At 52.6% G+C, this 57,671-nt stretch carries 50 protein-coding genes and 1 other annotated feature (1 of these 51 cut by a window edge); of the genes, 46 read left to right on the forward strand and 4 right to left on the reverse strand.

Going from position 1 to position 57,671, the window contains the following annotated elements; all coding sequences use genetic code 11:
- From V8I28_RS08190 to V8I28_RS08375, 38 genes are all read left to right on the forward strand, one after another.
- On the forward strand, positions 1 to 1,462 hold the 3' portion of the coding sequence (locus V8I28_RS08190) for a valine--tRNA ligase (RefSeq protein ID WP_341779627.1). The gene continues 1,205 nt to the left of window position 1, outside the view; the window shows 1,462 of its 2,667 coding nt (coding positions 1,206-2,667); the start codon falls outside the window, past its left edge; it ends in the stop codon at positions 1,460 to 1,462.
- Positions 1,463 to 1,891: 429 nt separating this feature from the next.
- Positions 1,892 to 3,211, forward strand: coding sequence for a bifunctional folylpolyglutamate synthase/dihydrofolate synthase (locus V8I28_RS08195; protein ID WP_341779628.1), 1,320 nt, complete (start codon positions 1,892 to 1,894; stop codon positions 3,209 to 3,211).
- A gap of 44 nt (positions 3,212 to 3,255) precedes the next feature.
- Positions 3,256 to 3,921: a JAB domain-containing protein gene (locus V8I28_RS08200; protein WP_341779629.1), complete on the forward strand. Its 666-nt coding sequence runs from the start codon at positions 3,256 to 3,258 to the stop codon at positions 3,919 to 3,921.
- Positions 3,922 to 4,073: 152 nt separating this feature from the next.
- Entirely contained in the window at positions 4,074 to 5,078 is a 1,005-nt protein-coding gene (locus tag V8I28_RS08205; protein WP_057733437.1) for a rod shape-determining protein, read from the forward strand.
- 84 nt (positions 5,079 to 5,162) lie between these two features.
- Positions 5,163 to 6,014: a rod shape-determining protein MreC gene (gene mreC / locus V8I28_RS08210; protein WP_341779630.1), complete on the forward strand. Its 852-nt coding sequence runs from the start codon at positions 5,163 to 5,165 to the stop codon at positions 6,012 to 6,014.
- Between the two features lie 12 nt (positions 6,015 to 6,026).
- Positions 6,027 to 6,548, forward strand: coding sequence for a rod shape-determining protein MreD (gene mreD, locus V8I28_RS08215; RefSeq protein WP_341779631.1), 522 nt, complete (start codon positions 6,027 to 6,029; stop codon positions 6,546 to 6,548).
- 18 nt (positions 6,549 to 6,566) lie between these two features.
- A complete protein-coding gene (locus V8I28_RS08220; RefSeq protein WP_341779632.1) occupies positions 6,567 to 7,238 on the forward strand; it encodes a septum site-determining protein MinC in 672 nt (223 codons plus the stop codon).
- 1 nt (position 7,239) lies between these two features.
- A complete protein-coding gene (minD, locus tag V8I28_RS08225) occupies positions 7,240 to 8,046 on the forward strand; it encodes a septum site-determining protein MinD (RefSeq protein WP_233669814.1) in 807 nt (268 codons plus the stop codon).
- 95 nt (positions 8,047 to 8,141) lie between these two features.
- Positions 8,142 to 8,369, forward strand: a binding site (T-box leader).
- 170 nt (positions 8,370 to 8,539) lie between these two features.
- Positions 8,540 to 9,181 (forward strand): amino acid ABC transporter permease, encoded by a 642-nt coding sequence (locus V8I28_RS08230; protein ID WP_057733620.1) that lies wholly within the window; start codon positions 8,540 to 8,542, stop codon positions 9,179 to 9,181.
- An 18-nt stretch (positions 9,182 to 9,199) separates the two neighbouring features.
- Positions 9,200 to 9,835 carry an amino acid ABC transporter ATP-binding protein gene (locus V8I28_RS08235; protein WP_341779633.1) on the forward strand — a complete coding sequence of 212 codons (636 nt, stop codon included), beginning with the start codon at positions 9,200 to 9,202 and terminating at the stop codon, positions 9,833 to 9,835.
- A 14-nt stretch (positions 9,836 to 9,849) separates the two neighbouring features.
- Positions 9,850 to 10,704, forward strand: coding sequence for an amino acid ABC transporter substrate-binding protein (locus V8I28_RS08240; RefSeq protein WP_341779634.1), 855 nt, complete (start codon positions 9,850 to 9,852; stop codon positions 10,702 to 10,704).
- A gap of 555 nt (positions 10,705 to 11,259) precedes the next feature.
- Positions 11,260 to 12,540 (forward strand): EF-P 5-aminopentanol modification-associated protein YfmF, encoded by a 1,281-nt coding sequence (yfmF, locus tag V8I28_RS08245; RefSeq protein ID WP_341779635.1) that lies wholly within the window; start codon positions 11,260 to 11,262, stop codon positions 12,538 to 12,540.
- Positions 12,533 to 13,819, forward strand: coding sequence for an EF-P 5-aminopentanol modification-associated protein YfmH (gene yfmH / locus V8I28_RS08250; RefSeq protein WP_341779708.1), 1,287 nt, complete (start codon positions 12,533 to 12,535; stop codon positions 13,817 to 13,819). Before yfmF ends, yfmH begins: the two co-directional genes overlap by 8 nt.
- Before the next feature lie 112 nt (positions 13,820 to 13,931).
- Complete coding sequence (locus V8I28_RS08255) at positions 13,932 to 14,861, forward strand: helix-turn-helix domain-containing protein (protein ID WP_341779636.1); 930 nt, start codon at positions 13,932 to 13,934, stop codon at positions 14,859 to 14,861.
- A gap of 70 nt (positions 14,862 to 14,931) precedes the next feature.
- Positions 14,932 to 15,519, forward strand: a complete 588-nt coding sequence (gene pgsA, locus V8I28_RS08260) for a CDP-diacylglycerol--glycerol-3-phosphate 3-phosphatidyltransferase (protein ID WP_341779637.1) — start codon at positions 14,932 to 14,934, stop codon at positions 15,517 to 15,519.
- A 444-nt stretch (positions 15,520 to 15,963) separates the two neighbouring features.
- Positions 15,964 to 17,214 (forward strand): competence/damage-inducible protein A, encoded by a 1,251-nt coding sequence (locus V8I28_RS08265; protein ID WP_341779638.1) that lies wholly within the window; start codon positions 15,964 to 15,966, stop codon positions 17,212 to 17,214.
- Between the two features lie 90 nt (positions 17,215 to 17,304).
- Positions 17,305 to 18,423, forward strand: coding sequence for a recombinase RecA (gene recA, locus V8I28_RS08270; protein ID WP_341779639.1), 1,119 nt, complete (start codon positions 17,305 to 17,307; stop codon positions 18,421 to 18,423).
- A gap of 254 nt (positions 18,424 to 18,677) precedes the next feature.
- Entirely contained in the window at positions 18,678 to 20,237 is a 1,560-nt protein-coding gene (gene rny / locus V8I28_RS08275) for a ribonuclease Y (RefSeq protein WP_341779640.1), read from the forward strand.
- A 184-nt stretch (positions 20,238 to 20,421) separates the two neighbouring features.
- Positions 20,422 to 21,216: a TIGR00282 family metallophosphoesterase gene (locus V8I28_RS08280; protein ID WP_341779641.1), complete on the forward strand. Its 795-nt coding sequence runs from the start codon at positions 20,422 to 20,424 to the stop codon at positions 21,214 to 21,216.
- A gap of 28 nt (positions 21,217 to 21,244) precedes the next feature.
- Positions 21,245 to 23,926, forward strand: a complete 2,682-nt coding sequence (gene mutS, locus V8I28_RS08285; protein ID WP_341779709.1) for a DNA mismatch repair protein MutS — start codon at positions 21,245 to 21,247, stop codon at positions 23,924 to 23,926.
- 687 nt (positions 23,927 to 24,613) lie between these two features.
- On the forward strand, positions 24,614 to 26,608 hold the full coding sequence (gene mutL, locus V8I28_RS08290; RefSeq protein ID WP_341779642.1) for a DNA mismatch repair endonuclease MutL: 1,995 nt from the start codon (positions 24,614 to 24,616) through the stop codon (positions 26,606 to 26,608).
- 102 nt (positions 26,609 to 26,710) lie between these two features.
- Positions 26,711 to 27,316 carry a Holliday junction branch migration protein RuvA gene (ruvA, locus tag V8I28_RS08295; protein ID WP_341779643.1) on the forward strand — a complete coding sequence of 202 codons (606 nt, stop codon included), beginning with the start codon at positions 26,711 to 26,713 and terminating at the stop codon, positions 27,314 to 27,316.
- A gap of 32 nt (positions 27,317 to 27,348) precedes the next feature.
- Positions 27,349 to 28,368: a Holliday junction branch migration DNA helicase RuvB gene (ruvB, locus tag V8I28_RS08300; protein ID WP_341779644.1), complete on the forward strand. Its 1,020-nt coding sequence runs from the start codon at positions 27,349 to 27,351 to the stop codon at positions 28,366 to 28,368.
- A 13-nt stretch (positions 28,369 to 28,381) separates the two neighbouring features.
- Complete coding sequence (queA, locus tag V8I28_RS08305; RefSeq protein WP_341779645.1) at positions 28,382 to 29,416, forward strand: tRNA preQ1(34) S-adenosylmethionine ribosyltransferase-isomerase QueA; 1,035 nt, start codon at positions 28,382 to 28,384, stop codon at positions 29,414 to 29,416.
- Positions 29,417 to 29,430: 14 nt separating this feature from the next.
- Positions 29,431 to 30,573 (forward strand): tRNA guanosine(34) transglycosylase Tgt, encoded by a 1,143-nt coding sequence (gene tgt, locus V8I28_RS08310; protein WP_341779646.1) that lies wholly within the window; start codon positions 29,431 to 29,433, stop codon positions 30,571 to 30,573.
- A gap of 71 nt (positions 30,574 to 30,644) precedes the next feature.
- On the forward strand, positions 30,645 to 31,094 hold the full coding sequence (gene yajC, locus V8I28_RS08315) for a preprotein translocase subunit YajC (protein ID WP_341779647.1): 450 nt from the start codon (positions 30,645 to 30,647) through the stop codon (positions 31,092 to 31,094).
- A gap of 156 nt (positions 31,095 to 31,250) precedes the next feature.
- Positions 31,251 to 32,366 (forward strand): DNA polymerase IV, encoded by a 1,116-nt coding sequence (gene dinB, locus V8I28_RS08320; RefSeq protein WP_341779648.1) that lies wholly within the window; start codon positions 31,251 to 31,253, stop codon positions 32,364 to 32,366.
- A 99-nt stretch (positions 32,367 to 32,465) separates the two neighbouring features.
- Positions 32,466 to 33,431, forward strand: coding sequence for a DHH family phosphoesterase (locus V8I28_RS08325; protein ID WP_341779649.1), 966 nt, complete (start codon positions 32,466 to 32,468; stop codon positions 33,429 to 33,431).
- Positions 33,428 to 34,786 carry a DEAD/DEAH box helicase gene (locus V8I28_RS08330; protein WP_341779650.1) on the forward strand — a complete coding sequence of 453 codons (1,359 nt, stop codon included), beginning with the start codon at positions 33,428 to 33,430 and terminating at the stop codon, positions 34,784 to 34,786. The genes V8I28_RS08325 and V8I28_RS08330 overlap by 4 nt, the downstream gene beginning before the upstream one ends.
- Before the next feature lie 340 nt (positions 34,787 to 35,126).
- On the forward strand, positions 35,127 to 37,766 hold the full coding sequence (gene alaS, locus V8I28_RS08335) for an alanine--tRNA ligase (protein WP_341779651.1): 2,640 nt from the start codon (positions 35,127 to 35,129) through the stop codon (positions 37,764 to 37,766).
- 215 nt (positions 37,767 to 37,981) lie between these two features.
- Positions 37,982 to 38,254 (forward strand): IreB family regulatory phosphoprotein, encoded by a 273-nt coding sequence (locus tag V8I28_RS08340; protein WP_341779653.1) that lies wholly within the window; start codon positions 37,982 to 37,984, stop codon positions 38,252 to 38,254.
- Positions 38,251 to 38,688 (forward strand): Holliday junction resolvase RuvX, encoded by a 438-nt coding sequence (ruvX, locus tag V8I28_RS08345; RefSeq protein ID WP_341779654.1) that lies wholly within the window; start codon positions 38,251 to 38,253, stop codon positions 38,686 to 38,688. Before V8I28_RS08340 ends, ruvX begins: the two co-directional genes overlap by 4 nt.
- Before the next feature lie 8 nt (positions 38,689 to 38,696).
- Positions 38,697 to 39,008 carry a DUF1292 domain-containing protein gene (locus tag V8I28_RS08350; RefSeq protein WP_057733584.1) on the forward strand — a complete coding sequence of 104 codons (312 nt, stop codon included), beginning with the start codon at positions 38,697 to 38,699 and terminating at the stop codon, positions 39,006 to 39,008.
- Between the two features lie 201 nt (positions 39,009 to 39,209).
- The gene (locus tag V8I28_RS08355) at positions 39,210 to 39,488 is read left to right on the forward strand and encodes a cell division protein ZapA (protein ID WP_341779655.1); all 279 of its coding nucleotides are present in this window, start codon (positions 39,210 to 39,212) and stop codon (positions 39,486 to 39,488) included.
- 1 nt (position 39,489) lies between these two features.
- The gene (locus V8I28_RS08360) at positions 39,490 to 40,020 is read left to right on the forward strand and encodes a CvpA family protein (protein WP_341779656.1); all 531 of its coding nucleotides are present in this window, start codon (positions 39,490 to 39,492) and stop codon (positions 40,018 to 40,020) included.
- Positions 40,021 to 40,050: 30 nt separating this feature from the next.
- Positions 40,051 to 42,414, forward strand: a complete 2,364-nt coding sequence (locus V8I28_RS08365) for an endonuclease MutS2 (RefSeq protein WP_341779657.1) — start codon at positions 40,051 to 40,053, stop codon at positions 42,412 to 42,414.
- A gap of 122 nt (positions 42,415 to 42,536) precedes the next feature.
- On the forward strand, positions 42,537 to 42,851 hold the full coding sequence (gene trxA, locus V8I28_RS08370) for a thioredoxin (RefSeq protein ID WP_341779658.1): 315 nt from the start codon (positions 42,537 to 42,539) through the stop codon (positions 42,849 to 42,851).
- A gap of 583 nt (positions 42,852 to 43,434) precedes the next feature.
- Positions 43,435 to 48,426, forward strand: coding sequence for a phosphodiester glycosidase family protein (locus tag V8I28_RS08375; RefSeq protein ID WP_341779659.1), 4,992 nt, complete (start codon positions 43,435 to 43,437; stop codon positions 48,424 to 48,426).
- A gap of 187 nt (positions 48,427 to 48,613) precedes the next feature.
- Here the strand turns inward: V8I28_RS08375 and V8I28_RS08380 are convergent, their stop codons facing one another.
- Entirely contained in the window at positions 48,614 to 49,129 is a 516-nt protein-coding gene (locus V8I28_RS08380) for a YslB family protein (RefSeq protein ID WP_341779660.1), read from the reverse strand.
- 185 nt (positions 49,130 to 49,314) lie between these two features.
- Here V8I28_RS08380 and racE point away from each other — a divergent pair, with 185 nt between their 5' ends.
- The 4 genes from racE to cbpB are packed head-to-tail and all read left to right on the forward strand — an operon-like array spanning position 49,315 to position 51,782.
- Positions 49,315 to 50,148: a glutamate racemase gene (racE, locus tag V8I28_RS08385; RefSeq protein ID WP_341779661.1), complete on the forward strand. Its 834-nt coding sequence runs from the start codon at positions 49,315 to 49,317 to the stop codon at positions 50,146 to 50,148.
- A gap of 3 nt (positions 50,149 to 50,151) precedes the next feature.
- Positions 50,152 to 50,751: an XTP/dITP diphosphatase gene (locus V8I28_RS08390; RefSeq protein ID WP_341779662.1), complete on the forward strand. Its 600-nt coding sequence runs from the start codon at positions 50,152 to 50,154 to the stop codon at positions 50,749 to 50,751.
- Position 50,752: 1 nt separating this feature from the next.
- Complete coding sequence (locus tag V8I28_RS08395; RefSeq protein ID WP_341779663.1) at positions 50,753 to 51,286, forward strand: metallophosphoesterase; 534 nt, start codon at positions 50,753 to 50,755, stop codon at positions 51,284 to 51,286.
- Positions 51,287 to 51,293: 7 nt separating this feature from the next.
- A complete protein-coding gene (gene cbpB, locus V8I28_RS08400; protein WP_341779664.1) occupies positions 51,294 to 51,782 on the forward strand; it encodes a cyclic-di-AMP-binding protein CbpB in 489 nt (162 codons plus the stop codon).
- Positions 51,783 to 51,930: 148 nt separating this feature from the next.
- Here the strand turns inward: cbpB and V8I28_RS08405 are convergent, their stop codons facing one another.
- On the reverse strand, positions 51,931 to 52,803 hold the full coding sequence (locus V8I28_RS08405; protein ID WP_341779665.1) for a mechanosensitive ion channel family protein: 873 nt from the start codon (positions 52,801 to 52,803) through the stop codon (positions 51,931 to 51,933).
- 196 nt (positions 52,804 to 52,999) lie between these two features.
- On the opposite strand from V8I28_RS08405, the gene V8I28_RS08410 reads away from it, so the two are divergent.
- Both V8I28_RS08410 and V8I28_RS08415 read left to right on the forward strand, forming a co-directional pair.
- A complete protein-coding gene (locus tag V8I28_RS08410; protein WP_341779666.1) occupies positions 53,000 to 53,404 on the forward strand; it encodes a DUF948 domain-containing protein in 405 nt (134 codons plus the stop codon).
- Between the two features lie 22 nt (positions 53,405 to 53,426).
- Positions 53,427 to 53,825, forward strand: coding sequence for a hypothetical protein (locus V8I28_RS08415; RefSeq protein WP_341779667.1), 399 nt, complete (start codon positions 53,427 to 53,429; stop codon positions 53,823 to 53,825).
- A gap of 380 nt (positions 53,826 to 54,205) precedes the next feature.
- On the opposite strand, the gene V8I28_RS08420 is transcribed toward V8I28_RS08415, so the two are convergent.
- The gene (locus V8I28_RS08420; RefSeq protein WP_341779668.1) at positions 54,206 to 55,102 is read right to left on the reverse strand and encodes a LysR family transcriptional regulator; all 897 of its coding nucleotides are present in this window, start codon (positions 55,100 to 55,102) and stop codon (positions 54,206 to 54,208) included.
- 33 nt (positions 55,103 to 55,135) lie between these two features.
- Complete coding sequence (locus tag V8I28_RS08425) at positions 55,136 to 55,789, reverse strand: histidine phosphatase family protein (protein ID WP_341779669.1); 654 nt, start codon at positions 55,787 to 55,789, stop codon at positions 55,136 to 55,138.
- A 171-nt stretch (positions 55,790 to 55,960) separates the two neighbouring features.
- Between V8I28_RS08425 and V8I28_RS08430 the strand changes: the two genes are divergently transcribed.
- Both V8I28_RS08430 and V8I28_RS08435 read left to right on the forward strand, forming a co-directional pair.
- Entirely contained in the window at positions 55,961 to 56,731 is a 771-nt protein-coding gene (locus V8I28_RS08430; protein ID WP_341779670.1) for a PTS mannose/fructose/sorbose/N-acetylgalactosamine transporter subunit IIC, read from the forward strand.
- 20 nt (positions 56,732 to 56,751) lie between these two features.
- A complete protein-coding gene (locus tag V8I28_RS08435; protein WP_341779671.1) occupies positions 56,752 to 57,657 on the forward strand; it encodes a PTS system mannose/fructose/sorbose family transporter subunit IID in 906 nt (301 codons plus the stop codon).
- Positions 57,658 to 57,671 lie beyond the last annotated feature (14 nt).

Consider the following 57,671-nt stretch of genomic DNA (forward strand, 5'->3'; position numbering starts at 1 on the left):
CACCCAATGGATGGAAAACGTCCACGACTGGGTTATCTCACGGCAACTCTGGTGGGGTCACCGGATTCCGGCCTGGTACAATAAGAAGACCGGCGAAGTCTACGTTAACGAAGAAGCACCGAAGGATATCGAAAACTGGGAACAAGATCCCGATGTCTTGGACACCTGGTTCTCCAGTGCCCTGTGGCCATTCTCCACGATGGGTTGGCCAAATGAAGACAGCGCCGACTTCAAGCGCTACTTCCCAACCGACACATTGGTTACGGGTTACGACATCATCTTCTTCTGGGTTTCCCGGATGATCTTCCAAAGCCTCGAATTTACAGGCAAGCGGCCGTTTAAGCACGTGCTCTTGCATGGCTTAATCCGGGCCGAAGACGGTCGGAAGATGAGCAAGTCCCTGGGTAACGGAATCGACCCCATGGACGTCATCGACAAGTACGGTGCCGACGCCCTGCGGTGGTTCCTGTCCACGGGTTCCACTGCCGGCCAAGATGTCCGGTTCAGCTACGACAAGATGGATGCAGCCTGGAACTTCATCAACAAGATTTGGAACGCCAGCCGTTTCGTCATCATGAACTTGGGCGAGAACACACAGCCGGTGGTTCCAGCCGCCGACAAGTGGGATTTGACCGACAAATGGATTTTGAGTCGGTTGAATGACACGGTCAAGCACGTGACGGAAATGTTTGACAAGTTCGAGTTCGGTGAAGCCGGTCGTTCCCTGTACAACTTCATCTGGAACGACTTCTGTGACTGGTACATCGAAATGAGTAAGGAAGTTCTGACGGGCGACGATGCGGCGGCCAAGGCCACCAAGCAAGACATGTTGGCCTACGTTCTGGATCAAACCTTGCGTTTACTCCAACCGATTATGCCATTCGTCACCGAAGCCATCTGGCAGGCCATGCCGCATGACGGGCAATCACTGGTCACGGCGGCTTACCCAGTCGACCACCCAGAATTCGACAACGCCACGGCGGAAAGCGATATGACTAGCTTGATCGACCTGATTAAGGCCGTGCGGAACGTTCGGGCCGAAGCCAACGCGCCAATGTCCACGCCAATTGATCTGCAAATTAAGACCAGTGACGCGAACTTACAACGCGTGTTCGAGACCAACCGCGACTACATCGACCGGTTCGTTCACCCGAAGGACTTCGAAATCGGCGCGGATGTTGTGGCACCTAAACTGGCCATGACCGCCGTCATCACCGGTGCCGAAGTTTCCGTTCCGTTGGCCGAATTGGTTGACCTGAACGATGAAGCCGCACGTTTGGACAAAGAAGTCGCCAAGTACACGTCGGAAGTCCAACGGGCCGCCAAGAAGCTGAGTAATGAGCGCTTCGTGGCCAACGCGCCGGAAGATGTGGTTAACGCCGAACGCGAAAAGCAAACGGATAACCAAAAGAAACTAGAGGCCACGCAACAACGGCTAGCAGACATCAAGGCCCAACTTTAGGCCAAGTGTCAGCGATTCATACCAATCACCATTCCTGAAACGGGGATGGTGATTTTTTTTAAGCCTCTACTTAGAACTAATGTAAAATTCGGCCATTTTGTTGCAAGATTTGTTGGAAGCTTAAACTTTCTTAAACAGTCAGTTAAAGGTTAACCGTAAAACTAACGCGATGATTCCCGGAGCCCTTCTGTCCATTAGAATTAGTGAAACCAGAGGCCTACGCCAGTCAGGGATATGGGGGAGACACCGCCAGCCTGAGGAGACGGTTTTCCGGTTTGCCCACCGCGTTTCACCCCATATTTGGTGAACGGTAAGGCGCCGGTGATGGCACTCGTCAACATTAATTGGCCGATAGGGAAGAACCCTTTCGCCGTTCGCCACAAAATCTGCTACACTAAGAGGCAGTGACGCACGCGGGAGGTTTTTATTTTGGTAGAAACGTATGCCGAAGCCCTGCAGTTCATCCACGGTCGCGACCGGTTCAAGAAGAAGCCGACTCTCGATAGGATGCGGCAGTTCATGCACATCTTGGGTGACCCGCAGGCAGAGTTAAACATGATTCACGTTGCCGGCACCAATGGCAAGGGGTCCACGGTGGCCTTCTTACGAGACCTGTTCATGGCCGAGGGGCAGACGGTGGGGACGTTCACCTCGCCTTTTATCACCCGGTTCAATGAACGGATTAGTACCGATGGGCAGCCCATTAGCGACACCGATTTGGTCGCCATGGTCAACCGGATTCAGCCCGTGGTGGCCCGGTTGGACCGGGAGCTAGCCGAAGAGGGGCCGACGGAATTTGAAATCGATACGGCGTTGATGTTTTGTTATTTCGCCAGCCACCCCGTAGACATCGTGATTGTTGAAGTGGGGCTGGGCGGCCTCTACGACTCGACCAACATCATTACCCCGGCCGTGTCGGTGATTACCACCATTGGGATGGATCACATGAAGATCTTGGGTGATACGATTCCCAAGATTGCCGCACAGAAGGCCGGAATCATCAAGCCCGGTGTGCCGGTAGTCTGCGGTCGTTTGACGCCCGAAGCCCTGGCCGTGATGGATCAGACGGCGACTGCCCAGCACACGGACGTCAGGGCGTTGGGTCGCGACTTTAAGGTCAAAAGTCAACCGGAACCCGGCTGGGGCGAGCGGTTCGCCTACAATTGGGGCGACCATCGCTGGCGACACCTAGAGATTGACCTGCTGGGCCAGTATCAGATTGACAACGCGGCCACGGCTCTCACGGCCTTCATCACGTACCATCAGCTGCGTCAGTTGCCGCTCAAGATGAGCGAGGTTCGCGCGGGCCTGAAGCATACCGCGTGGCCCGGGCGGTTCGAACGGTTGACGGAAGATCCGGTGATCGCGATTGACGGGGCCCACAACGAACCTGCCATGGTGGAAATGGCCCAGCTGTTGCGGCAACACTTTGCCCAGCATGATATCTACATCATTCTGGCGGTCTTGGCAGATAAGCAGTATCAACAGATGATTCGCACACTGCTGACGGTGCGCAACGTCCACGTCATCGTGACCCAATTTCAGGGACCGGGCAAGCGTGCGGCCGCTACGCCACAGGCCTTGGAGGACGCCGTGACCTCGCACAAACGCGTGACCACGGCCGACGATTGGCCGAGTGCCTTGAAGCAGGCCCTAGCCAACGTTTCGGCGGATGATTTGGTCCTGCTGACGGGCTCGCTTTACTTTATTTCGGAAGTTCGGCAGTATTTTAAGGATGCGGACGCGTAAATGTGCTCTTTTTGCGGAGTTAATCCGTAAGGGAGCTGAGAGAGATGCAACGACAAAGAGTGACGAGCGCCAATGAGCGTGAATTAGTGGGGCGGGTCTTGCGACACCTGGGGTTGCCGGTAGCGGTGGAAGTCGAGCGGTTCTTTCGATATTTCCGCCGGGTCGCCGATCTGCGTTATGCCAGTCAATTACAGTGCCAACGCTACGTCGGGGGTCAGAGTGCCCGCCGCGCCCTGTTGACGGCCATTGAACTGGGCCGGTGGGTGCAACGCGCGCCCCGTCAGCTATACGGCGAGGTCATGGCCAGTAGTCAGATTGGGGAGCTTCTCATGGACGACCTACGCTATGCCCCTCAGGAGCGGCTGGAGGTCCTGGCCTTAGATGCCAAACACCAAGTCATCGACCGCCAGACCGTCTTCGTGGGGACGTTGGATAGTTGTCCTGTCCATCCCCGCGAAATCTTTCGTCTGGCCGTGATGACCGGTGCGGCGGCGCTCGTGGTCGCCCACAACCACCCCAGCGGCTTAGCGGAGCCGTCGCCGAATGATCTCCAGTTCATGCGGCGGTTGGCGCAGTGCGGCCGGTTAATGGGGATTCCGGTGCTGGATGGCTTTGTGATTGGTTTGCACACTTACTTTAGTCTGCGTGAGGCCGGGATTTTACCCCTAAAACAGGGGGCAAATAAGTCAGAAGGTTTAAAATCTGATTAAAATCGGTTTTACCTATTTCTTTCTCGTTAAAAGTTCGGTATTCTTGACATTGACGACGTGTTCTCACGTAGATAGGTATGTTATAATACGTCTATCAATGAATAAGACAAAAAACTATAAATATTTTGTTGACAATGAAGGGATGAAACACAGTGTTCGGATTAGGAACGAAAAATATTGGAATCGATCTTGGTACCGCCAATACGATTGTGTACGTTGACGGTAAAGGAATCGTTCTACGCGAACCTTCTGTTGTCGCCAAGAACACAAAGTCTGGGGAAATTGTGTCCGTTGGTGAAGACGCTCGTGCAATGATTGGTCGGACGCCGGCTAGTATCGTTGCCATTCGGCCCATGAAAGATGGGGTTATTGCGGATTACGATACGACCGTTGCCATGATGAAGTATTTCATCGAAAAGACGGTTGGCAAGTCCAGCGGTAAGCCTTACGTGATGGTTTGTGTGCCAAGCGGTGTAACGGAAGTTGAAAAGCGGGCGGTCATTGACGCGACCCGTGTTGCTGGTGCTCGTGACGCCTACGTCATCGAAGAACCATTTGCTGCAGCCATTGGTGCCGGGTTGCCCGTCATGGACCCAACCGGTAGCATGGTCGTAGATATGGGTGGGGGAACCACCGATGTCGCCACGATTTCTCTGGGAGGGATCGTTTCTAGTCGTTCTATCCGGGTTGCCGGTGATAAGTTGGACGATGCGATTGCGACTTACGTGCGGTCCAACTTCAACCTGTTGATTGGTGAACGGACAGCTGAAAAGCTCAAGATGGACATTGGTTCCGCTTCGGTGGAAGAAGCCGACAAGATCGAGGGTGCCACGATTCGTGGCCGTGACTTGGTCTCTGGCTTGCCCAAGGCCGTTGAAGTCTCGGCGGTTGACGTGGCCAAAGCCATTCAAGAACCCGTTCAAGACGTCATTACAGCCATCAAAGAAACCTTAGAAGAAACTTCACCAGAAATCGCCGCCGACGTGATCGATCACGGCATCGTGCTGACTGGTGGGGGCGCCTTACTCAAGAACCTATCGGAAGTCATTGCCGATGCAACCAAAGTCCCAGTTTCCATCGCCAACGATCCGTTGGATTGTGTGGCAGCTGGTACCGGTGAATCATTAAAGAGTATCGATGTCATGAAGAAAAAATAGGGACTAGCGGGAAGGCAGCTTCCCGCTTCTTTATTGTGACGCCAGTGACGAACCGGTTGCTGGTGAACAAGATGGAGGTCAAACATGCAAAAATTTTCTTTCAATCGGCGACTCGTCATTATCATTGTCTGCTTGATTGTTAGCTTTGCTTTGATGACGGTGTCCGTAGCTATTCGTAACAAGAAATCCACGCCACCACTGATTCAACAGTTCGGTAACGATATTGTTGGGCTGGCCGACCGGGTTGTCGCTTTACCTGCGAATGGCTTGCGTGGGTCGGTTAGTTCTATTTCAGAATTGTTGAACACGTATCAGGAAAACCAACAATTGAAGAAGCAGGTGAGTGAACTCGCCCAGACCAAGGTGCGGGATCAAACCTTAGCTAAGGAAAACAAGCAGCTTAAACAAGAAATCAAGTTGAATGATTCGCTGACCGACTACACGGCGATTACCGCCGCAGTGATCACGCGGACGCCTTCGTCTTGGCAAAACCAAGTCGTCATCAACAAGGGATCTTCGGCGGGCGTGGTGAAGAATATGCCCGTCATGTCTGGTTCCGGTCTGGTTGGCCGAGTGGCCGAAGTGAACAAGACCAATTCCAAGGTGGAACTCATTACCGATAACAACGATTCCGCTAACCGATTCGCGGTGTCCATCACCACGAAGTCCGGCAAGACGGTCAATGGGGTCTTGAGTGGCTATAAGTCCGATACCGGACAGATTACCATGAACAATTTGACCACGAAGTCGAAGATTAGTAAGGGCGACAAGGTCGTTACGAGTGGTCTCGGCGGCGTGACGCCGAAGGGCCTGTTCGTGGGGACTGTTGCCAAGTCGGTCGGTGACGACTACGGGCTGTCAACCAAGCTCTACATCACGCCGGCAACGGATTTAAGCGACCTGAACATTGTGACGGTTGCGGTTACGAAACAATAAGGGGGCTAAGGCGTGTATCGATTATCTAAAATGCGTTTTGGTTTCCCAATTGGTCTATTCTTGATGTTATTTCTGGATGGCAGTATCAGCCAAGTCTTTAGTGTCCATCTGTTTAATACGCCATCCGTCATGGTTAGTCACTTAGTGGTGCTCTGGTTGGTTTGCGGCGTCTTGTTTGAGGAGACCATGCCGATGCCACTGGCGAAATGGGCTATCGCGGCGGGAATTGTCTTTGATCTCTACTATACCGGGATCTTTGGCGTCTACGTCTTCGTCTTCCCGCTCGTGGTCTACGTCACCCGGGTGATCGTGAAATACATTAGTCCCAATTTTTTGAGTGGACTGTTAATCTACTTTATTGATATCACCATCGTTGAAGCATTGAGCTTTGTCGCCAGTCGGGTCGTCCACATGACGGCCATGTCTGGTAGCGCGTTTTTGGTTAATACGTTGGGCCCCACGTTGGCGTTAAATCTCGCCATGTTCGTGGTCTTATATTTTCCAATTCGTGCGGTGTATAATTGGTTAAAATAGGTGAAGGGAACGAACGCTATGCAAGCTGCCGTATTACGGGGAACGCAGAACGGCTATGATTTGGTGCTCAAACAATCGGCAAGCATGGACCAAATCTTAGCTGATCTAAGAGCATTATTGGAAAATCTAAATGTCGATCCCAAGGCCATGGAAACCGCGAAAGTCTCGCTGGACGTCCTGACCGAGGATCGGATTTTAACAGCCGATGAAAAATCACAGATCGAACAACTGGTAGGCAACTACCCGCGTTTTGAAATCCATAAAATTGCGGCCAACGTCATGACCATTGCTGATGCCATTCAGTTGCGTGAGCGCGAGAACGTTCACCTGCTGAGTAAGGTTATCCGCAACGGTCAGGACGTGACAATGCAAGGGGATGTCCTGTTTTTGGGCACCGTTCATGAGGGTGGTAAGCTCTGCACAACCGGGAACATCTTCTCAATGGGTAACGTGAGCGGCATCTTGCAGGCGGGCTATCCCGACGATGAATCCAAACTGATTATGGGAAATCTTGCGACCGCGCAACAGGTCAGAATTGCCGAACAGTTTGACATTATCGAATCCGACCAAGTGTCCGATTCTAGCCAAACCATTGCTTACGTCAACGACCTCCACGTGTTGTCGTACGGTAAGCTCAGCGCGTTAAAGAAGATCAACCCGAAATTGTACAACCGGATTGGAGGAATTTAGAATGGGAAAAGCAATTGTGATCACCTCTGGTAAGGGTGGTGTGGGTAAAACCACGACTAGTGCCAACATTGGGACGGCGCTTGCCTTGATGGGGAAGCGGGTGTGCCTGATGGACCTGGATATTGGCCTGCGGAACTTAGACGTTGTCCTGGGATTGGACAACCGAATCATTTACGACATTGTCGATGTGGCGAGTGGCCGGGCGAAATTACCCCAAGCGTTAGTTAAGGACAAGCGCTTTGACGATAAGCTTTACCTGTTACCTGCCGCGCAAAACACGGACAAGACGGCCCTACAACCCGACCAAGTCAAGGCGATTGTGGACGAACTGAAGCCGGAATACGACTACGTCTTGATCGACTGTCCCGCCGGAATCGAACAGGGCTTCATGAACGCCGTTGCCGGTGCGGACGCCGCGATTGTGGTCACGACGCCCGAAATCTCGGCCGTGCGGGATGCCGATCGGGTCGTGGGCTTGTTGGAACAACATCCCTTGACGGAAGCCCCACGCCTGCTGATTAACCGGATTCGCCGGAACATGATGCAGGATGGCTCCATGATGGATATCGATGAGATTACCCATCATCTGGGGATTGAATTGCTGGGCATCATTGTCGATGACGATGCCGTCATTTCAACGTCCAACCAGGGGGAACCTATCGTGATGGATGCCGACAATGCGGCCTCACAAGGCTATCGTAACGTGGCCCGGCGCCTAGAGGGCGAGACGGTCCCGTTGATGAAGCTGGAAGATCAGGAGCCGGATGGGTTCTGGCACAAGGTCAGCAGTTGGTTCCACCGCGGATAAGCCATTGGCGGTGAACCCATCAAGCGAATTTTCAGGAAATTTGCCAATAGGCCTTGACGTTTGTGAAAATTAAAAGTAGTATGTTGTCAATGAAACGAAAAACGTTGAACAGAAGAGTAGGTTGACGCAGTACCGACAGAAAGCCCGGTTGATGGAAACGGGTGGTCTGGTTAAACCGAAACACATCTGTGAGTTGGTCGTCTGAAGGAAGTAGGATGATCCGGGTTAGCCCGTTACAGCTGGAGTTGCTTGCAACTCGCCGAGGCTCAGTCAGTGATGGCTGAACAAACTAGAGGTGGAACCACGATGTGATCGTCCTCTTAGGCCCAGTTAGGGTCTAAGAGGACTTTTTTATTTTCATGGGATTGCGAGGAACTCCGTGAGTCGGTGTGGCGTGAGCTCACCGAAGACATGAGGTGGCACCGCGTGATTACGCCCTCTTGAGAGAAATCTCAAGAGGGCTTTTTTTAGTTAAAGAAGGAGGAGAATTGTTATGCACTATGTTAGTCAGATTTTACCATCACTGATTTCCGGTACCGGAATGACGTTATCCATATTCTTTTGGACCTTAATCATTTCCGTTCCGTTAGGGATTCTGGTCGGGTTAGGCATGATTACCCGGTTTAAACCCTTAACGTGGTTGATTAACATCTACGTTTGGTTGATGCGAGGAACCCCACTGTTATTGCAATTAATTTTCGTTTTCTACGGGTTACCCATCATCGGGATTGTCTTCAACCGTTACGATGCGGCGCTCTTCGCCTTCATCCTGAACTATACGGCGTACTTCGCGGAGATCTTCCGGGGCGGCCTGCAAGCCATCCCCGTGGGTCAGTATGAAAGTGCCCGGGTACTGCGGTTGACCAAGTGGCAAACGCTACGTAAGATTGTGATTCCACAAGTGGTCAAGATTGTGCTCCCGTCCATCGGCAACGAAGTCATTAACTTGGTTAAGGATTCCTCGTTGGTCTACGTCATCGGGTTAGGCGACCTGTTGCGTGCCGGGAACGTGGCCATGGCCAGAGACGTGACGCTGGTACCAATGTTACTGGTCGGCGTCATCTACTTACTGTTGACGGCCGTCTGCACGTTGGTCTTGAAGCGGTTGGAAAAGCACTACAGCTACTGGCGTTAGAGAAAGGATGGTTGACTCATGTTAGAACTTAAAGGAATTACGAAAAAATTTGATGGTAAAACCATCTTGGACGGCGTTGATTTGACGGTCAACGATGGCCAGATCTTGACGATTGTCGGGCCTTCCGGGGCCGGCAAGACCACATTACTGCGGTGCATTAGCGGGCTTGAAATGGTCGATGGCGGTCAGTTCCTATTGGACGGTCAGCCCTTCGATCCCGCCACGAACCGGGATAATGATGCTGTGATTGGGGTGGTCTTCCAGGACTTCCAATTATTCCCCAACCTCACCGTTTTACAAAATGTGGTGCTGGCCCCGACGATGGTCTTGAAGAAACCCAAGGCGGACGCCGAAAAGGAAGCCCGTACCTTACTGGAACGGCTGAACTTAGGCGGCAAGGCCGATCTGTTCCCTTACGAACTCTCCGGTGGGCAGAAACAACGGGTTGCCATCGTGAGAGCCTTGGCCATGCACCCCAAGTTGTTGTGCTATGATGAACCAACCTCGGCGCTGGACCCAGACCTGCGTAAAGAAGTGGAAGAGATTATTTTAAAACTCAAGGACGAAGGCATGACGCAGATTGTGGTGACCCACGATATGCCGTTTGCCGAATCCATTGCCGATCAGATGTTACGGGTTGAACCAAAAGAGTAGGGAGGCACCGCACCATGAAATTTAGAAAAATGCGCGTGATTGCGCTAGCCCTGCTCGTGGTCGGGTTAACCCTGACGTTGGCCGGCTGTGGCGAAAACGTCACCCAGCGGGCCAATACGCAGGACACGTGGTCAACGATTCAGAAGAAAAAGAAGGTCGTCATTGGCCTGGACGATAGCTTTGTGCCGATGGGCTTCCGCGAGAAGAGTGGGAAGCTGGTGGGCTACGACATCGACTTGGCCAGAGCCGTCTTTAAACAGTACGGCATCAAGGTAGACTTCCAATCCATCGACTGGAACATGAACGTCACGGAGCTGCATAACGGGACGATCGATTTGATTTGGAACGGATTCTCCATCACACCTCAGCGGTCGAAGCAGGTGGCCTTATCGGATACCTATCTCAATAACGACCAGGTGTTGGTCACGCTGAAGAAGAACCATATCACTTCGTATCAGGATATGACGGGGAAGGTGTTGGGCGCGCAAACCGGGTCATCCGGCGCCAACGATATCGACACGTACCCCAAGCTGTTGAAGAATCGGATTAAAAATCACGAGGCTGTGACTTACGATTCCTTCACCAACGCCTTCATCGACCTAAACGTGGGCCGGATCAAGGGGCTCCTAATCGATAGCACCTACGCCAACTATTACATCAAGCACCAGGCTCACCCTGAAAACTATCGGGTGACCGTGGGTAGCTTCCCCAAGGAAAAATTTGCCGTGGGGATGCGTAAGGGCGATGTGACCCTGCGCAAGAAGATTAACGCCGGGCTGAAGAAGCTCGCCGCCGATGGTCAGCTACAAAAGATTAATGAAAAATGGTTCGGTAGCAACGTGGATACGCCGCTGCTGAAGAATAAGTAAGATTGGGAAACTCGAGGCTTCGGTCGCGAGTTTTTTAAGTGTTGTGGCTGTAGGGTTAGTTTGGCTGTTAGCTAAGGAATGGGTAGCAAAAGGTCGCAAATTTGGTGGCCTTGGGTAGAACTGAAAGAATTGTTGATTAAAGCGGCTAATGTTGTGGGTGTTACTTGCGGGGTGAAGTGGCTTGTTAGGGATAAGCCAATCGCAGCCGTGAGTGAAGCAAAATATGAGCTCAGCCGTGGGATTATCTGACCGACGTTGGTCGGTCAGATAATGGCGACTTGGAAACGCCGGTTTGTGGCGGTTCCAAGCGAGGAGAAAGACCGCTTCTCAGGCTTTCTCCGGTCCTGCCCACCGCGATCCAGCTCATATTTTGCGAACGGCAAGGCGGCCAGTCCACGCAATATTGCAGTGCTGGTTCCAATCATTAATCTTAGCAAGTATTTGGCCACGATCGGGTGGTTGCCAACAATTCTCCGCGGTCGTTGCTTGTATTTGAGGCGCGGTTCCTTTAGAATTAAACACCGATTAGTATTTTGCTAGAGGAGGCAATTGCGCGTGCACTTTCGCATAAAAGACGGGGTAACCTTGGACTTGTTGCCCACAAAACAATTTAAAACGATCGGGATTAAGGTCGACTTCGTGGCGCCACTACAGGCCACGGCGATCACGGCCCGTGCGCTATTGGCTCAGGTCTTGGAGACCAGCACGGCGGCTTATCCCACTCAGACCGCACTGGCCCGCGAGTTGTCGCGGTTGTACGGCGCTAGCTTCGGGATTAGCGTGTTGAAGCTAGGGACTAAGCACGTCATTCGCTTGACGTGTTCACTGGTTGACGAACAGTATCTCGATAATTTCGGCGATCAACAGGCCCTATTCGATCAGGGAATGGCGTTGCTAAAAGAAGTGCTATTCGCGCCCTTACTGCCCAACGGGAACTTTGATCCCACGACCTTCACCCAGCAACGGCAGAACCTGCTGACGGCGATTAAATCACTAGACGATGACAAACAATACCTGGCCAACCGCCGACTTCAGGAGCTGCTCTTCACGGGACAGCCCACCCAGGCGATGAGTGCCTTGGGTGATATTCACGTGTTAAATGACCTGTCGGCGACCGATATCTTGGGGACTTACCACGAGATGTTGGCTCACGACGCCGTCCACGTGGCGGTGGTCGGGGATGTCGACGAGCAACGCGCCAAGGCGGCGATGGCCGATTGGCCGTTAGCCGATCGCGCGGTTGAGGCGGATTCACCGTACTATCGCTGGTCGTTACGCGACCACGTTCAGGTCGGCGATGATGAGGCGCCGGTGGTTCAAGCCAAGTTGAATTTGGCTTACCAACTCCCCATTTATCGCGATGACCCGGACTTCATGGCGGCCGTGGTCTTTAACGCGGCCTTCGGGGGAACACCGCTCTCACTGTTATTTACCAACGTGCGGGAGAAGGCTAGTCTGGCCTACTACGCCAGCAGCGGATACAGTCCCTTTACCGGGACGCTGAGCGTTCAGACGGGGATTCAAGCGGAAAATCAACAGCGCGTCGAGGCCATCATTGCCGAGCAATTGGCCGCCGTTCAACGCGGCGAGCTGTCCGAAAAATTATTGGCGGAAGTTAAGGCAAGCCTGTTGAACGCTCGGCTGGCGGCGCTGGACAGTCCGCAACGGCGATTGACGGGATTGTTAAATACCCAATTGACCCACCTGCACGAACCGTTAGCGGCTTGGCAGGAAAAATTAGCGAAAATTACCGTTGCCGATGTGACGCGGGTGGCCCAGCAGGTCACGCTGCAAGCAACGTATTGTTTACATGGAGGTGTGCAGGGTGCTGAATAAAAAGACGTATGACCGGTTAGGCGAAACGGTTTACCAGGCGACCTTAACCAATGGGCTAAAGGTTCTGATGGTGCCCAAGGCGGGTTTCCATAAAACCTTTGCGATTATGACCACCGATTACGGTGCCATGGACAATGAATTCGTGCCGCGCGGTCAGCAACAGCCCGTTCGTTTCCCGGATGGGATTGCCCACTTCCTGGAACACAAGCTATTTGAGAAGAAGGACCATGACGCCTTTGACTTATTTGGTAAATATGGGGCCAGTGCCAATGCCTTCACGGGCTTCACGCAGACCAGTTACTTATTTGCCACGACCAGCCACCTCAAGGAGAACCTGGAGATCTTACTCGACTTCGTCCAGGACCCGTACTTTACGCCGGCCACGGTTAATAAGGAAAAGGGTATCATCGGCCAAGAAATTCAAATGTATGATGACGATCCGGGATGGCAGAGCTACTTTGGCATGATTGGTCACCTGTACCCCAAGGAACCCCTGCACATCGACATTGCGGGGACGGTGGACTCCATCGATCGGATTACGGCCGATGACCTGTACGCGGCCTACAACACCTTCTATCACCCTAGCAATATGAGCTTGGTAATCGTCGGCCAACTCGATCCGGAGGAGACCTTGGCGTGGATTACGGCCAATCAAGATGCCAAGACCTTTGCGCCCAACGAACCGATCACCCGCGTGCCGTCGCCGCAGGCTAAACCCGCAGACATCGTCGCCGATTCCACGCGGCAACTCACGGTTTCGCGGCCCAAGGTTAGCATTGGCCTGCGCGGCTTTGACACGGTGCCCGCCGGTCGGGATGGTCTGCGCTACAGCGTGGCCGTGTCGTTGATGTTTGACCTGCTATTTAATGATACCAGCGATAACTATCTACGGCTGTACGATGCCAACGTGATTGACGACAGCTTCGGCTACGACTTCCAGGTCCAGCGAGGGGCGCACTTTGCCCAGTTGGCCGGGGATACCGATCGACCGGAACAGTTCGCCAATGAATTATCCGCTATCTTAGCGGATGCGCCGGCGCAATTGGCGGCCGCTAAGCCGCAATTCGACCTAGTTAAACGCGAAGCCGTGGGCCGCATCGTGGGGGCAATCAACTCGGTCGAGGGGATTGCCAACCAATACGACGGGCCACTGTTTGATGGCGCAACTATTTTCGATGAACTAACTATTTTGGAGCAATTAAGTTTTGACGAGCTGTTGGCCGCCGCACGGGACTTCTTGGCCCAAAGTCGGCAAACGGTCTACACGATTCTGCCGTAACCGGAGATTAAGAAACCGTTAAATCATGAATTCTGGGGCCTGTCGCTGAAAATGAGGGAGCGCCTATGCTATACTGCTAGTAGAGAAATTTTGAACAGGTGGAGAATTAAAAATGAGTGAAAACAAAATAACATTGGGGAAAACACTGCGCGATGCCCGGATTGCTAAGGGTTTCACGTTGGACGACTTGCAACAAACGACCAAGATTCAGAAGCGTTACCTCATTGCGATTGAGGATCAAAACTTCGATGAACTCCCGGGGGACTTCTACGTCCGGGCCTTTATTAAGCAGTACGCGGACATGGTCGATCTGGATGGGGCTGAACTATTAAAGCAATTTGATAGTGCCCTGCCAAGTACGCAGACACAAGAATATGTTGATAAGGTTAACGAAAACAACCCGGAGACCCGTTCGCAGCAACGGAAGGTCGATGACCGGTACGTGAAGCTTCGGCGGACGATTCCCGTGATTGGCATCGTGATTGTGGTGCTGGTCGTGTTGGTCGGTATCTGGGTCGCGGCTTCCCGTAATGGAAGTAGCACCAAGAAGGATAACGTCGACAGCAGTTCGGTCAGCGTTTCCGGTAGTTCTAACAAGTCTTCTAGCAGTAGCTCATCGAAGTCAAGTAGCACGTCTTCGAAGTCTTCTTCCAAGAAGAAAGTGGCCAGCTTCAAGCAACTGAGCACGACGTCTTCCGGCTCAACTTGGGAAATGAAGAATGCTTCATCTAAGCCGAAGGTGGCGCTGTCCGCTAGCACCAGTGCCTGGGTAGCCGTTACGGTTAATGGCGCCACGAGTTGGCAAGGAACGCTGTCGTCATCCACGTCACACACGATGACGATTCCTAGCTCCGCCACGAGTGTGACCTTCAAGTTTGGGAACGCGCCAGATACGAAGGTGAAGGTTGACGGCAAGACGTTTGACTTCACGTCCGCCACTGCCACCAGCACCGCTTCAAGTAGCAGTACCTCTGGCACCACGACGAGTTCAAGTACCACGACCACGAGTCAGGTTCAGACGGTGACACTAGAATTTAAATAATGGAAAAGCGGGTCGGTCCGTGGCGACCGATGCGCTTTTTTCGTGAGATATGTTTAAGGAGGAAATGTTCGTGAATGTTCCAAATCGCTTAACCATTGTGCGGATCATCTTGATTCCAGTTTTCTTACTGCTCTTAGTCGTCCCCTTGAATTGGGGCAACGTGGTGTGGCTGGGCACCACGATTCCGGTCACGCAAATCTGGGGGGCCATCGTCTTTGCGGCGGCGTCCATCACCGACTTTTTGGATGGCCAAATCGCGCGGCGACAACACTTGGTCACAAATTTCGGGAAGTTTGCCGACCCATTGGCGGATAAAATGATTGTCATGACGGCCTTTATCTTATTAGTGGATATGGGCGCCGTTCCCGCCTGGGGCGTGGCCATCATCGTCTGCCGGGAATTGGCCGTGACCGGTTTACGGCTGATTGTGGTTGAGACGGGGGGCCGAGTTTTGGCCGCCGCTTGGCCGGGGAAGATTAAGACCACAACGCAGATGGTGGGGATTATCCTCTTACTCTTGAACAACATTGGTTTTGGGACCATTCACATTCCGATGGCTTTGATTTTCTTCTACATCTGCCTGTTCTTCACGATCTACTCGGGAATCGACTACTTCGTGCAAAACCGGCAAGTCTTTGCGGATTCTTCCGCCGAATAGGATTAGCAATAACCCCCGTGCCTTTGGTGACGGGGGTTATCTGGCTTCTCAAGTAGAAATGGGGATTCGAATGGTCAGCGTTTGCGGGCATTCAGTGGTATGCTGGAACCTACAATGACTTATTTTTGTGGTGTTCACTACCTTAGCCGTGAGTGAAGCCAAATTTGGTTTCAGCTGTGGGACTTTCCAAGTGGATGACTTGAAAGATGGCGACTTGGCGACGTCACTTTTTGGTTTGAAGCGAGGGAAAAGACAGGACTTGGGCTTTTTCTGTCCTGCCCACCGCGTTTCTGGCCAAATCTGGTGAACAACCGGGCGGCTAACCCAAACCAGTCTGCAATCCCAAGACTAAGTTTGAGATTGCGAGCAAAGAAATTAAAATTTTAACGAAAAAACATGGCGATTTTACGGAGTTAAGTAAAGGCGCCTTTCAGGAGGGGTAACATGCAAGCGGAAATTATTGCGGTCGGTACGGAAATCTTGCTGGGACAAGTAGTTGATACGAACTCGGCCTATATCGCCCAGGGCCTGGCGGACGCCGGGATTGAGGTGTACTACCATTCGCTGGTGGGAGACAATGCCGGCCGGTTGACGGCGGTGGTCAATCAGGCGCGATCGCGGAGTGATTTGGTCGTGATTAGTGGCGGCCTCGGTCCCACCAAAGACGATCTGACCAAGCAGACGGTCGCCCAGCTATTAGGGGTGAAGTTGGTAGAGGACGAACCGGCGATGGCAAAGATTCAGCAACACTTCGCGACGACCGGGCAAAAATTGACCCCTAACAATCGCTTACAGGCACTTTATCTCGCGGGGAGTGAACGGCTCCAGAATGCGACGGGAATGGCCGTAGGGTCCTTCTATCGCGATCCTAACGGGGCAGATTTGATGCTGTTACCCGGTCCGCCGAGTGAGTTGGAGCCGATGTTTGAGAACGAAGCCTTACCCCGACTGAAGGCCGCCTATAATCGGCAAGAATTTCTTGTTTCACGGGTGCTCCGTTTCTTCGGAATTGGGGAAGCAGAGCTGGTCACGCAGCTAGCCGATTTGATTGACCAGCAGACGAATCCGACCATTGCGCCCTATGCGAAGGTCAACGAGGTGACGCTGCGGTTAACGGCCACGGCCCAGTCCACGGCGGCCGGCAATCGTCTGTTGGATCAGATGACGGCCACCATTCAAAGTCGTGTGGGGGACTACCTGTACGGCTTCGGCGATGATAACAGTCTGGCCCAAGTCGTGGTGAAGACGCTGATCGACCGACAGTTGACGATTACGGCGGCCGAGAGTCTTACGGCCGGCAAATTTCAGAGTACCCTAGGGGATGTGCCGGGCGTTTCGGCCGTTTTTCCTGGAGGCTTTGTGACCTACGCCAACGCGGCCAAACACGACCTGCTAGGTGTTCCCCAGAACGTGATTGACACGGATGGGGTGGTGAGTGCGGCCACGGCCAGGGAAATGGCTGAACGCTCCCGGCAGAAGCTGGATACGGACTTTGCGTTGAGCTTTACCGGGGTGGCCGGTCCCGATGCGTTAGAAGGTCAGCCGGCGGGCACCGTCTGGTTGGGCTTGGCCCAGCGGCAACAGGCCCCGCAGGCCAAGTTGCTACACTTGACCGGCAACCGGGCCAAAATCCGTGAGCGCGCCGTGATGCAGGCCTTAGATTGGTTACGCCGGGTTTTAGTGGCCCAAAAATAAAGGGGAACTTTTGTTCTCTTTTTGCTTGCTTTTTAGAACATAAATCGGTATAGTGTTACTTGAAATGTAACGCACCTAAGGAGGATTTAGATGGCTGACGAACGACAAGCGGCGCTGGATAAGGCGCTTAAGAAAATTGAAAAAGACTTTGGTAAGGGCTCCATCATGCGGTTAGGTGACAACACCAACATGCAGGTGGAGACGGTCCCTTCTGGCTCGTTAGCCCTCGATGTGGCTTTGGGAGTTGGCGGTTATCCGCGCGGACGAATCGTTGAAATTTACGGCCCTGAATCTTCAGGGAAGACCACGGTGGCCTTACACGCGGTGGCTGAAGTGCAGAAGCGTGGCGGTACCGCGGCTTACATCGATGCCGAAAACGCCTTGGACCCCGCCTACGCAACGGCCCTAGGGGTAGATATTGACAGTCTGCTGCTCTCCCAACCAGATACGGGGGAACAAGGTTTGGAAATTGCCGATGCCCTGATTTCTAGTGGTGCCGTTGACATTGTTGTCGTGGATTCCGTGGCGGCATTGGTCCCACGGGCCGAAATCGAAGGCGAAATGGGTGACGCCCACGTGGGGTTACAAGCCCGGATGATGTCGCAGGCCTTACGGAAGCTCTCCGGAACCATTAACAAGACCAAGACGATTGCCCTGTTCATTAACCAAATTCGGGAAAAAGTTGGGGTTATGTTTGGTAACCCCGAAACCACCCCTGGTGGTCGGGCCCTGAAGTTCTATGCTACGGTGCGCCTAGAAGTACGCCGGGCCGAACAGATTAAGGACGGTACCGATGTCATCGGGAACCGGACGCGTATCAAGGTCGTTAAGAACAAGGTGGCTTCACCATTCAAGCGGGCCGAAGTCGATATCATGTACGGTCAAGGGATTTCGCAGACCGGGGAACTCCTGGATATGGCCGTTGAAAAGGACATCGTGGATAAGAGCGGGTCTTGGTACTCTTATGGCGAAGACCGAATTGGTCAGGGTCGGGAGAATGCCAAGCAGTACTTGGCCGATCATCCCGATATGATGGCCGAGGTCAATGCCCGGGTTCGGACGGCTTACGGTGTCAATGTCGATGGCGATGAGACACCGGAGAGCAAGAAGCCGGAGAATGCCAAGGACGAAGCTAAAACAAAAAAAGAGGGCAAAAAGCCCAGTACACAACAAAGTGAATTAATTCCGAATAAGCCGCAAGGCAAGTAGGAAGTCGGCTTGAAGGGTTATCTTCAAGCCTTTTTCATTGCGCAAAAAGTCGTCTGAAGCGGCGAAGTTAGCGGTCATTGCGAGACTTCAGAAGCGTTGGCGGGCTTCACCGTGAATTTGGTGGGGGATTCCGAGGAGTTTAGTTGACAGCGTTGATGGCAACCATTAAAATTGAAGTTGCGTCAGTTATCATATCAACATCTTGAAAAGTCTGATTTTAAATTAGTCATTTTTGATGATGCGGAGGTGGAATCATGAGTGTTCCAATTATAATCCTCGCAATCATCGCTATCGTTGTTGGTGTCGTGGGCGGTTATTACTATCGTAAGTCGGTCTACGAACGCAAGCTAGATGCTGCCAAGTTCACCGCTCAAGGTGTCTTGGCCGAAGCCAAAAAGCAAGCTGAGACTGCTACCAAAGAGGCGCTGTTAGAGGCCAAAGAGGACAGTCACAAGTATCGTGCGGAAGTCGAACAGGAGCTGAAAGAACGACGTGCCGAAGTTCAGAAGCAAGAAGATCGCTTGATTCAACGGGAAGAAACGCTGGACCGGAAAGACAACTCTCTGGAAAAACGCGAGAATTCGTTGAACCGCCGAGACAAGAAGCTTAGTGGTGAAGAACAGAATTTAGCTAAGAAACAGCAACAAGCAGACTCACTGATTGAAAAACGGCAGGAGGCAGTGGAAACCGTCGCCGCCTTATCCCAGGAAGATGCACGGGACCTGATTATTTCAGAGGCCAAAACGGCTCTGGCGGGTGAACGCGCAAAGATGATCAAGGAAAGCGAAGAGTCAGCCCGCAAGACGGCCGAGGCCAATGCCAAGGACCTGATTGTGTCAGCGATTCAACGGAGTGCCGCCGACATGGTGACGGAAACCACAATTTCTGTAGTGACGTTACCTAATGACGACATGAAGGGTCGGATCATCGGTCGTGAAGGCCGCAACATTCGGACCCTCGAAACGTTGACCGGTATTGATTTAATTATCGATGATACGCCGGAAGCTGTCGTCTTGAGTGGCTTTGACCCCTTACGGCGAGAAGTTGCCAAGATTGCCTTGGAGAAGTTGATTCAAGACGGCCGGATTCATCCGGCTCGGATTGAGGAAATGGTGGCCAAAGCCAAGAAAGAACTGGACGAACACGTTCGGGAGCTTGGTGAGCAGACAACGTTTGACCTCGGGATTCATTCGATGCATCCCGAGTTAATCAAGCTGGTCGGCCGCTTGAATTTCCGAATTTCTCATGGGCAGAACGCTTTAGCCCATTCAATTGAGGTTGCCAAGATCACTGGGGTCTTAGCCGCTGAACTCGGTGAGGATGTTACGTTAGCAAAACGTGCAGGATTATTACATGATATTGGCCGCGCCGCTGAACACGAGGATGATAGTTCTTACATTGCGACCGGGATGGAACTTGCGAAGAAGTATCGTGAGAGCCCCGTTGTGGTAAACGCTATTGCCGCTCAAGCGGATGAAACGGCGCCGCAGTCTGTGATTGCGGAACTGGTGGGGACCGCCGATTTGATTTCGGCAACCCGGCCAGGCGCACGCTCTGATTCTCTGGAAAGTTACATCCACCGCTTAGATAAGTTAGAAACGATTGCCAACGCCTTCGACGGGGTTGACCACAGTTTTGCCATCCAAGCTGGACGTGAAGTGAGAGTCATCGTGCGGCCAGATAAGATTTCCGATACGGATGCCGTTGTCTTGGCACGAGACATTAAGAAACAGATTGAGGGCGACTTGGATTATCCAGGTCACGTCAAAGTTTCCGTCATTCGGGAAGTCCGGTCAGTTGAATATGCAAAATAAGTCAGAGAAGCTAGGCCAAGTTGGTCCTAGCTTTTTTACGTCACTGACCGCAAATCCATGGTAAAATAGACCGTATGTAAATTTGAAAATTGAAGCAAACTGCGCGGTGAAACGCCAGTCTAAAAAATAATCGGCACTGCCGGTCAATTGCGGGCCCACGGGGGTCACAGATAGGGGAACGAAGATGCGTATTCTTTTTGTTGGTGATGTTGTTGGAAATATTGGTGTGGACATGATTCACGAGTACCTGCCACAGCTCAAGCGAGATTTAAAGCCACAGGTCACCATTGTCAACGGGGAAAATTCGACCCCCGTTGGCCGCGGCATTAGCCAAAAGATTTACAAGCAACTCTTGAAAGACGGGGCGGACGTGGTCACCATGGGGAATCATACCTGGGACAACGCCGAGCTCTATGACTTCATCGGGGGGGCCAATCGCCTGGTGCGGCCGGCGAACTTCCCGGGCGATACGCCGGGACAGGGCTGGACGAAGGTGAAGGTTAATCAACAGGTCTTGGCCGTGGTCAACTTGCAGGGGCGGGTCTTCATGAATCCGATGGACGATCCGTTTGCCTTGATGCAGGACTTACTGCCGGAGCTGAACACCGACTTTGTCTTCGTCGACTTTCACGCCGAGACCACCAGCGAGAAACGGGCCTTTGCCATGCGTTACGACGGGCAGCTGTCGGCCGTGGTGGGCACGCACACCCACGTTCAGACCAGCGATGCGCAGGTCCTCAAGCACGGGACGGCCTTCTTGACCGAAGCGGGCATGACCGGCCCGGCCGACAGTGTGTTGGGGATGCAGGCGGATAGCGTGATTGAACGCTTTGAAAATCAGCGACCCACGCGTTACACGGTTCAGGAGAAGGGGGCGGGCCTGTTGTCCGGTTGTGTTATCGATCTCAACGATAAGACCGGCCACGCCTCACGCATTCACCCCATCCTGATTAGCCCGCAACACCCCTACCAAAGTTAATTTTTTTGTGAAGTGAAAGGATGAACCAATTTCCATGACGAAAACGACGCCCATGATGGCCCAATATCAAAAAATTAAAGATCAGTATCCGGATGCCTTCCTGTTTTATCGGCTCGGGGACTTCTATGAAATGTTTAATGAGGACGCCGTGAAGGGTTCCCAGCTGTTGGAGTTGACGTTAACCACGCGAAGCCACAGCGCGAAGAACCCGATTCCCATGTGTGGAGTGCCGCACAAGGCCGTCCAAAACTACATCGATATTTTAGTCGACCAGGGCTATAAGGTCGCCATCTGTGAACAGATGGAGGACCCGAAGTTAGCCAAGGGCATGGTGAAGCGTGAGGTTATTCAGCTGGTCACGCCCGGCACCCAGACGGATACCGGTGCGGCCGGGGCCAAACGCAACAACTATTTAACGGCGTTGACGATGACCGATGACACGCACTACGGCTTGGCCTACACCGACCTCTCCACGGGGGAACTGAAGGCCGCCGAGTTAACCACGGTGGACACGGTCGTCAACGAGCTCATGAGTCTTCAGACCAAGGAAGTCGTCGTGGATACCACGATTGACGCCGCTATTCAGGACCGTTGCCGGCAGCTGGGGATGATGATTTCGACCCAACCGGACGTGCAGGCCAGTTCCGAATTAAGCTACGTGGAACAGGACTTGACCAGCGATCTGCTGAAGCAAGTGGTGGGCGTGTTGGTGACCTACGTGACGGTAACGCAGAAGCGGAGTCTGGCCCATTTACAACGAGCGGTAGCCTACCAGCCCACGGCCTTTTTGAAGATGGATCACGCCTCGCAATCGAACCTGGAAATTACGCAAAACTTACGGACCAAGAAAAAGTCGGGGACCTTACTCTGGCTGTTAGACGAGACCAAGACCGCCATGGGTGGGCGGTTACTGAAGCAGTGGCTGGACCGGCCGCTGATCGACCGCGCCCAGATCGAAAAACGCCAGGAAAAGGTCGGCGTCTTACTCGACCACTACTTCGAACGCAGCAATCTGCAGGCCGAATTGGTCAAGGTCTATGACCTGGAGCGTCTGGCCGGTCGAGTCGCCTTTGGTAGCGTCAACGGTCGGGACCTGATTCAGCTCCAGACCTCGCTGGAACAGGTGCCCCAGATTGCCCACACGATTGAAGACCTCGGTGAAAAGGTCTTTGACAGCACGCTACGCAATCTCGACCCCGTTGAAGACGTGGCCACGGCCATTCGCGACGCCATCGTGCCCGAACCGCCACTGTCGGTGACGGACGGCGGCGTCATTCGGGACGGCTACAGCGACCAACTCGATGAGTACCGCGACGCCATGCGCAACGGGAAGCAGTGGCTGGCCGAGATGGAGGCCCACGAACGGGAAGTCACCGGCATCAACAACCTAAAGATTGGTTATAACCACGTCTTCGGCTACTACATTGAAGTTACCAAGGTGAATTTGAACAAACTCCCCGCCGACCGCTACGAGCGTAAGCAGACGTTGGCTAACGCAGAGCGGTTCTCGACGCCGGAACTCAAGGAAAAGGAACGGCTCATCCTGGAGGCCGAGGAGAAGTCCACGGCACTGGAATACAAGTTATTCGTCGACCTGCGTGAACAGGTGAAGACCGCCATCACGCGGCTCCAGAAGCTGGCGGCCATCATTGCCAGTCTGGATGTGCTCCAGAGCTTTGCGGTGGTCAGCGAAGACTACCACTTCGTCAAGCCCACGCTAATTGCGGGACACGATCTCGAGATTAAACAGGGTCGGCATCCTGTGGTGGAAAAGGTCTTGGGCCGGCAGTCTTATGTGCCCAACGACGTTTCCATGGATAACCAGACCAATATTTTACTGATAACCGGGCCCAACATGTCCGGGAAGAGTACCTACATGCGGCAACTGGCCTTAACCGTCATCATGGCGCAGATGGGGTGCTTCGTACCGGCCGAATCGGCGCAGATGCCGGTGTTCGACCAGATCTTCACGCGAATCGGGGCCGCCGATGACCTGATCTCCGGTCAGAGTACCTTCATGGTTGAAATGCAGGAGGCCAACCGCGCGCTGAGTCACGCCACGGCGAATAGCCTGATTTTATTCGATGAGATCGGTCGGGGGACGGCCACCTATGACGGTATGGCCCTGGCCCAAGCTATCATTGAGTTCGTCCACGATAAGGTGCACGCCAAGACGCTGTTCTCCACCCACTACCATGAGTTGACCGCGTTGGAAGACTCGCTGAAGGCCTTGCGCAATGTGCACGTCGGCGCCGTTGAACAGGATGGTGACCTGGTCTTCTTGCACCAGATGCAGCCGGGGCCGGCCGACAAGTCCTACGGGATTCATGTGGCGAAATTAGCGGGGATGCCCACGCCGCTGTTAAAGCGCGCCGAGGTTATCCTCACCGACTTGGAAGACGAGGCCGCGGCGAAACCGGCCGTGGCGGTTCCTGAACAAGCGACGACACCGGAAGCCACCGCACCGGCGGCCGAAACCCAGCCAGCCGTGGCAGAGGAGGCCCCGGCCGACAAGGCGCCAGCGGCGGACGTGGCGCCGGAAGAAGCGCCGGCAACCGATCAACAGTTGTCCCTCTTCAACGACGAACCGGAGATGAATCCGGCCCAGGCCAAGGTGATTGACCAGCTCAGCCACCTCAACCTGATGGGGATGACGCCCATGGACGTCATGAGCCAGGTCTACAAGTGGCAACAGAAGTTGTCGAAATAGGCGTCAAATCGAAGGGGCTTATGTCGCAAGGGCTGGGTACTCTACCGTTGGCTAAATTTGGTCTGGATCCTCTGAGAAGATGCTTTGAGCCAAAGAGTGGTCTCAAAAATCGCTTAAAAATGTATCTAACCGGATAATTCTATGACTGAGACTGAATTTTGCTCATTTATGGTTGTTACATGGCAGCTGGAAAATTCTGATGGTTATGCACTTGTTTCGCAAGATTATAGTTGCTTTGGAAGTAGCAGTTGTTGTTGATTGCAGGTGGGCTCATGTTCATCCAAACCTGTTTGGGATGATTGCCTTATCGTTTATTCACGGTTATGACGAGAAAGCATCGACAGCGATTGATAAATGTTATGACAGCTTGGTTTAACGTGGATTTCATGGTAACCACTATCTTGCCGGAGATCGCCAGGAGTGGAGCCAGCTGTGTCGACCCAGTTAGTCGGCGTTTTTTGCCGGGTTACTGGGTGGGACGACTTGGAAGACTCACGGTCTTGGTGAGGCTTCCAAGCGAGCCGGAAGCCCGGTCTTTGGCTGCAGGCGGTCCCCACAGCAGGCGGAACTTCTGGCAGGCGTAGGTACCGGCTTTACACCGTATAGAATCGTACAAGTGTTTCCATACAGACATAATAGGTGATATAAAAGCAGCAGTAGAAATATGACAGAAAGGATGGGGCGGACATGCCTAAAATTCATGAACTAGCGTCGGTACTGGCCGACCAAATTGCCGCGGGTGAAGTGGTTGAACGGCCCGCATCCGTGGTCAAGGAACTGGTCGAAAACGCCGTCGATGCCCACAGCAAACAGATTGATATCACCGTGGAAGAGGCTGGTTTACAGCGGATTTCGGTGGTTGACGATGGCGATGGCATTGCCGATGAGGACACCGAGATGGCCTTCAAACGACACGCTACCAGTAAGATCACCGATCGCAAGGATCTCTTTCGCATCAAGTCCCTGGGGTTCCGGGGTGAAGCTTTGCCCAGTATCGCGTCCGTGGCGGATGTGACGCTGACCACCTCGACCGGTGGCGTGGGCACGTTGATTCATAACGTTGGCGGCATCATCAAGGAACACACCGCCGCCGCGGCACGCAAGGGGACCACGGTCACGGTTAAAGACCTGTTTGGAAACGTGCCGGCGCGTCTGAAATACTTGAAGTCGCCGGCCACGGAATTAGCCCGGATTACCGACATCGTCAACCGCCTCGCGCTGAGCTACCCGGACATCGCCTTTTCGCTGGTACACAACGGTCGCGAGCTCACCCGCACGGCCGGCCGAGGCGATCTCCAGCAGGTGATTGCCGGCATCTATGGCGTTCAGAGCGCTCGGAAGATGGTGGCGATCAACGGGTCCAACCCGGACTTCAAGGTGACGGGCTATGTCAGCCTCCCGGAATTGACGCGAGCCAGCCGCCAGTACATTTCGCTACTGCTTAACGGGCGATACATCCACAACTTTCAGTTGAGTAAGGCGCTGATTGCCGGGTACGGGTCGAAGCTGATGGTGGGCCGGTACCCTCTGGCCGTGCTGGACATTCGGATGGACCCGCTGCTCGTGGATGTGAACGTTCACCCCACGAAGCAGGAGGTCCGTATTAGCCAGGAGCCGGAGCTGACGCAGCTGATTCAGGAGACGGTCTTCAAACGCTTGTCGACCGAAAATCTCATTCCGGACGTGTTCAACGAGTTGCCGCAGCAAAAGACCGCGGAGCCGGCCACCGACCAACTGACGATGGCGTTAAACGACGCGTCCACGAAGTATGAGATGTCCAGTTCGGCGGCTCAGCAACCGGTCGCCGCGGCGCCAACGCCGGCCCCCACTAACGCTGGTCCGCAACCTTTACAGACGCCGGAAGAAGTGCCGGTTGAGCCGGTGGTGGTTCATCAGCGCACGGACTTCCAGCTACCGGCCATGCAGGCGTTTGACGCGAAATACCAAACGGAACAGCCCGCGGCGCCGCTGGGCGGTGGACGCGAATCGGCGGCCGAACAACCCGCGGTCGCCGCGCCAACCACGCCGCAACCGCAAGCCACTCAGCTGACGGAAGCCCAGCCGCAACGCTTCCCCGAACTGCGCTACCTAGGTCAGGTGCACGGCACCTACTTGCTGGCGGAGGCCGATGATGGCCTGTATCTGATTGACCAGCACGCCGCTCAGGAACGCGTGAACTACGAGTTTTATCGTCAGGCCATCGGCGAGGTCAGTGACGACGAGCAGAAATTGTTGGTGCCCATCGTCTTGGATTATCCGACCACCGATGTCTTGGAGCTCAGCAATCACATCGACACGCTGAATAGCGTGGGCGTTCATCTGGAAGCCTTTGGCCCGAATAGTTTCATCGTCCACGAGCATCCGACGTGGTTCAAGGCCGGTCAGGAGACCGATACCCTCAAGGAAATGGTGGACTGGGTCTTAAAGGACGGTAAGATCTCGGTGGCGGCGTTCCGCGAGAAGACGGCCATCATGATGAGCTGCAAACGGGCGATTAAGGCCAATCATCACTTGGACGATCAGCAGGCCCGCGCGCTTTTGAAGAAGCTGGCGACGGCCGAGAATCCCTTCAACTGTCCACACGGGCGGCCGGTCTTGGTTCACCTGACGGATCAGGACTTGGAGAAGCTGTTCAAACGAATTCAGGATCCGCACCATAGCGGCGACGACTGGGGCGAATAGACCCTTGCCCGGATGACCACACAATTTCACTGCAGATCTGTGGCGAATATGGTACAATTTAAAAAGCAAACATACGTTTTCTTAAAGGAGATTAAACCGGTCATGTATGAATACCTTCACGGTGTCATTGCCGCGGTGTACCCGGACCATGTGGTGGTCGACGTCAATGGGGTGGGGTACCTGGTCAATACGGCCAACCCCTACCGGTATCAGGTCGCTTCGAAGGCCGTTACCATTTACGTCTACCAAGCCGTGAGCGATACGGCGCAGACCCTCTATGGGTTCCAAGACTTCGCGGAAAAGCAATTATTCTTAAAACTCATCAACGTTAACGGCATCGGGCCCAAGAGTGCGCTGGCCATTCTGGCCAATCCGGACCATCAAGGGCTGATGCAGGCCATCCGGACCAATGACGTGAGTTTCTTAACGAAGTTCCCCGGGGTGGGGAAGAAGACGGCCGGTCAGATTGTCCTGGACCTTCAGGGCAAGTTGGACGACCTCGAACCCGCCGACGATGGCGAACTCTTCACGCCCGAGGTTGCCGCGACTGGCGGGGACAACCCGCAGTTAGACGATGCTCTGGCCGCCCTGACGGCGTTGGGGTACCGGGAAGCGGCGGTTAAAAAGGTGACGCCGAAGTTGAAGCAATTTGCTGGGAAATCGACCAACGATTATCTCAGTGAAGGCTTACGTTTACTGACGAAATAACGCAACGGATTAACCCGAAAGGAGGCTAAATGATGGCTGATGATCGACTGGTATCGCCGGAACCAGAGGACAGCAACGAAGATTCAATCGAAAAATCACTGCGGCCGCAAACGTTGGCGCAGTACATTGGGCAGGATCCAATCAAACACGAGCTCAGTGTCTACATTCAGGCGGCTAAGCAACGCGAGGAATCCCTCGATCACGTCTTACTCTATGGCCCGCCCGGTCTGGGGAAGACGACCCTAGCCATGGTAATTGCTAACGAGATGGGCGTGCACATCCGCACGACCAGCGGCCCGGCAATCGAAAAGCCGGGAGACCTCGTGGCCCTATTAAACGAGCTACAGCCCGGCGATATTCTATTCATTGACGAAATTCACCGGCTACCGAAGATTGTTGAAGAAATGCTGTACTCCGCGATGGAAGACTTTTACATCGATATCGTGGTGGGGCAGGGGCCAACCGCCCATCCCGTGCATTTCCCACTGCCACCATTTACGCTGATTGGGGCGACCACCCGAGCCGGGCTACTGTCCGCGCCACTGCGGGATCGCTTCGGCATTGTGGAGCACATGGCCTACTACCAGACGGCCGACCTACAAGAGATTGTGGAGCGGTCCGCCGATATCTTTAACACCACGATTGCCACGGAAGGCGCCCACGAGGTTGCCCTGCGTTCACGGGGGACGCCGCGGATTGCGAACCGCTTGCTCAAGCGAATTCGGGACTTCGCGGAGGTCTCCCCGGACCATTCCACCATCGACCGGGCCATTGTGGACCACGCGCTGACGCTATTGCGCGTGGATTCGGCGGGACTGGACCCGACCGATATCAAGTTACTCCGCACCATGATTGACTTTTACGATGGTGGACCGGTCGGGTTAAACACGCTGGCGGCCAACATTGGTGAAGAGACCGAGACCGTGGCGGCCATGTATGAGCCGTACCTCTTACAACGGGGATACTTAAAACGTACGGCGCGCGGCCGCGTGGTCACGCCCGCCGGCTATGACCACTTAGGATTGCCGATGCCACATCAGGATAACGCGTAAAGGAGCGACCACCATGGGATATACCTTAGATGATTTTGATTACGACTTGCCACACGAACTGATTGCGCAGACCCCGATTAAGCAGCGGGACACGTCGCGCTTGTTAGTGTTGGACCACACGGCGCACACCTTAGAAGATAAGCATTTCTACGATATTTTGGATGAACTCCACGCGGGGGATGCCGTGGTCATGAACGACTCACGGGTTATGCCCGCGCGACTCTACGGGATTCGCGAGGAAACCGGCGGGCACGTGGAAGTCCTGTTGTTGCATAACGTGGCGGGTGATGTGTGGGAGACCCTGATGAAGCCCGCCAAACGCCTGCACGTGGGGACGGTCATCAGCTTTGGCGATGGCCAGCTGACCGCAACCATCACGGAAGAACGGGACGAGGGCATTCGCCTGATTGAATTCCACTACACCGGTATCTTTATGGAAATTCTGGAACAACTCGGTGAGATGCCGTTGCCGCCTTACATCAAGGCCAAACTCGACGACCCCGACCGTTACCAGACGGTCTACGCCAAGGAAAACGGTTCGGCCGCGGCACCGACGGCGGGTCTGCACTGGACGCAGGACCTGTTGGCCAAAGTGGCGGCCAAGGGCGTTAAACTGGTTTACGTGACGTTGCACGTGGGATTAGGGACTTTCCGACCGGTGGAAGAAGCCAACATCGACGATCATAAGATGCACAGCGAATTCTACCGCCTGGATGCCGCCGCGGCACAGACGTTGAATGACGTACGGGCCCATGGGGGGCGGATCATCGCGACCGGGACGACGTCGATTCGGACGCTGGAGACCATCGGGAGTAAATTTCACGGTGAGATTAAGCCCGATTCCGGGTGGACCGATATCTTCATCAAGCCGGGTTATCAGTGGCAGGTGGTTGATGCGTTTATTACCAACTTCCACCTCCCCAAGTCCACGCTCGTCATGTTGGTAGCGGCCTTTACCGGTCGTGACCAGATTCTTAACGCCTATCAGCACGCCATTAAGGAACGCTATCGCTTCTTTAGTTTTGGCGATGCCATGTTTATCAAGTAAACGGAGGATGATCCATGGAACCCGCGATTAAGTATCGCCTGTTAAAAACAGAAAAGCATACGGGCGCCCGGTTGGGGGAATTGATTACCCCACACGGCACCTTTAAGACGCCGATGTTCATGCCGGTGGGCACGCAAGCCACCGTGAAGAATATCAGTCCCGATGAACTCGATGAGATGGGGTCTCAGGTGATTTTGGCCAACACCTATCACCTGTGGCTCCAGCCGGGTCCCGACCTGATCGAAGAGGCCGGGGGGCTGCATAAGTTCATGAACTGGAATAAGGGCATTTTGACCGATTCCGGGGGCTTTCAGGTGTGGTCGCTATCTAAGCACCGCAAGCTGACCGAGGAGGGCGTTCACTTTAGAAATGAAGTCAACGGCGATCGCCTATTCCTATCGCCCGAAAAGGCCATTAATATTGAAAATAAATTGGGGCCAGACATCATGATGAGTCTCGATGAGTGCCCGCCCTTTTTCGAAAGTTACGAGTACGTCAAGCAATCCGTCGAGCGGACCAGCCGCTGGGCGGAACGGGGCTTAAAGGCTCACGCCCATCCCGACTACCAAGGCTTATTTGGTATTGTGCAGGGGGCCGGCTACGAGGACTTGCGGCGGCAATCGGCCAAGGACTTGGTCAGCCTGGACTTTCCGGGCTATTCCATTGGTGGACTGTCCGTTGGTGAATCCAAAGAAGAGATGAACCGGGTGCTGGCCTTTACCACACCACTCTTGCCCGAGAACAAGCCCCGTTATCTGATGGGCGTTGGGACCGCCGATTCCCTGATTGACGGCGTGATTCGCGGGGTGGACATGTTCGATTGCGTCTTGCCCACGCGAATTGGCCGGAAGGGAACCTGCATGACCAGCCGGGGTCGACTAGTGGTGAAGAATGCCGCGTACGCCCATGACTTCGGGCCGCTGGACCCCGAGTGTGACTGCTACGTCTGCCGGAATTACAGCCGGGCCTACCTGCGCCACTTGTTTAAGGCCGACGAGTACTTCGGTCAGCGTTTGGCCAGCTACCATAACCTGTACTTCCTGCACAACCTGATGAAGCGGGTCCGGCAAGCCATTTGGGACGATAATTTACTAGAATTACGCGAGTCCGTGTTTGAAAAGTACGGTTATAATGCCGAACATCCCAAGAACTTTTAGAAATAATTGGACGGAATCCCTTGGTTCTGGTAAAGTGGTTCAGTAGAGACGATACGAAGGAGTGAACGAACGTGTTTGGAAATTTAGTAATTGCAGCCGGCGGGGCTAGCCAGTATTCTACAATTTTTATCTTAGTTATCTTCTTGGCCCTGATGTACTTCTTGATGTTGCGGCCACAACAAAAGCAACAAAAGAAGCACCGTGATATGATGAGCGAGTTAAAGAAGGGTGACCACGTGGTAACGATTGGTCGCTTACACGGTGTCATTGATGAAATCAATCAAACCGATAAGACGGTCACTTTGGATTGTGACGGGATTTACTTGGTCTTTGACTTACGGGCGATTTCCTCAGTTACGGCGCAAGCACCAGCCGCTGTTACGGCACCAGCTGCCGCAGCAACGAGTGAAGCGACTAGCGAAGAACAACCTGCTGAAAGTGCCGCTGATGATTCAGCCGACACGGCCGACAGTGCCGCCGCAGATAGCGACAGTGCTGACAAGGATGACGCAGCTAAATAAGGTTTAACGTGACTCACTGGCAACGGGGTTGTCGGCGAGTTGGAGGACTGACTCAATACGGGTCGGTCTTTTTTTGTCCCGGATAAATTTAGTTGAGAACAAACGTCTGTTCGGTTATAATTTAGGCAAGATGCGTTTAAACTGGGAGGTGGTCCGATGCAACCGGCGGCAAAATTCACACAACGTAAAATTATTCATGTGGATATGGATGCCTTTTACGCGTCCATTGAGGAGCGTGACCATCCGGCGTTCAAGGGCCACCCGTTGATTGTGGCCCAGGATCCCCGTAAGACCGGGGGCCGTGGCGTGGTGACCACCGCCAACTACATTGCCCGACAGACCGGGGTGCATTCGGCGATGAATGCCAACGAGGCACTGAAGCTCTGTCCCAACGCCATCTTTAAGACGCCGGATTTTCCGCGCTATCGCCAGGTTTCCGATCAGATTCACGCCATTTTTCATGAATATACCGATAAGATTGAGACGGTTGCCTTTGACGAAGCCTACCTGGACGTCACGGAGAACAAGCACCACTTACACTCGGCGGTTCAGGTGGCCCACGCCATTCAGGCGGAAATCTTCGACCAGACGCACTTGACCTGTTCCACCGGGATTTCTTACAGCAAATTCTTGGCCAAGGAGGCCTCGGACTTCCGGAAACCGGCCGGGGTCTGCGTCATTTTGCCGGAGGACGCCCACGACTTTCTCATGGCGTTGCCGATCGAACGCTTCCGCGGCGTGGGGAAGAAGACCGTCCCCAAGATGCATGAACTGGGGATTCTAAACGGGGCCGACCTGTATCAGCGCACCCAGTTAGAACTGATTCACGACTTCGGTAAATTTGGTTACGTGCTCTACCAGCGGGTTCGCGGCATCGATGAACGGCCGGTCGAGTACCAGCGCGAACGTAAGTCGATTGGTAAGGAGCGCACCTATGGGCCGCCGTTGACCACGACGGGTGAGGTGGAAAGCCAGTTGCAACGCCTGGCCGAGATGGTGGCCGCCACGGTCCAAAAGAAGCAGCGCCACGGCAAGACGCTGGTTCTCAAGCTACGGGACAGCCAGTTCAACACGATTACCAAGCGGGTGACGCAATCTGACTTTATCGCCAACGACGCCGCGGTCTACTACGAGTTGGCGTTGGAAATTTATCAGGGTGTGGCCCGCGACGACGAGCAGGTCCGGCTGTTAGGCATTACACTGACGGGCTTGGCGCCACAAACGTTTGAGGAACTCAAGCTACCGTTATTCGGTGGCGACGGGCCACGTTGAAAGACTTCCTTTGAAATTACCCCGTAAAACTTGTATACTGAAACGCGGTATCAACGCAATTGCGCTGGAAAATCGGATAGAAAATGGGTGAGCACCACAATGAGCATTAAAAATGATATTTTAGCAGAAATTAAAAAATACGACACCATCATTATTCATCGACACCAACGGCCAGATCCCGATTGTATCGGGGCTCAGTTGGCGTTACGAGACATCTTACGAACCAGCTTTCCGGATAAGACCGTTTATGCGGTGGGCAAACACTACCCCGGGTTTGACTGGATGGGTCAGGCCGACCAGGACGTCAGCGATGACGCCTACCAGGACGCGTTAGTCATCGTGGTCGATACGGCCAACCAGCCGCGCGTCGATGATGAACGCTGGTCCACGGGGAAGGCCGTGGTCAAGATTGACCATCACCCTAACGAGGATGCCTTTGGCGATCTCCAATGGGTGGTGGACCAGGTGTCCAGTACCTCGGAGATGTTATACGATTGGTTTGCCGCTAACGAAGCCGACCTGACCATGCCCGCCGATGCCGCGCGGTTACTGTATGCCGGAATTGTCGGCGATACGGGTCGGTTCATGTACCCGGCCACGTCGGCCAACACGATGGCCGTTGCCGGTAAATTAATGGCGTATGACTTCTCGGCCAGTGCGGTTAATCAAGCCGAGGACGAGGTGTCCCCCGCCGTGGCCAAGTTGTCGGCGTACGTTTATCAAAATCTGGAGATCCTACCGAGTGGGGCGGCCTACCTCAAGCTGAGCGACGAGGTGATCGAACCCTTTGGCTTAGGCGAGGGCGATTCGACGTCCGCCATCGTGCCGTTACCCGGTAAGATCACGTCTGTCGTGGCGTGGGCTATCTTCGTGGAGTCCAAGGACCACACGTATCGGATTCGTTTGCGCTCCAAGGGGCCGTCCATTAACGAATTAGCGAAGGCCCACGGCGGTGGCGGTCACGCACTGGCCAGTGGTGCCGGGGCGAAGGACCAAGCCGAGATCGATCAAGTCGTTCACGAACTCGATGAGTTGGTGGCGCAATACAAAGGAGAAAATGAATGACCGAAAATTTTAAAGGGTTCAACCTGCAGCCGTACTTAATGACGGCGTTACAGAAGATTGGGTTTACCAAGCCCACCGCTGTGCAGGCTAAATTAATTCCGACCATTGCGGCCGGGAAGGATGTCGTGGGCCAATCCCAAACTGGGAGCGGGAAGACCCACACTTTCCTATTGCCCATTTTTAACCAATTAACCTCTGAAAATCAGGTGCAGGCCGTGATTACCACGCCCAGCCGGGAGCTGGCGTACCAGATTCACACGGCCGCGGAACAATTAGCCGCCGAAGCACCATTCGAGATTCGGATCGGTAACTACGTCGGGGGGACCGACAAGCAGCGTCAGGTCAGCAAGCTGCGACACTACCAACCCCAACTGGTGATTGGGACGCCGGGGCGGGTATTGGATTTGATCCAATCCCAAGCCCTCGACGTGCACACCACCCGGCAATTTGTCGTGGATGAGGCGGATATGACGTTGGACCTGGGCTTTTTGGACCAGGTCGATAAGATTGCTGGGCGCATGCCGAAGAACCTCCAGATGATGGTGTTCTCCGCGACAATTCCGCAACGGCTCGATCCGTTCTTACGGAAATACATGAATCATCCGGTCATTGAAGAGATTCCAACGACCACGGTGATTTCACCAACCATTGACAACTGGCTGATCTCCACCAAGGGGCAGAACCGGAATCAACTGATCTTACAGCTGATTACCATGGGGGAACCCTACCTGGTCCTAATCTTTGCCAACACCAAGACGCGGGTCGAACAGATCAATGACTTCTTAAAGGCCCAAGGGTTAAAGGTCGCCATGATTCATGGGGGCATCAAGCCACGGGAACGGAAGCGGGTCATGCGTGAAGTGAAGAATCTGCAGTATCAATTCGTCGTGGCTACCGATTTGGCGGCTCGGGGAATCGATATCGAAGGAGTCTCCCACGTCATCAACGATGATATTCCAGAAGACCTGGACTTCTTCGTGCACCGCGTTGGTCGGACGGGACGTCAGGGGATGCCGGGAACGGCGATTACCCTATACTCACCGGATGAGGAAGCCAAGATTTCCGAGATCGAAGCTATGGGCATCAAGTTCCAGCCCAAGCGGATTAGCAACGGTGAGATCGTGGACTCGTACGACCGGAACCGCCGAACCAAGCGAAACAAGAGTACGGAAAAGCTCGATCCGTCATTGATTGGCTACGTGATGAAGAAGAAAAAGAAGATCAAACCGGGCTACAAGCATCAGATTAAGCAAGAAATTCACCGGCGCAAGGATCAGGAAAAGCGGGTCGCTGCCCGGCAGAGTGCCCGGAACGAACGGAAGCGGCGGAAGCGCGAGTCCGACCGTTACCAATAAGATTTTGCGATGGGTTCCAACTGGTCGCTGGGTGGTTAGTTAAGAATTCCGGTTAATCGGAAACCTTGATTGACAAGGCGGCGGTCGCCACCTATAATTTCTAATGGACATTTAAATAATTCATGCGAGGATATACCGTGATCCGCCGATTTTCAGAAACGTTTTGGTTGCTGTGAAAAACGAGTGGGTTGGTCACTGGCGCTCCCTCGGTTTCATCGCGACTCAGCGTTATGAGTTTAAGAGGTAAACGATTAAAACATCGTTGCAAGTAAAGTGGTACCGCGCTTCGGCGTCTTTACGGGCAACGGTGTTTTTTATACTTTTTTGGAGGTATTTAGAGATGAAAGAGCTAAGTAGTAGTCAGATTCGTCAGATGTACCTGGACTTCTTCAAGTCTAAGGGGCACACCATCGAACCCAGCGCATCGTTAGTGCCCAAGGATGATCCATCTTTACTGTGGATCAACTCCGGGGTTGCCACGATGAAGAAGTATTTCTCCGGCCAAGTGGTTCCGGAGAATCCACGGTTGACCAGTTCACAGAAGAGTATTCGGACCAACGATATTGAAAACGTGGGGAAGACCGCGCGGCACCACACGCTGTTTGAAATGCTCGGGAACTTCTCCGTGGGTGATTATTTCAAGAAAGAAGCCATCACCTGGGCCTGGGAACTGTTGACCTCGCCGGATTGGTTCGGTTGGGATCCCGATAAGCTTTACATGACGGTCTACCCTAAGGATACGGATGCTAAGAAGGATTGGGAAGCCGCCGGTGTGGCCCCCGACCACATCATTGCTGTGGAAGATAACTTCTGGGATATCGGTGAGGGGCCTTCTGGTCCGGACTCCGAAATCTTCTATGACCGGGGCGAATCTTTCAACAATTTAGCCGCCGATGACCCCGAGAACTATCCCGGTGGTGAAAACGAACGCTACCTCGAAGTCTGGAACATCGTCTTCTCCCAGTTCAACCACGAACCGGATGGTACTTACAAGCCACTTCCCCGGAAGAACATTGATACGGGGATGGGTCTGGAACGGGTCGTTTCCATTTTCCAAAATGCCAAGACCAATTTCGAAACCGACCTGTTCTTACCAATCATCGAAAAGACGGCGGAATTGAGTGCGGGCAAGAAGTACGGCGCCAACCACGAAGACGACGTGTCCTTCAAGGTGATTGCTGACCACGCCAGAGCGATTACGTTTGCCATCGGTGACGGTGCGTTGCCTGGTAACGAAGGCCGGGGCTACGTGATCCGTCGCTTAATCCGGCGGGCCATCGTCAACGGTCAAAAGCTGGGGATCGAAGGGGCCTTCCTGGACCAATTAGTCCCAGTCGTGGGTAAGATTATGCAATCCTACTACCCAGACGTGTTGAAGCAAAGCGACTACATTGCCAAGGTCGTCCGTTCCGAAGAAGACCGGTTTGGCGAAACGCTGGATGGCGGGCTGAACCTGCTGAACAGCCTAATCGCCGATTTGAAGAAGCAGGGCGGCAGTCAGATTGCCGGCCCCGATGCCTTCAAGCTCTACGATACGTACGGCTTCCCGGTTGAATTGACCGAGGAATACGCCGACGATCAGGGCATTACGGTCGACGAAGACGGCTTCAAGGCCGAAATGCAAAAGCAAAAGGATCGTGCCCGGAACGCCCGCGGTAAGCAAAAGGCCATGGGACTCCAACACGATCTGCTCATCAACGTAAAGACACCGAGCCAATACGTCGGGTATACGCAACTGGAAACGCAGAGCAAGTTGACCGAGTTGGTCGTCGATGACCAGTTGGCCGATGAAGCCACGAGCGGCACGGCGGAAGCCATGTTTGATACCACGCCGTTCTATGCCGAAATGGGTGGGCAAGTGGCCGACAAGGGAGATATTTACGATCTCGACGGTCACGTGGTCGCTCACGTGGCGGACGTTCAACACGCCCCTAACGGTCAGAACCTGCATACGCTGACGGTGGTGGCGCCCTTGAAGAAGGGCACGACGTACAGTCTGAAGGTTGACCGGAAGTTCCACAGCAAGGTCGAAAAGAACCATACCGCGACCCACTTGTTGGATAAGGCGTTACGCGAAGTCTTTGGCGAACACACCCAACAGGCCGGTTCATTGGTTGAGGGCGACTATCTGCGCTTTGACTTTACCCACTTCGGGCAAGTCGATCCCGCCGATCTAGCCAAGGCCGAAGCCATCGTGAACGAAAAGATTTTCGCCGAACTCCCCGTTACCACGGTGGAAACGGATATCGAGTCCGCCAAGAAGATGGGCGCCATTGCGCTGTTTAGCGAGAAGTACGGTAAGGTTGTCCGGGTCGTTAGCGCCGGCGATTTCGTTACGGAATTCTGTGGTGGGAACCACGTCAAGAACACCAACGAGATTGGCTTGTTCAAGATTACCTCTGAATCCGGCGTCGGTGCTGGTGTTCGGCGGATCGAAGCCGTGACCTCCGCTGCCGCTTACCACTACCTGCAAGGGCGCAGTGAAATTCTGGACGCCGTAGCCGGTGATTTAAAGGTCACTCAGGACACGGAAATCGAACAGAAGGTCACTAGCCTCCAAGCCCAGGTAAAGAGCTTAGAACAGAAGCAGGCGGCCTTAGAAGGCAAGTTAGCCAGTCAAGAGGCCAGTGCGGTCTTTGACCAAGTCACTGAAGCCGGCAACTACAAGCTGATCAGTGGGACGGTTCAGGTCTCCAAGATGGACCAACTGCGGGCCTTAGCTGATACTTGGCGGGACCAAGCGCTCTCCGATGTCTTGGTTCTGGGTGCCGAAGTGAACGGCAAGGCCAACCTGATTGTTGCCGTCAGTGCCGACAAACAAAAGCAGGTCAAGGCCGGCGACCTCATCAAGGCCATCGCCCCTAAGATTAACGGTGGTGGCGGCGGTCGGCCGAACCTGGCTCAAGCCGGTGGGAAGAACCCCGCGGGCTTACCAGATGCCATGACTGCAGCGGTTGACTGGTTGAAAGACCAGGATTAAGCGCGAGCTGACGGTTCGTTTAGGCAGCAGGTGCCAAGCCAATCGGCTCATGTAAACAATTAAACGTGTATAATAAAGAGGGAGCGGTCCAGTATGGGCGGCTCCCTCGGTCATGCCAGTATTACGAATAGATTACATTAGGTATCGGTCGTTGTAGTTTGGCAGATTATCGAGTAAAATTGAGGCTAAGTGAGGAAGCGCGGGGGTGTTTTATAGTGAGTTCATTAGACAAAACGATGTATTTCGACTTTGACGCTAACCAGCCAAAGGACGTCCATGATACACTGGTAACGGTTTATCAAGCACTAGAAGAAAAGGGTTATAACCCAATTAATCAGATTGTCGGCTACCTACTATCAGGCGATCCTGCCTACATTCCGCGAATTAACGATGCGCGGAATCTGATTCGTAAGCATGAGCGCGACGAGATTATTGAAGAATTGGTGCGCGTTTACTTGAATCAGAATGGATCGGTGAAGCCTTCATGAAATTAATGGGGTTAGATGTTGGTTCACGTACGGTAGGGATTGCCATTAGCGATGCTCTGGGCTGGACGGCTCAGGGGGTCGAAATCATTCCTATAGATGAAGCGTCCGAGGCTTTTGGGTTGGATCGTGTGGCCGAACTGGTCAGTGAACACGAGGTCGGCGGCTTTGTGGTCGGCTTACCTAAGAATATGAACAATTCGTTAGGCCCGCGGGCCGCGGCTTCTAAACGGTACGGCGAGATGTTGACGGAACGGTTCCATTTGCCTGTTGACTTCGAAGACGAACGGTTGACAACCGTAGAGGCGGAGCGTATGTTAGTGGAACAGGCTGATACGTCACGCCGCAAACGGAAAAAAGTAATTGATAAATTAGCAGCCGGGTTAATTCTGCAGAACTATTTAGATCGGCAGGGTAAATTAACCCGAGAAAAGTGAGGTTTCCCATGAACGACGACCAAGAACAAATCACATTAGTTGATGAAAATGGCAACGAAGAGTTATACGATGTCTTATTTACCTTTGAATCCGACGACTTTGGTAAGTCCTACATTTTGATTTACCCAGCCGGCAAGAGCGAGGATGAAGAAGTCGATATCCAAGCCTACGCTTTACCAGCTGACGATGATCCAGCCAACCCATCCGGTGGCGATTTACAATTGATCGAATCCGATGAGGAGTGGGATATGGTTGAATCCGTATTAAACACCTTCTTAGCAGACGGGACGATCGATCCTAACGCTGGTAAGCAAGGCTAGTCATGGCGAAGATGAAAGGGCGGAGGACTTCCGCTCTTTTTTGTTTGCGATGAAATTAGGCGTCAGCGAGTCGTAAAGGGTGCAAGGTGATGGGAAGTAATGGTAAAATAAAGTATTGTGCATTGTGGTCAACTTAACCATTTTTTCAGCGCGGGTTGCACCCCACGCGCGACCGCAATGCGAGATCAGGGGGAATGAGAAATGACGGAACAGACACACCGCTTCAAAGCCGTCATCGCCGGGAAAACCTACACGATTGTGGGCCAGACCTCCGATGAACACATGCGTGCGGTGACTGAAGTGCTCAATCAACAATTCACGCAATTAAAGCAATTATCGCCCAACCTGTCGAAGGAAGACGCCGCCATTCTGATGGCCTTTAACGCCATCTCCGACCAATTAAAGCTGGCCGCGGCGCAAGACGATGCGGACCAAGCGCAGTCGGCGGCGACGTCCGATTCACCGGAAACGGGGGAATAGTTTGGTTTTAAGTCTAATTATTCTCGTGATTTTGATCTTCGGTTTTCGCCGGGGTTACCGTCGAGGACTGGTGCTACAAGTGCTCAACACGATTGGCTATATCGTCGTGTGGATTGCGGCCCGGGTCTTCGCGAAACCACTAGCGACCGGGATTGGTCAATTCATTGGCAATTTATCACTGAACAGCTCGGCGAGTGCGGTAACGGCCGCCCAGAGCAGTAGTTTCTTCCTGAATGGCTTGGCATTTTCGGCCATCTTGACGGTGGGCTTCTTCATCGTTCACCGCATCGCCTATGGTGTCAACAAGGTGACCTGGCTTCCCGTGATTCACCAGATGAACTCGCTGGCCGGGGGCCTCATCAACCTCGTCATTCGTTACGTGGTGATCTTTTTAATCTTAAACTTACTGATCCTGTTGCCGGTCAAAGGCTTTCAGGACAGCTATCAAACGTCACCGGTGGCCCAGTGGATCGTCAAGCAAACGCCGGTCCTATCGAAGCAGGTCTACAACTGGTGGCTGACCGAACATTAATTCTGACGACTCGTTAGAGAGGAGCGTCCTATGAATCAAAAAACATTAAAAATTATGGAGTACGACCGCATTAAGCAGGCTTTACGCGGTTATTTAGTCTCGGCGGCTGGCCAACACGAGTTGAATGAGTTACAGCCGACGGACAACGTCAAGCAACTCCAAATCTGGCTCGATGAAACCAAGGATGGGGCGGACATTTACCGCTTAGAAAATGGGATTCCGTTACCTAAATTGGATGATATCCGGCCGCATTTACACCGGCTAGCCATGGAGGCCGCCTTGAACGGCCTGGAACTGGCGCAGATTAGCCGGGTCTTATGGACGACCGGTTCCGTGGTCAAGTTCTTCCGAGACTTGGCGGATAAGGAAATTGATTTACGCCGGTTGGACCGGGTCGTCAAGGAACTGGTGACCTTGCCCGAGGTGACGCGGCGGTTGCGAACCTCGCTGGAGGGCGATGGTCACATTACCGATGAGGCCTCACCGGCGCTGCGGCAGATTCGCCAACACATTACGCAGACCGAGGCGGCCATTCGGAGCGCCATGGACCAGTACACCCGGGGCAAGGACGCCAAGTATCTGAGTGAAACCATCGTGACGATCAGAGACGACCGCTACGTGATTCCGGTGCGGGCCGAATACAAGCAACGCTTCGGGGGAATCGTCCACGACCAGAGTGCCAGTGGACAAACGTTATTCATCGAACCCCAAGCCGTCGTGGGCCTGAACAACCGTTTGCGGCAAAATCAAATCGACGAACGTCACGAGGAACAACGCATCTTAGCCGAACTGACGGCGCTACTGGAACCTTACCAGGATGAAATCCTACGTAACGCCGAATTGTTGGGGCACTTTGACTTCGTGAACGCCAAGGCGCGCTACGCCCATCAGATTAAGGCTAGCGAACCAAAGCTATCGCTGGACAATCAGGTTAACCTGCGGCAGGCGCGGCACCCGTTGATCGACCAGAAGAAAGTGGTCGCTAACGACATCACGATTGGTCGCGACTACAAGGCCATCATCGTGACCGGGCCGAACACCGGTGGGAAGACGATTACCTTAAAGACGTTGGCCCTGGTTCAACTCATGGGGCAATCCGGGTTGTTTATTCCGGCCAACGAAAACAGTGTGATTGGCGTCTTCGATGATATCTTTGCCGATATCGGGGATGAACAGTCCATCGAACAAAGCCTGAGTACTTTCTCGGGTCACATGGAAAACATCGTGGCGATTCTGAAACAGGCCGACGAACGCAGCCTCATCGTCGTCGATGAATTGGGTGCCGGGACCGACCCACAAGAAGGGGCCGCCTTGGCGATTGCCATTTTGGATGAGATTGGGACGTTGGGCAGCTACGTGATGGCTTCCACCCACTATCCGGAATTGAAGGCCTACGGTTACAACCGGCCCGATACGATCAACGCCAGCATGGAATTTAACGGCGAGACCCTCCAGCCTACGTATCACCTGTTGATTGGGATTCCAGGGCGGAGTAATGCCTTAGACATTGCCTCGCGGCTGGGGATGCCTTCGCAGGTGATCGATGCGGCGCGCGGCTTGACCGATCAGGATAGTCAGGACTTGAACGCCATGATCAGTGACCTGACGGAGCAGAAACGCCACGCCGATCGCGATGCGGCAGAACTTCAGGCGCAATTAAAGAACGCTAACGAGTTGCACGACCAACTGCAGAAGCAATTTGAACAGTACCAGCAACAGAAGAATCAGTTGATGGCCGATGCCAAACGCGACGCCAATCGCTTGGTCGACGAATCCCGGAAGCGCGCCAACCAGATCATTTCCGATCTGCGCAAGAAGCAACTGGCCGCCGGGAAGAGCGTGGTCAAGGAAGACGAATTGATTGCCGCGCAAGGGGCGTTGAACGCCTTGCAGCAGGACACCAAGCTCCAGAAGAACCGGGTCTTGCGGCGTGAAAAGTCCAAGCACGACTTCCATAAGGGAGATAGCGTGCTGGTCAAGTCTTACGGTCAAACGGGCGTCCTGATGCAGCAGCTGGATGACGACCACTGGGAGGTTCAACTGGGCATCTTGAAGATGAAGATTGCCAATAACGACCTGGAAAAGGCCAAGGACCCCGCCAAGAGTAAGAAGCAACCGCGGGCGTCCGTTCGGCGTTCGGGGTCGAGTGGCATGTCGCCGACCCTGGATTTGCGAGGCCACCGTTACGAAGAGGCTATGGCCGAGGTGGACCGCTATATCGACTCTGCGCTGCTGGCGGGTTACCCGTCCGTGACGATTATTCACGGGAAGGGGACCGGTGCCCTGCGTAAAGGGGTCACGAACTACCTGAAGCGGAACAACCGCATCAAGAGTTTTGGTTTTTCACCCGCCAATGCCGGGGGCGATGGGTCCACGGTCGTTCGTTTTAAATAAAGCGACAATTAGATTGTAAGCAACTTAGTTGTGATTTTAGCCAAGTCTGGTAGACTAAGTAATGAAGCAACAATGGCATGCTGCTGGTAGTTAAATTATGAATTTGATAGGGAGGCAATACAATGGTTACGGAAACAACGGACAAAACCTTTGAACAAGATACTGCTAAGGGCGTTACCCTGACTGACTTTTGGGCAACGTGGTGTGGGCCTTGTCGGATGCAATCCCCAGTGGTCGAACAATTAGCTGAGGAAATGGACAACGTTACCTTTAATAAGATGGACGTTGACGCCAACCCCAACACGCCCCAATCCTTTGGCATCATGAGTATTCCTACCTTATTGGTTAAGAAGGACGGCCAAGTGGTCGACTCCATCGTGGGCTACCACTCCAAGGATCAATTGAAGAAGATTTTGGATCAATACGTTGAGGCTTAATTTGAAGCCTTGGACGATTAGCGCTAATTTAGCTAATTTGTTGTATTGGTAAGATATCACCAAAAACCCGTTGCAGCTATCAAGTTGCAACGGGTTTTTGCGTACAACAAAGTTAACGCGAGTCTGATTGGCAATGTATTTAAGGGTAATAGTCGTAGCTAGAAGTATTATTTTTATCTTAATCCCTTTAGAGATTAAGATATCTGTTTGGACCATATCGTCATGGTAGTTCCGCATGAGTTTTACAAGTGCTGGTACCTATTTTGCGACTAAATTCTGTGACTATTGGTTGTTTCTCCTTAGAAATAATTTAACCACAACGCTTTCGGCCTTTAAAATAACAACTTTCAGATTTATAGAGGACACTTAAAGGAATTTATGAATACGGATACTGTAAGCGCTGCAATATAGGCATATTTATAAACACGTAAAGATTGTGTAACCATCGTGTACAGGGTTGATTAAGTTACCCAAATCAAATGAAAATTCAGGTAAACTTTGCAATGTGCTATTTTACTTTCTGAAAACGGAACGTCGAAATGGCTAATTATTAATTGCAAACCTAGAAAGGAATTTGAGATCGATGACTACCCGAGGAAGACAATTACGCGCGACACTCGCGACGGCTCTGGTATTGATGCCGTTATTAACACCTGTGGCCCACGCCCAGACCAGTATGACCCACCAGGTATTGGCCAGCCAATTAGCCGCAAAAACTAAGACAGAGCCTAAGGAAACTAGAGCTGTGAACGTGGCCCAAAATACCATTGAGCAGACTGGAAATCAGCTGGCTTCAGGAATTGATGAAAAGAAAGTGACCTACAAAAATGCCGTTGGCGATCGAACGGTGATGAACACAGTCTCGGTTGACTTAAAGAATAAGACGACTGGATTGTATGCTGGAACCATGGACGATGGTAAAGACTTTGGCCTGCAAACAGTCCGTGGTGAAGCAAATGCTGCGATTAAGAATGGCCATCAGGTTGTTGCCGGACTCAATGCGGATTTCTTTAACATGGGAAACGGTGAGCCATCTGGAAATGTGGTGAAAGATGGGGTCGAAATTCATGCAGCAAAGGCCGACAGTGGCGAAGCCTTCTTCGGGGTTAAGAAGAATGGCGATCCTATAATTGGTGATCAGGGTCAGTATAATGCAGTGAAGGGCGATCTGAATCAAGCGTTGGGTGGCTTAGGTATCCTCGTGAAGCAAGGCGTTGTTCAAACGGGTATTCACCAGTATGGTGATAACTTTGCTGCGCGTAGTGCCGTTGGAATCCGCAAAGACGGCACGGTCTTCTTTGTCTCTATTGATGGCAAACAATCGCCTTACTCAAATGGGATGACTATAATGGAACTAGCAGAAACCATGAAAGATCAGGGCGCAGTTGACGCACTGAATCTTGATGGTGGTGGTTCAACGACCTATCTTTCGCGAACGCCCGGAGATGAGGGACTAAGCTTAAAAAACAAGCCTTCTGATGGTGAAGAACGTAAGGTGTCGAACAGTTGGTTAATTACAACAACTGAGAAATCGGATCATAGTTTTGATCGGGCACAAGTCTCCCCTAAGGATAGTGTGTATACGCCAAAATCGACCATCAACTTTAAAGCCAAAGGTGTTGATAAGGCCGGCTACAATGCGGACTTACCCACTAATGTCAGTTGGTCATTGGAAGATAATCGGTTGGGTGAGATTGATGCCAAGACTGGGGCCTTTAAGTCGAATGGTAAAAGTGGCGATGTGACGGCCAAGTTGGTCCACGAGGGTAAAGTCGTGGGGCAGGCAACCGTGACGATTGCAATGCCAGATTCACTTACTTTTTTAAATAAAAAGATAAGTTTAAAGACGAACTCGGTTTCTTCGCTAGGAATGACGGCGCGGTACAAGGGTCGCGATGTGGCGCTGAAAGAACACGATATTGATTGGAAATTACCGGCAGAGTTGGGAACGGTCGATGCTCAAGGCCAGCTACATACAGCTAGCAAACATGCCCAGGGGACGATTACAGCAACTGTCGATGGTACAAGCATTTCGGAATCTTTAGAGGTTGAAATTGGCCAGCTACCGGTTGTGCTCTATGATTTCGAAAAAGGATTGGACGATTGGAAAGTCAGCGGTTCTGGTCGTGGAGAACAAAATAGCCTTGATCTCGCAAATTCAGAAAATGGTCAAGTTCGCTTCGGTGATCATGCACTGGAGGTTAAATTTGATTTTACAACTGGTCAGAAGGAAACTACTCTGGGAGCTTATGCGGGTCCAGATACTAAAAAAGATATTCCAGGGGCGCCAACTGCGATTGGAATGTGGGTCTATGCAACGCCTGAGGCCCAAGGTTATTGGCTGAGAAGTCAGATTTATGATGGCAAAGGAACGGCTAAGCCACTTAACTTTACGGATCAGAAGACGGGAATTGACTGGACTGGCTGGAAATATGTGGAAGCGCAAATTCCAAAAGATTATCAAGGACCATACGCAACATTTCCTAAGCAGGTCGTTCGAATGATGGCCTTGAAGTCTGGAGAGGAAAATGGTTCGCCACAAACTAAGGGAAGCATTTTTGTCGATAACATTCGTGCGGTTTATGGTGCTAACGTTGATGACCTGAAGAGCCCAATTGTAGATAGCATTTCCGTTGATGGGAAAACATTTACGGATAATGCGCCGACAATTACGACCAAGATTCACGATGATCAAAATGATCCAAACATGTCTGGTATCGATTGGGAACGAAATAAGATTTATGTTGACGGTCAGGATTTAACGGACGACAGTAGCAAGTATACCTTCGATCCGGACGGTACCTTTACGCTAAAGGGTTATCAGTATGCTAACGGAACTCATCACGTAAAGGTGGTTGTTTATGATAAGTTTGGTAACCGAACGGATAAAGATGCTTACTTTGATGTTCAGACCAATAACCAAACTGGGATTCATTTGGACCTTCAAAATAAGTCAGTAAAGCTAGGGGGGACGGCCGAATTTAATTTGGTTGCTGAGAAGTTAGCTAATATCAAGTCGGGTGAGTTCACGATTAACATTGGCAAGGGCTTCCCAGTCAGAGATGTTAAATTTGCCAAAGAGTCTAAAGACAATACCTACAATTATGATAAAGATACTAGCATTTTGAAGCTACAAATTAAGGACAATAGCGGAACAAGTACTAAGACTGCGGCAAACGTGTTAGCTCATGTTATCGTAGATGTTCCCAATGAAACTGAGGCGGACGCCAAACTTAATTTGCAATTAACCCGCGGGACGGCTGAATTCGTGAATGTCGAGAATGCTGATATGCTTAGTTCATTTGCCTCTAAACCCATGAACATCAAGGTCGAAGCTGCTTATCAAGTGAAGCTGGGACAGATGATCGTTAAGGAACCGGGCGAGTTAACGGTAACCGACGATCAGAAAAAGCCAGTTGCCGATGCAGTTATTACGATGAAAAAGGGAACTGAGAAAGCAGTTGAAGTGGGTAAGACAGATTCCCAAGGACGTCTTAAGAGTGACAAGTTAACCGCCGCATCCGGAAAATTTGTACTGTTTGTCCAAAAAGGGACTAGCAGTAACTTCCCGACGCATGCACAGGCTTTTGATGCCGCCAAGTCGGAGACACCATCAAACTTGTTAGCGGGCTCAACGCAAGATCCGATGACGCAAAAGACGATTACTTGGTTTACGAATCCAATTGTGGGCAAGCAAGAAGCGATTATGCAAGTGGCGCCGACTAAAGACTATAAGGATAAGAAGGAGGCAGCCTTTAAGGATTATAAAGGTGAGCAGAAGACTTTCACCTATGTCAGCGATAGCAAGGCCATCCGTGTCAACAGTGTGACGGCAAAGGGCTTGAAGCCGGGAACTGAATATACTTATCGTGTTGGAAATGGCGAGAAGTGGTCAGAGCCCCGACAGTTCAAGACGTTAACGGATAGTAAGAATCTAACGTTTAATATTTTTGGCGATACGCAAGTCGGTAAAGAGTCGGAGTTGGCCGATTTTGATAAGATTATTGAACGGCTAGAAACGCCGGAGCATCGGCCTGACTTTGCGCTGCATGTTGGAGACTTCAACGATGATCAGGCAGTCTTCAATGAAGCTGATATCACTTCGCAGATGTTTAATAAACATCCAATTTACGATTCTTTAGATATGATTCACGTCCTAGGAAATCATGAATATATGGGAGATGATGGTAGTAAGGCAACGGCGATGCTTGGGACACCAAGCCACAATGGTGCACCAGTTAACCGAAAGGGAACTTTCTCGGTGGACTATGGCAATATGCACATTGCCTCGTTGGGGTGGACCAACAATGCTGATGAAATGAAGCAGGAGTTGGATTGGCTCCGTAAGGATATGCGTTCTTCTAACAAAACTTGGAAGATTGTTGCAACTCATCAACCGCCTTACAACAAAAACCCTGCAGATTCAGAATCAACGATGTTTCACAAGATGCTGCCACCGGTTTGTGATGAGCTAGGTATCGATGTCGTCTTCAGTGGGCATGATCATTCTTATGGTCGGACGCGCAAACTCTTTAACTACCGGGAGAGCCACACTAAGGGAACAACGTATCTAGCAGCGGGACACACGGGGGATAAGACGTATGATATCTTGCCTAATGAGCCCGACGCATGGCAATATTTGCAGTCCGATAAGCACCAAAAGGTTTATTTGACGGCAGAGGTTCACGACAAGAAAATGAAGATTATTACGCGAGATCCAGACGGCAAAGAGATTGATTCCGTTGAATTAACCGCGAATAAGTATGCCCAATCCGGACCTAGTGGCAATTACGGTCAAGGTGGTAGTGCTGGAATGACTCAGCCTGACGGTAACACTGGAAGTCAGACTGGGGACAGTCATCCAACCACGCCAAGTGACAACAAGCCAACGGCACCGGCGAAGCCGCACGGACCATCACTTCCGAAGATGGTTACCGCTGTGAAAGGGATGGTTCTCTACCGCAAGCCAGATTTTTCTAAGGCTAACCAGATTTTAGGGTATCGTTATCAACCGCAGATGCACCAACCACAGTTTAAGGTCTTAGGAACGGCTAAGTCTAAAGCGGGTCGTTTGCGCTACCATGTTCGAGATGTGAACAAGAAGTCTAAGAGTTATGGTCAAACTGGCTATATTACCGCCAACGCCAAGTATGTTCAGCCGGCTGAATACAGTAAGACTGCCAAAACGATTACTGTGATCAACGTTCGTGGTTTGAGCGCCTATAGTAATGGTAAGTTGACCGGTAAGGCTAAGCACCATTATCGTCAAGGACAAGTCCTCAAGGTGAAACGAATTGTTCTTCAGAATGGTCATTACAGCTTCCAGCTGACCAATAAGAAGTACGTGTCAGCTAATAAGCAGGATGTGCAGACGGGTAAGCATACGGTGCCTAGGCAGGTTACCGTAAAGCAGGGTATCAATCTCTATCGTGACGTTAACTTCAAGCATAAGCGTCACCATATTGCAGCGAAAACTGTGCTTAAAATTAATGGCTGGGACTATTCAAATAATGGCGTTCGTCATTATAAAGTTTCCGGCGGCTACATTACGGCCAGTCGCACGTTAGTCAAGTAAATCAGTTAGAATAGATTGCCAAAAGAGTCATTACGTCTGTAGTGGCCCTTTTCGCAGTACTTGCTAGTCATTCCCGAACCGCAAAAAAACGGCCACCGCGAAATCTCGCGGCAGTCGTTTCATCTTAATTGCGTTGATTAAGTAAACACACGATCGGCCACGCCTAGTCATCGTCGATCGCCGATACCTATTTAGCCGGTTCGTCGGGCACGTCTGGTTTCACCAGCTTCAAGGGTTCCGGGGCGTCGTATTCTTGAATCACATCGGTGGGGTCCGTGTAGACGGCGAAGGTCACGGCCCGGTCCTTTAGCTTCCGACTGGTGTCGATCAGCTCCGCTTCGGTGACCACGCCGAGTTGTTGGGCCATCATTTCGGCGAGAAATCCCGCCTCCAAGGTGAAGTCGGTGTCGCCCTCGACCTTCAGTCGTAGCCGGACGGGATCGCCGCTGAGCTGCCACTGGGTCATCTGCGCCGTCTGCTTTTCAAGAGTCAATATCCCGAAGCCGACCTGCTGGAAGAAGACCGCCGCATCGGTGGGATTGCCAATGGGGAAGCGGCGGGCCAGTGACTTGCCGGCCCAATAGCCGATGGCGCCCTTGTCCTCACCAAGCAATTCGGGAATGAGGGCGTCACGAAGGATCATCTGGGGCAGGTACGGGGCCCCGGCAGCATCGTTCATGACGGTCTGGTATAAGTTTTTCAAAATAGTTGGCTCCTTTGTCCGAATTATATTCGCTTTCCATTATACCTTAAAAAGTGGGCAACTTTGAGCTGGCGAGAAATTTAACGCTTTTTTTACGGGTCGCGGTATTTTCTGGCAAGAAACTTGAATCCGCTTCATAAAAAGGCGATAATATAGTTTCAAGTAACTGAGAGGAGCGTTGATTCATGCAGAACAGTCCAATTGGATTAATGGATTCAGGAGTCGGCGGCTTAACGGTATTAAAAGAGGTTCAGCGGTTGCTGCCTACCGAAAAGACAGTATTTTTGGGGGATCAAGCGCGCTTGCCTTATGGGCCACGCGATGCGGCGGAGGTCACGACCTTCACCCGACAAATTGCGGCTTTCCTGCGGCAACGGGCCGATATTAAGATGTTGATTATCGCCTGTAATACGGCGACGGCGGCGGCCCTGAGCACCATGCAACGGGAACTCACCATCCCGGTCGTGGGCGTCATTGCTCCCGGTGCACGGTCGGCGGTCCAAGCCACGAAGAACCATCGGATCGGGGTCATTGCCACCACGGGAACCATCAAGAGCGACCAGTATCGGCAAACGATTCTGACGAAGGACCCGAACAATCAGGTGTTCAGCCTGGCTTGTCAGAACTTTGTGGACTTGGTGGAGGCCAACGATTTGGACTCGGACCACGCCCGCGCCGTGGTGCGCGCCGGTTTGGCACCGCTACAGGACAGGAACATTGACACGTTGGTCATGGGCTGTACGCATTTTCCGTTGTTACGGCCGTTGATTCAAGACGTGATGGGGCCTGCGGTAACGTTGGTCGATCCTGGCACGGCGACGGCCAAGATGGCCACGTCGTTGCTGGACTATTGGGACTTAGCCAATCCGAGTGGCGTTGCCCATCCCGCGGCCGTCTACTACACCACGGGCGATGTTGACCGTTTCAATAAATTAGCCGATAATTGGTTAAAGGAGACACCAGTTCGGGCGCACCAGTTGCCCGTTGCAACGTTAACCCAAACAACGGAGGTTGGATAACGAATGGAGAACACAATTGTCATTGCCACCAAGAACGCCGGCAAAGCGCGGGAGTTTCGGGCAATCTTTGAGCCCAAGGGCTTGACCGTCAAAACCTTGGCGGACTTTCCAGATTTAAAGCAAGTGGCCGAGACCGGCAAAACCTTCACGGAAAATGCCACGCTCAAGGCCACCGCGGTCGCCCAAGAGACCCAGTTACCCGTGTTGGCGGATGATTCCGGCCTGATGGTCGATGCCCTCAACGGTGAACCGGGAATCTACTCGGCCCGTTATGCCGGCGATCACGATGACGCCAAGAACAACGAAAAGTTACTGGCCAATTTGCAAGGCGTTCCGGCTGAGAAGCGCGGGGCAGCCTTTCACACGTCGTTAGTGCTGATTAAGCCTAACGGGAAGAAATTGGTCGCGACCGGTGAAGTTCGTGGCGAGATTCTCACGGCTCCACGAGGACACGATGGTTTTGGCTATGATCCGTTGTTTTACGTACCAGCCGAGGGCCTGACGTTTGCCGAGATGGGACTGGCCATGAAGAATCAACACAGTCATAGGGCGAAGGCTACGGCGGCCATGTTGCCGCAGTTTGACGCCTGGTGGGAGGCTTAAAATGAGTCGTTGGTTAGTGATTAGTGATAACCACGGTGATCGGGAAATCTTGCAGCGCCTGCGACAACAGCTTCAGCCGGATGCCGTCTTTCACTGCGGCGATTCGGAAATGGCGGCCGATGATCCGTGGTTCCAGGACGTTTACGCGGTCCAAGGGAATATGGACTTCGATGATGGCTTTCCGCGGGTCGTCACGCCACGCATTGACGGTTGCCAAGTGTTACTGACGCACGGGCACCACGACCACGTGAACTGGGACTTGACGCAATTGAAATTGCGCGCGGACGCGGCTCAGGCTGAGGTCGTCTTTTATGGTCACACGCACCAACTCGCCGCGGAAATGGTGGGTGGTCACCTGTTCGTCAACCCGGGGAGCATCAGTCAGCCGCGAGGGGCATTTCAACGTCTCGGGGGCACCTGTGCCGTGCTGACCGTGACCGCTAGCCAATGGGTCGTTCAATACGTGACGCGGGATGGGCAGCCCGTGCCAGATCTAAAATTTACCTTTGCCCGCTCAGAGACGCAGAAAGGATGAACGAGGCATGATTGATCCAGCCGTTGAGCAGATGTTACTTAAAGATCCGAAGAGTTACGTGATTTCAGCGGACGTGGTTGCCAACGTCACGGCAACCAATACTTTGGAACACGCCTTTATGGTCCTCTCGAAGGTCGGATACAGCCGGATTCCGGTCCTCACGCCGGATGATCGGTTGCAGGGGATGATTTCGCTAGCTGCGATTTCGGAATACCTGCTGCACGTGCCCGGGGCCGCGGTGGAACAGCTGAGCCGCTATACCGTGGCGGATGCCATGTTACCGGTGAATCGGTGGGTCAATGACCCGACCAAGTTAGAAACGATTTTAAACTACTTAGTGGATGAGCCGTTCATTCCATTGGTGGATGAACAGAAGGTCTTTCAGGGAATTATCACGCGGCGTGAATTGCTGAAACGGATTAATTTCTTGGCGCACAACCTCCACAAATATTATGATGTCACGGCTAAGGAACCGGTGGCCGACCAGAAACTCTAGCGGTCGGCCCCGTTTTGGCCAGAAAAATAGCGACTGAATCCTGATTTTAAGAGGATTCGGTCGCTATTTGCTTCTATTGCGAAATTGACGCCACTTATGCGCAAACGGCCCAAATAACCGGGTCGCGCCGATCGCTAAACGCCCGGAATTATTTGCCGGTCGGCATCGTGGCGTGGGTTGGCAGTTGGATGCCTGCCTGACGAATCGCCTTGAGGTAGGCCGTCAGGAAGGTCGCCTGAAGGGTAAATTGGCTGCCGCTCTTGCAGGTGAGGCTGACCTGAAAGACCAGCTCGTTGGGCGGCAGGGTGACCACGCCGGTGATGAGGGGCGTGCCAATCACGTTAGGGTGTTGCGGCAGTAGCTTATCGTTGACCGCTTGAATAATCTCGGGTAACTTTTCCACCGGCGTCGTCGGCGCAATGGGGATGTTCACCAGCGCATGCATGTTGTTGCGTGACCGGTTGGAGACGATGGTAATGTTGCGGTTGGGGATGAAGTTCAGGGTGCCATCCGCGCTGGTCACCTGTGTGGTGCGCAGGCCAATCGACGTGACGGTGCCCTCAATCGTCCCAATCTGAACGACATCGCCCACATCGAGTTGTTGTTCCAACAGGATTGAGATCCCGGTGACCAGGTCGCTCACGAAGCCTTGGGCCCCTAGCCCTAAGGCCAAACTGAAGATTCCGGCACCGGCAATCAGGGTTCCAACCGGCACGCCTAGGGTCGAGAGAATGGCGTAAATCCAGAAGAACAGGATGGTGTAGTGGAAGAGGTTCATGGTGAGCATGCTAATGGTCTGCAGCCGGTTGCTGGGCCCGGATTTGGGCACGAGATACCGTTTAAAACTGCGCCGTAAAATAAATTTTCCCACCACGTTGATGGCAAAGAATAAAACCGTCAAGAAGAGGAGGGAGAGAAAACGACTTGTAATTAAATGACCAAACTTCTCCCAGTCGAAAGAACTGACATAGTTCTGAAACCACTTGGAAGAAGTGGCCGTGGTGGCAACTAAATCCGTCAAGAAACGCGTCTCCTTTAGATAGCCAGAATTGCGGTCCAGCCACAATTCTAGTGAGTTTACTGTCTAGTTTAGCAGATTTTTCACTGGCCGCCCACCTCTGGGTGAGAAAAGCTAATTGGATTTGGGGTTTTAATTGCACCGAACCCCTGAGAATGCTATTCTATTGGTAAGTAACTGAGTACAAGGAGGGGTTGTCATGACCGGTGGACAAATAGCGGGCCTAATCGCAGCGATTGCGTTTTTGATTCTGGTCCTCTTCATTGGTATGTTCTTAGTCAAGATGAATAAAACGTTGGGTGAGGTTAACAAGTCGGTGAAAACGATGACGTCTGATCTAGATGTGATTAGTCACCAGGCTGAAAATATCATGGCCAACGCAAATGAGCTATTGGAGGACGTTAACCAGAAAGTCGCTACCATCGATCCAGTCTTCCAAGCCGCAGCCGATTTGGGTGAAAGTGTTTCCGATTTGAACACGGCCACACGTCATTTGACGGACCGGGTCACCGATACGGCAAAGCAGACGGCCAAGACCTCATTGGCGGCCAAGGTCGGCAAGACGGCCTTTGACCTCTACAGAAATCATAAGAACAAAGACTAATCACGGAAAGGGAGTCATAAGTATGGCAAAACACAAGTTATTAGCAGGATTATTAGTTGGTGGGGCAGCATTCGCAGCCTATCACGCCCTGGACTTGGAACAACGTGAAGCATTGAAGGACGCCGCACGTGACCGTTACAATGCTTTCAAGGACCGCGCCGTTGATTACGCCTTTTACGCTGCGGACGCCGCAGATGATTTCAAAGAAGCCTTAAACGATAAGTTAGAGGCCAAGAACGATGCGCCCGCTTGGAAAACGGTGCCGGACGAAGTAAACGACGAACCAGCCGATGACATCGTCTTGAGTAGCGATCAAGTGGCCGACTTACCGGATGACCAACCGGATGCCGACAGCGACAGCAGCGATGCTGAAACGACCGCGCCGTCCGATGAAGACCAACCAAGCGACAGTGCAGAATAATTGAGCTAACGACTACGTCCAGTGCGTGGCCGTTTTTTTTAATCAAAATCGCGGGTCACTTCCGATGAAGGAGGTAACCCGCGATTTTTGAATGTTAGATAAAGGTTGAAAGGAGACTTAACGTGTTGACCCGTAGAGCGACCGTATTCTGCCCACCAAAATTAGTGAGACCAGAGCCCCGTGCCTGCCAGAGATGGGGAATCTGGGAATCTTATTAACCCAACACGAAAATCAGTCGCAACCTAGGTTTGAGCCGCTGGTTGCTGGCCAGCCCATCTGGCGCGAACGATAGGCGACAGCTAGAACTGGGGCATCCGGTAGCCGCAAGCTAGGCAGAAAACTATCATTCGATCGTCGAGTGTGGTAAGGTGTGGCCAATTCTAGAAGAAAGCTTCGTTCTGCTGGCGTTTGAACAACTCGGACTGCAACTTCACCGCCAGCTTCTTGGCCTCCGGCGCATTGATCCGCTGCGGCCGGCTGACCGCGACTAAGGGAAGAACCGGTGGCTTTTCCAACAGATGGAGCACCCGCAGCGGCTGACCATGTTTGAGGAAGAACTGGGCCATGGATTCCGGAATCAAGGCCCAGTTTCGGTCGTTCACCAGATATTGGGGCACCATCAGGCTGGCATCCAGCTTAACGAATGGCGGAATCTTATCTTCCCAACACAGCATGTGCCACTTTCGATAGCTATCGTTATAGGGAATCATGACCTCATCGTAGCGCGAGAGCATGGTGGTCCCTACGAAATCCGGGTAGGCGCTATTGGGATTGGTGACCAGGACCAGCCGTTCTTGGCCAATCTTACGGGTTTCGATCTTATGCCGGGTGGATTCGACAAAGGAAAAGCCGATATCGGCCAGATCGTTATCAATCAGGTCGTAAATATTCAAGTCATCAGTGGTTTGAATGCTGAAGCGCAGGAGCGAATCGTCCAACAGGGTGGTCGGGGCAATTTCCGAGAGAATGGCGGTATTGATGTCTAGCGAGGTGGCTACGCTTAAAACGTGGTAGTCGCCCATCTCCTTGAGGCTGTCTACTTGGTCATTCAGCTGAATCCATTGGCGGGCAATTGGTACAAGGCGTTCACCATACCGCGTCAAAGAGATCGTATTATTCCCCTTGACCCGGTTGATCAGCTTGACGCCCAGCAAGCTTTCCATCCGATGTAACCGGTTACTTACGGCGGCTTGTGTAATGTATAGAGAATCTGCAGCCTGCGAAATCTGCCGGTATTCTACAATTTTTAAAAAGGTCTGCAAAAGCTCTGAGTTCATGAGTCTATCTCCAATTTCTACTAAAAAATGCGGCTAATCGTCAATCGTTTGATTATAGCTGATTAGGTTCACGGCGTCGTCGGTTTCCTTAACGATGGAAACACTGCCGTTGCCCGGAAAATTGCCGACGATGTCAATTCCTTGGTGGTCGGCCAGCGTGCGAATGAAGGTCCCGTGCGTAATCAAAAGGACGGTGGCGTGGTCCGGGCAGGCGGCGTGTAGGACTTCAAAGCCGTGCCGCCACCGGGCAATCACCTGATCGTAGGTTTCGGCCATCTTGGCGGGGTCGGTGTCGTGCATCATCTGCCGAGTCTTAGGAAAGCCGAAGTGGCTGATTAAGTCCTCTTGGCCGCCGTAACCGCTGGCTTGCGCGACCTCACGCCAGGTAGCCGGGGCATTTAAGCCCTCATAATAACCGAAGAAGACCTCACGGAAGGTCCGGTTGGGCGTGATAATCTGCGGTTGCGTGGCCAGCTGTGACAAGATGAGGTCGCGTGTCTGGATAGCGCGGTTAAGATCGGACGAACACACGTAGTCGAAGGGAATATCGCGTAGGTGTTGTCCCGTACTCAGGGCTTGCTGCCGCCCCTTAGCCGTGAGGTCGGAGTCCACCCAGCCCTGCATCCGGTCGAAGGAGTTCAGTATGGTCTCGCCATGGCGGACAACGTAAATCGTGATTTCTGTCATGCTATTTTACCCCCAATATGGTTTGGCTCCATTGTATTCGAAAAAAAGTATATATTCAAGGTTGTAATGAAACCGATTTCATTTATAATAGAGGCAGATGTTTTTACCGGACCGGTAAGAATGATTATCTCTTGTAGCCATTATATTTTATACTTTTGGGAGGCATTTATCATGCATGTGACGTTATCGATCTGGCAAGCGTTGCTCATTGCGCTGTGGGTTGCCTTGGTAGAATCACGAATCTTAGGTTTTTCAACCTTGACCATGCGGTTTAGTCCGTTGATGACCGGGATGATGGTTGGTTTTATCATGGGGGACATTAAGCAAGCGATGATTGTAACCGCTGCCATCCAACTGGTTTACATGGGCTTCGTGGCACCAGGTGGGGCCTTACCCGCCGAACCATGTATCGCAACGGCCATTGCGGTGCCCGTTGCGCTGCTGGGCCACATGAGTCCTCAGGGGGCCATCGCCATTGCGGTGCCCGTGGGGTTGCTCGGAAGTTACCTCTATCAATTCAGATTTTTCCTCAACACCTTCGCGTTGAAGCCAATGGATAAATACGCTAGGGAAGGAAATGCGCGGGGATTAGGGTTTGCCATTATGGGTATTCCAACCTTGATTTCCTTCGCCCTGTTCATTCCGCTGATGTTTATCGCCCTGTACTTCGGCGCACCCGTGATTTCCAGCTTAGTTGCTAACATCGAACACGGGACGTTGATTCACGTCCTGAACAGTGTCGGTGGTGGGCTGGCCGCCTTGGGGATTGCCGTTATCATGCAAGTTATTGGGAAGAAACAACTCTTACCATTCTTCTTCCTGGCTTACTTCATGAGTGTGGCCTTTGCCAAGTTGGACATCAGCATGACGATTTACGCCATCTTCGGTGCCATCTTCGCCATCCTCTACGTGACGTTTACGTCTAAGAAATCGACAAATTAAGGATTAAGGAGGTCAAATCAATGAGTGAAGAAGTAGCTGCAACGAATGCGGACGTTCAAGCACCAGAGGACGCCCAAGCAGAAGAACATCGCATTCCACAACCCGATAAAATTACCAATAAGGATTTAATGAAATCTTGGTTCGGTTGGTGGTGGGCCAACGAAGTCCCACATACCTTTGACCGGATGTTGGCGCCAGCCTTTTGTTTCGGACTGATTCCAACCTTGAAGAAACTGTACAAGGATAAGGCCGAATTGGCCAAGGCCTTCCAGCGCCACCTGTTATTCTTCAACACCCAAGCGACTTGGGGTGGGGGAACCTTAACCGGGGTGACCATCTCCCTGGAAGAAGCACGGGCCAAGGCCTTAGCAAATGGAGAAGAACCCATTTCGGAAGACATGATCAACAACACCAAGGTTGGGCTGATGGGCCCGCTGGCTGGGATTGGGGACTCCATTGACTCTGGGACCGTTCAGTACATTTTCATCGCCATCTTCCTGCCATTCGCCCAGAAGGGGAACTTCATGGGGGCCTTGCTGCCATTCCTATGTTTCGCGATTGCCACCTTTACTTATGGTTATTACTTCACGAAGATGGGGTATTCCTTGGGTCGGGCAGCCGCCAAGGAAATCATGACTGGTGGCCGAATGGCCGGAATCATTGATGGGTTAGGGGTCCTCGGGCTTTACATGATGGGGATCTTAGCTGGTCAGTACATTAAGATTCAAAGTTATCTGAAATTCACGATTAGTAAAAAGACGTTCGATGTCCAAGATATTTTGAATACCATCCTACCGGGGATTCTGCCACTGTTTGCCGTCCTGATGCTGTACTGGTACTTCCAGAAGCAAGGCCTCAAGATTACGCGTGGTTTGATCTACTTAACCATTGCGTTGGTTGCACTGAGTATCTTCTACATCATTTAAAGGAGGAATAAGTC

The sequence above is a fragment of the Levilactobacillus sp. HBUAS70063 genome, assembly GCF_038374745.1.
GTDB lineage: Bacteria > Bacillota > Bacilli > Lactobacillales > Lactobacillaceae > Levilactobacillus.

Excerpts from the sequence above, each read along its gene's own strand:
- V8I28_RS08200 (WP_341779629.1), top strand. The coding sequence starts at position 3,256 with ATGCAACGACAAAGAGTGACGAGCGCCAATGAGCGTGAATTAGTGGGG.
- mreC (WP_341779630.1), top strand. The coding sequence starts at position 5,163 with ATGCAAAAATTTTCTTTCAATCGGCGACTCGTCATTATCATTGTCTGC.
- V8I28_RS08220 (WP_341779632.1), top strand. The coding sequence starts at position 6,567 with ATGCAAGCTGCCGTATTACGGGGAACGCAGAACGGCTATGATTTGGTG.
- minD (WP_233669814.1), top strand. The coding sequence starts at position 7,240 with ATGGGAAAAGCAATTGTGATCACCTCTGGTAAGGGTGGTGTGGGTAAA.
- V8I28_RS08230 (WP_057733620.1), top strand. The coding sequence starts at position 8,540 with ATGCACTATGTTAGTCAGATTTTACCATCACTGATTTCCGGTACCGGA.
- V8I28_RS08235 (WP_341779633.1), top strand. The coding sequence starts at position 9,200 with ATGTTAGAACTTAAAGGAATTACGAAAAAATTTGATGGTAAAACCATC.
- V8I28_RS08240 (WP_341779634.1), top strand. The coding sequence starts at position 9,850 with ATGAAATTTAGAAAAATGCGCGTGATTGCGCTAGCCCTGCTCGTGGTC.
- V8I28_RS08255 (WP_341779636.1), top strand. The coding sequence starts at position 13,932 with ATGAGTGAAAACAAAATAACATTGGGGAAAACACTGCGCGATGCCCGG.
- V8I28_RS08265 (WP_341779638.1), top strand. The coding sequence starts at position 15,964 with ATGCAAGCGGAAATTATTGCGGTCGGTACGGAAATCTTGCTGGGACAA.
- recA (WP_341779639.1), top strand. The coding sequence starts at position 17,305 with ATGGCTGACGAACGACAAGCGGCGCTGGATAAGGCGCTTAAGAAAATT.
- rny (WP_341779640.1), top strand. The coding sequence starts at position 18,678 with ATGAGTGTTCCAATTATAATCCTCGCAATCATCGCTATCGTTGTTGGT.
- V8I28_RS08280 (WP_341779641.1), top strand. The coding sequence starts at position 20,422 with ATGCGTATTCTTTTTGTTGGTGATGTTGTTGGAAATATTGGTGTGGAC.
- mutL (WP_341779642.1), top strand. The coding sequence starts at position 24,614 with ATGCCTAAAATTCATGAACTAGCGTCGGTACTGGCCGACCAAATTGCC.
- ruvA (WP_341779643.1), top strand. The coding sequence starts at position 26,711 with ATGTATGAATACCTTCACGGTGTCATTGCCGCGGTGTACCCGGACCAT.
- ruvB (WP_341779644.1), top strand. The coding sequence starts at position 27,349 with ATGGCTGATGATCGACTGGTATCGCCGGAACCAGAGGACAGCAACGAA.
- queA (WP_341779645.1), top strand. The coding sequence starts at position 28,382 with ATGGGATATACCTTAGATGATTTTGATTACGACTTGCCACACGAACTG.
- tgt (WP_341779646.1), top strand. The coding sequence starts at position 29,431 with ATGGAACCCGCGATTAAGTATCGCCTGTTAAAAACAGAAAAGCATACG.
- dinB (WP_341779648.1), top strand. The coding sequence starts at position 31,251 with ATGCAACCGGCGGCAAAATTCACACAACGTAAAATTATTCATGTGGAT.
- V8I28_RS08325 (WP_341779649.1), top strand. The coding sequence starts at position 32,466 with ATGAGCATTAAAAATGATATTTTAGCAGAAATTAAAAAATACGACACC.
- V8I28_RS08330 (WP_341779650.1), top strand. The coding sequence starts at position 33,428 with ATGACCGAAAATTTTAAAGGGTTCAACCTGCAGCCGTACTTAATGACG.
- alaS (WP_341779651.1), top strand. The coding sequence starts at position 35,127 with ATGAAAGAGCTAAGTAGTAGTCAGATTCGTCAGATGTACCTGGACTTC.
- ruvX (WP_341779654.1), top strand. The coding sequence starts at position 38,251 with ATGAAATTAATGGGGTTAGATGTTGGTTCACGTACGGTAGGGATTGCC.
- V8I28_RS08350 (WP_057733584.1), top strand. The coding sequence starts at position 38,697 with ATGAACGACGACCAAGAACAAATCACATTAGTTGATGAAAATGGCAAC.
- V8I28_RS08355 (WP_341779655.1), top strand. The coding sequence starts at position 39,210 with ATGACGGAACAGACACACCGCTTCAAAGCCGTCATCGCCGGGAAAACC.
- V8I28_RS08365 (WP_341779657.1), top strand. The coding sequence starts at position 40,051 with ATGAATCAAAAAACATTAAAAATTATGGAGTACGACCGCATTAAGCAG.
- trxA (WP_341779658.1), top strand. The coding sequence starts at position 42,537 with ATGGTTACGGAAACAACGGACAAAACCTTTGAACAAGATACTGCTAAG.
- V8I28_RS08375 (WP_341779659.1), top strand. The coding sequence starts at position 43,435 with ATGACTACCCGAGGAAGACAATTACGCGCGACACTCGCGACGGCTCTG.
- racE (WP_341779661.1), top strand. The coding sequence starts at position 49,315 with ATGCAGAACAGTCCAATTGGATTAATGGATTCAGGAGTCGGCGGCTTA.
- V8I28_RS08390 (WP_341779662.1), top strand. The coding sequence starts at position 50,152 with ATGGAGAACACAATTGTCATTGCCACCAAGAACGCCGGCAAAGCGCGG.
- V8I28_RS08395 (WP_341779663.1), top strand. The coding sequence starts at position 50,753 with ATGAGTCGTTGGTTAGTGATTAGTGATAACCACGGTGATCGGGAAATC.
- cbpB (WP_341779664.1), top strand. The coding sequence starts at position 51,294 with ATGATTGATCCAGCCGTTGAGCAGATGTTACTTAAAGATCCGAAGAGT.
- V8I28_RS08410 (WP_341779666.1), top strand. The coding sequence starts at position 53,000 with ATGACCGGTGGACAAATAGCGGGCCTAATCGCAGCGATTGCGTTTTTG.
- V8I28_RS08415 (WP_341779667.1), top strand. The coding sequence starts at position 53,427 with ATGGCAAAACACAAGTTATTAGCAGGATTATTAGTTGGTGGGGCAGCA.
- V8I28_RS08420 (WP_341779668.1), bottom strand. The coding sequence starts at position 55,102 with ATGAACTCAGAGCTTTTGCAGACCTTTTTAAAAATTGTAGAATACCGG.
- V8I28_RS08425 (WP_341779669.1), bottom strand. The coding sequence starts at position 55,789 with ATGACAGAAATCACGATTTACGTTGTCCGCCATGGCGAGACCATACTG.
- V8I28_RS08430 (WP_341779670.1), top strand. The coding sequence starts at position 55,961 with ATGCATGTGACGTTATCGATCTGGCAAGCGTTGCTCATTGCGCTGTGG.
- V8I28_RS08435 (WP_341779671.1), top strand. The coding sequence starts at position 56,752 with ATGAGTGAAGAAGTAGCTGCAACGAATGCGGACGTTCAAGCACCAGAG.